This window comes from Bacillus sp. PPSBB_11 (genome assembly GCF_038023285.1).
In the GTDB taxonomy this organism is placed as follows: Bacteria; Bacillota; Bacilli; order Bacillales; family Bacillaceae; genus Bacillus; species Bacillus altitudinis.
The window spans coordinates 1778258-1835928 of record NZ_CP150633.1 but is presented as its reverse complement, the minus strand read 5'-3'; the positions used below and the strand labels follow the sequence as shown (position 1 = coordinate 1835928).

Annotated in this window: 41 protein-coding genes and 1 riboswitch (1 of these 42 cut by a window edge); of the genes, 11 read left to right on the top strand and 30 right to left on the bottom strand. The window is 43.6% G+C overall.

The annotated features are described in order from the left end of the window. The 8 genes from V7L95_RS09100 to V7L95_RS09065 all read right to left on the bottom strand — a co-directional run. Positions 1–5637, bottom strand: partial view of an amino acid adenylation domain-containing protein gene (locus V7L95_RS09100; RefSeq protein WP_340968943.1) — the 5' portion only. Its footprint begins 5058 nt before the window's first position; only the first 5637 of its 10695 coding nucleotides appear in the window; its start codon is at positions 5635–5637; its stop codon lies beyond the left edge, outside the window. Between the two features lie 19 nt (positions 5638–5656). Further along, positions 5657–16372 carry an amino acid adenylation domain-containing protein gene (locus V7L95_RS09095; RefSeq protein WP_340968942.1) on the bottom strand — a complete coding sequence of 3572 codons (10716 nt, stop codon included), beginning with the start codon at positions 16370–16372 and terminating at the stop codon, positions 5657–5659. Between the two features lie 147 nt (positions 16373–16519). Continuing rightward, positions 16520–16613, bottom strand: a riboswitch (cyclic di-GMP riboswitch). Positions 16614–16981: 368 nt separating this feature from the next. Then, complete coding sequence (locus V7L95_RS09090; RefSeq protein ID WP_008347828.1) at positions 16982–17785, bottom strand: ABC transporter permease; 804 nt, start codon at positions 17783–17785, stop codon at positions 16982–16984. After that, complete coding sequence (locus tag V7L95_RS09085) at positions 17778–18647, bottom strand: ABC transporter permease (protein WP_008347830.1); 870 nt, start codon at positions 18645–18647, stop codon at positions 17778–17780. The genes V7L95_RS09090 and V7L95_RS09085 overlap by 8 nt, the downstream gene beginning before the upstream one ends. Further along, positions 18647–19735: an ABC transporter ATP-binding protein gene (locus V7L95_RS09080; RefSeq protein ID WP_017366594.1), complete on the bottom strand. Its 1089-nt coding sequence runs from the start codon at positions 19733–19735 to the stop codon at positions 18647–18649. The genes V7L95_RS09085 and V7L95_RS09080 overlap by 1 nt, the downstream gene beginning before the upstream one ends. An 8-nt stretch (positions 19736–19743) precedes the next feature. Then, the gene (locus tag V7L95_RS09075; RefSeq protein ID WP_017358546.1) at positions 19744–20829 is read right to left on the bottom strand and encodes an ABC transporter substrate-binding protein; all 1086 of its coding nucleotides are present in this window, start codon (positions 20827–20829) and stop codon (positions 19744–19746) included. Continuing rightward, positions 20826–22811, bottom strand: a complete 1986-nt coding sequence (locus tag V7L95_RS09070) for a hydantoinase B/oxoprolinase family protein (protein ID WP_340968938.1) — start codon at positions 22809–22811, stop codon at positions 20826–20828. Before V7L95_RS09070 ends, V7L95_RS09075 begins: the two co-directional genes overlap by 4 nt. Then, positions 22801–24870 (bottom strand): hydantoinase/oxoprolinase family protein, encoded by a 2070-nt coding sequence (locus V7L95_RS09065; RefSeq protein ID WP_050826929.1) that lies wholly within the window; start codon positions 24868–24870, stop codon positions 22801–22803. The genes V7L95_RS09070 and V7L95_RS09065 overlap by 11 nt, the downstream gene beginning before the upstream one ends. Positions 24871–25236: 366 nt before the next feature. Between V7L95_RS09065 and V7L95_RS09060 the strand changes: the two genes are divergently transcribed. The 3 genes from V7L95_RS09060 (at position 25237) to comJ (ending at position 28013) form a co-directional block, all read left to right on the top strand. Continuing rightward, the gene (locus tag V7L95_RS09060) at positions 25237–25665 is read left to right on the top strand and encodes a NucA/NucB deoxyribonuclease domain-containing protein (protein WP_007498233.1); all 429 of its coding nucleotides are present in this window, start codon (positions 25237–25239) and stop codon (positions 25663–25665) included. Between the two features lie 126 nt (positions 25666–25791). Beyond that, complete coding sequence (locus V7L95_RS09055) at positions 25792–27489, top strand: methyl-accepting chemotaxis protein (protein WP_099496297.1); 1698 nt, start codon at positions 25792–25794, stop codon at positions 27487–27489. A gap of 137 nt (positions 27490–27626) precedes the next feature. Next, complete coding sequence (gene comJ / locus V7L95_RS09050; RefSeq protein WP_081114847.1) at positions 27627–28013, top strand: competence protein ComJ; 387 nt, start codon at positions 27627–27629, stop codon at positions 28011–28013. Position 28014: 1 nt separating this feature from the next. Here comJ and V7L95_RS09045 read toward each other — a convergent pair whose 3' ends face one another. Together V7L95_RS09045 and V7L95_RS09040 are read right to left on the bottom strand one after the other, a co-directional pair. After that, entirely contained in the window at positions 28015–28821 is an 807-nt protein-coding gene (locus V7L95_RS09045; RefSeq protein ID WP_017358552.1) for an AAC(3) family N-acetyltransferase, read from the bottom strand. Between the two features lie 24 nt (positions 28822–28845). After that, entirely contained in the window at positions 28846–29265 is a 420-nt protein-coding gene (locus tag V7L95_RS09040) for an Lrp/AsnC family transcriptional regulator (protein WP_181566828.1), read from the bottom strand. A 115-nt stretch (positions 29266–29380) separates the two neighbouring features. Between V7L95_RS09040 and V7L95_RS09035 the strand changes: the two genes are divergently transcribed. Further along, positions 29381–30145 carry an MBL fold metallo-hydrolase gene (locus V7L95_RS09035; RefSeq protein ID WP_048001305.1) on the top strand — a complete coding sequence of 255 codons (765 nt, stop codon included), beginning with the start codon at positions 29381–29383 and terminating at the stop codon, positions 30143–30145. 46 nt (positions 30146–30191) lie between these two features. Here the strand turns inward: V7L95_RS09035 and V7L95_RS09030 are convergent, their stop codons facing one another. After that, complete coding sequence (locus V7L95_RS09030; RefSeq protein WP_007498247.1) at positions 30192–30521, bottom strand: YckD family protein; 330 nt, start codon at positions 30519–30521, stop codon at positions 30192–30194. Positions 30522–30702: 181 nt separating this feature from the next. Here V7L95_RS09030 and V7L95_RS09025 point away from each other — a divergent pair, with 181 nt between their 5' ends. Together V7L95_RS09025 and V7L95_RS09020 are read left to right on the top strand one after the other, a co-directional pair. Further along, the gene (locus V7L95_RS09025; protein ID WP_048001306.1) at positions 30703–31575 is read left to right on the top strand and encodes a transporter substrate-binding domain-containing protein; all 873 of its coding nucleotides are present in this window, start codon (positions 30703–30705) and stop codon (positions 31573–31575) included. Positions 31576–31587: 12 nt separating this feature from the next. Continuing rightward, positions 31588–32265, top strand: a complete 678-nt coding sequence (locus tag V7L95_RS09020; RefSeq protein ID WP_008347854.1) for an amino acid ABC transporter permease — start codon at positions 31588–31590, stop codon at positions 32263–32265. A 224-nt stretch (positions 32266–32489) separates the two neighbouring features. On the opposite strand, the gene V7L95_RS09015 is transcribed toward V7L95_RS09020, so the two are convergent. The 5 genes from V7L95_RS09015 to V7L95_RS08995 form a co-directional block, all read right to left on the bottom strand. Next, positions 32490–33788, bottom strand: coding sequence for an arsenic transporter (locus V7L95_RS09015; protein ID WP_008342056.1), 1299 nt, complete (start codon positions 33786–33788; stop codon positions 32490–32492). 129 nt (positions 33789–33917) lie between these two features. Beyond that, on the bottom strand, positions 33918–35150 hold the full coding sequence (locus tag V7L95_RS09010) for a helix-turn-helix domain-containing protein (RefSeq protein WP_017358555.1): 1233 nt from the start codon (positions 35148–35150) through the stop codon (positions 33918–33920). 125 nt (positions 35151–35275) lie between these two features. Then, positions 35276–36823, bottom strand: coding sequence for an L-glutamate gamma-semialdehyde dehydrogenase (gene pruA / locus V7L95_RS09005; RefSeq protein WP_007498254.1), 1548 nt, complete (start codon positions 36821–36823; stop codon positions 35276–35278). Between the two features lie 23 nt (positions 36824–36846). Continuing rightward, on the bottom strand, positions 36847–37764 hold the full coding sequence (locus V7L95_RS09000) for a proline dehydrogenase (RefSeq protein WP_007498256.1): 918 nt from the start codon (positions 37762–37764) through the stop codon (positions 36847–36849). A gap of 161 nt (positions 37765–37925) precedes the next feature. Then, a complete protein-coding gene (locus V7L95_RS08995; RefSeq protein WP_129548076.1) occupies positions 37926–38729 on the bottom strand; it encodes a nucleotidyltransferase domain-containing protein in 804 nt (267 codons plus the stop codon). 60 nt (positions 38730–38789) lie between these two features. Between V7L95_RS08995 and V7L95_RS08990 the strand changes: the two genes are divergently transcribed. After that, positions 38790–39104, top strand: coding sequence for a hypothetical protein (locus tag V7L95_RS08990; RefSeq protein WP_008342068.1), 315 nt, complete (start codon positions 38790–38792; stop codon positions 39102–39104). 70 nt (positions 39105–39174) lie between these two features. Here the strand turns inward: V7L95_RS08990 and V7L95_RS08985 are convergent, their stop codons facing one another. Then, positions 39175–40137, bottom strand: a complete 963-nt coding sequence (locus tag V7L95_RS08985; protein ID WP_035703150.1) for an acetylxylan esterase — start codon at positions 40135–40137, stop codon at positions 39175–39177. A gap of 209 nt (positions 40138–40346) precedes the next feature. Here V7L95_RS08985 and V7L95_RS08980 point away from each other — a divergent pair, with 209 nt between their 5' ends. Next, a complete protein-coding gene (locus V7L95_RS08980) occupies positions 40347–41132 on the top strand; it encodes a carbon-nitrogen family hydrolase (protein WP_035390508.1) in 786 nt (261 codons plus the stop codon). Between the two features lie 45 nt (positions 41133–41177). Here the strand turns inward: V7L95_RS08980 and V7L95_RS08975 are convergent, their stop codons facing one another. After that, positions 41178–42083 (bottom strand): LysR substrate-binding domain-containing protein, encoded by a 906-nt coding sequence (locus V7L95_RS08975; protein WP_144626412.1) that lies wholly within the window; start codon positions 42081–42083, stop codon positions 41178–41180. A 117-nt stretch (positions 42084–42200) separates the two neighbouring features. Between V7L95_RS08975 and V7L95_RS08970 the strand changes: the two genes are divergently transcribed. Then, positions 42201–42974: a class I SAM-dependent methyltransferase gene (locus tag V7L95_RS08970; RefSeq protein ID WP_017366580.1), complete on the top strand. Its 774-nt coding sequence runs from the start codon at positions 42201–42203 to the stop codon at positions 42972–42974. Positions 42975–43013: 39 nt separating this feature from the next. On the opposite strand, the gene V7L95_RS08965 is transcribed toward V7L95_RS08970, so the two are convergent. Continuing rightward, on the bottom strand, positions 43014–43571 hold the full coding sequence (locus V7L95_RS08965; RefSeq protein WP_007498270.1) for a shikimate kinase: 558 nt from the start codon (positions 43569–43571) through the stop codon (positions 43014–43016). Positions 43572–43656: 85 nt separating this feature from the next. Next, the gene (locus V7L95_RS08960; protein WP_017366579.1) at positions 43657–44430 is read right to left on the bottom strand and encodes an IclR family transcriptional regulator; all 774 of its coding nucleotides are present in this window, start codon (positions 44428–44430) and stop codon (positions 43657–43659) included. Between the two features lie 143 nt (positions 44431–44573). Here V7L95_RS08960 and V7L95_RS08955 point away from each other — a divergent pair, with 143 nt between their 5' ends. Continuing rightward, complete coding sequence (locus V7L95_RS08955) at positions 44574–45935, top strand: hypothetical protein (RefSeq protein WP_340968916.1); 1362 nt, start codon at positions 44574–44576, stop codon at positions 45933–45935. 229 nt (positions 45936–46164) lie between these two features. Here the strand turns inward: V7L95_RS08955 and V7L95_RS08950 are convergent, their stop codons facing one another. The 9 genes from V7L95_RS08950 to V7L95_RS08910 form a co-directional block, all read right to left on the bottom strand. Continuing rightward, positions 46165–47475, bottom strand: a complete 1311-nt coding sequence (locus V7L95_RS08950) for an MFS transporter (protein WP_025206713.1) — start codon at positions 47473–47475, stop codon at positions 46165–46167. A gap of 45 nt (positions 47476–47520) precedes the next feature. Next, entirely contained in the window at positions 47521–48723 is a 1203-nt protein-coding gene (locus V7L95_RS08945) for a CoA transferase (RefSeq protein WP_171464960.1), read from the bottom strand. Between the two features lie 87 nt (positions 48724–48810). After that, the gene (locus V7L95_RS08940) at positions 48811–49191 is read right to left on the bottom strand and encodes a cupin domain-containing protein (RefSeq protein ID WP_024718975.1); all 381 of its coding nucleotides are present in this window, start codon (positions 49189–49191) and stop codon (positions 48811–48813) included. A gap of 23 nt (positions 49192–49214) precedes the next feature. Next, positions 49215–50975: a thiamine pyrophosphate-binding protein gene (locus V7L95_RS08935; RefSeq protein ID WP_340968913.1), complete on the bottom strand. Its 1761-nt coding sequence runs from the start codon at positions 50973–50975 to the stop codon at positions 49215–49217. Between the two features lie 38 nt (positions 50976–51013). Beyond that, a complete protein-coding gene (gene aroD, locus V7L95_RS08930) occupies positions 51014–51787 on the bottom strand; it encodes a type I 3-dehydroquinate dehydratase (RefSeq protein WP_079920446.1) in 774 nt (257 codons plus the stop codon). A 9-nt stretch (positions 51788–51796) separates the two neighbouring features. Next, a complete protein-coding gene (locus tag V7L95_RS08925; protein WP_340968911.1) occupies positions 51797–53230 on the bottom strand; it encodes an aldehyde dehydrogenase family protein in 1434 nt (477 codons plus the stop codon). Next, the gene (locus tag V7L95_RS08920) at positions 53227–54084 is read right to left on the bottom strand and encodes a citryl-CoA lyase (protein ID WP_082114286.1); all 858 of its coding nucleotides are present in this window, start codon (positions 54082–54084) and stop codon (positions 53227–53229) included. The genes V7L95_RS08925 and V7L95_RS08920 overlap by 4 nt, the downstream gene beginning before the upstream one ends. A 324-nt stretch (positions 54085–54408) precedes the next feature. Next, positions 54409–55230: an ammonia-dependent NAD(+) synthetase gene (gene nadE / locus V7L95_RS08915; RefSeq protein WP_007498287.1), complete on the bottom strand. Its 822-nt coding sequence runs from the start codon at positions 55228–55230 to the stop codon at positions 54409–54411. Positions 55231–55425: 195 nt separating this feature from the next. After that, positions 55426–56022, bottom strand: a complete 597-nt coding sequence (locus V7L95_RS08910) for an urea carboxylase-associated family protein (RefSeq protein WP_046527192.1) — start codon at positions 56020–56022, stop codon at positions 55426–55428. An 83-nt stretch (positions 56023–56105) separates the two neighbouring features. On the opposite strand from V7L95_RS08910, the gene V7L95_RS08905 reads away from it, so the two are divergent. Continuing rightward, complete coding sequence (locus V7L95_RS08905) at positions 56106–57455, top strand: amino acid permease (RefSeq protein ID WP_081114634.1); 1350 nt, start codon at positions 56106–56108, stop codon at positions 57453–57455. Here the strand turns inward: V7L95_RS08905 and V7L95_RS08900 are convergent. Then, positions 57450–57671 (bottom strand): YqcI/YcgG family protein (locus V7L95_RS08900; protein WP_340968905.1); only part of this gene is annotated, 222 nt, incomplete at its 5' end. The two genes, V7L95_RS08905 and V7L95_RS08900, sit on opposite strands and share 6 nt — an antisense overlap.

Here is a 57671-nt window from a genome sequence, read left to right as displayed (position 1 = left end):
CCCATTTGCATGCTGTCTGACCAAATCTCCCGTTCGATACATCCGCTCTTGAGGGAAATAAGGATTTTCAAGAAAACGCTCTGCTGTTAATTCAGGCTGATTCAAATAACCTTTTGAAACACCATCACCTGAAATGTAGAGCTCACCCGGTGCGCCATAAGGAACAAGACGCTGCTGGCGATTGCATACGAGCGCTCTTGTATGAGCAATAGGCTTTCCGATGATAGAACGCTCCTTTAAAGCGTCCAGTTCATGCGGTGTCATTAGCTTGCTCACTGTACCAATCGTTGTTTCTGTCGGACCGTAATGGTTCATCACTGCCACGCATGGATGCTGCTTCATAAATGTCTCAACATCTTCAGAGACAATCGGTTCTCCTCCCAATACCACAAGCCGTAAAGCGTCAAATGTATAACCCTTTGAATCTGCCATCATATGAAATAAGGATGGTGTCATTTTGATATAAGTCAGCTCTTGTTCATCAATAAAACGCATGAGACGTACAGGGTCTGTATACACGTCTTCATGAGGAATATAGAGTGTCCCGCCTGCTTTTAGAATCGGGAAAATGCTTGTGTAACCAAGGTCGTATGCATAAGAAGACAGGAGTGCCGTTCGATCGCATTCTTGTAAAGTCACTTCATGTGTCAACCAATTGACGTAGTGTGATAGATTACGATGCGTGAGCTGTACACCCTTTGGCTTCCCTGTTGTTCCAGATGTGTAAATCACATAAGCCAGTTGATCAACCGATACGTCCGGGAGGTCTAGAGAATCGTTTCGTTGGACGGCTTTCTCCACATGTACGACCTGAATCGACTTGAGATGCTGATAGGAATCGCCAAGAGACTCATTTGCCACGATGACTTTTGCCCCTGAATCTTTTAATGTGTAACGAATACGTTCCGCAGGAAAAGCTGGATCAATTGGTACAAATGCACCGCCCGCTTTCATTACACCTAGCATCGAGACAATGACATAGACAGAGCGATCAAGAATAAGTGCGACTGTGCTTTCTTTCTCTACGCCTTGCATCTTCAGCTCACTGCAAAGAGCATTGGACATGTGATCTAGTTCACGGTAGGTCAGCTTCCTTTCACCATCCATCACCGCAATAGCATCAGGCGTTTCCATGGCTTGACGTGAAAATTGCACATGGTACGGCTCATGTTGACCTGTTTGTTCTCCATCCCTTTTCTCCAGCCGCTCCATTTGATCATGCTGATTCAAGAGATTGAACAAGCCAATCTGTTCATTCGGATGCTGGACCGCCTCACGAATAATCGCAAGCAGATGTGTTCCGAACCGGCGGATGGTTTCCTCTTTAAATAATGCCGTTGCATAGTCTAGGCTTAGTTTTATTTCTCCCTCACGTTCAAATGCTTCTAGAGACAGATCAAATTTGACGGATCGGTGCTGTATTGCATAAGGCGAAATGTTCAGATCGCCGAGCTTTAGTGCAGGAACATCCATGTTCTGCATATTAAACGAAACACTAAAGAGCGGGCTTCGGGTTGTATCACGATCAAGCGGCAGACGCGCGATTAACTCTTCGAGCGGATAGCTTTGATGTGCAAAAGCATCTACACTCGTTTCTTTTATTTCTTCAAGCAGCTGTATAAATGACTTTGTTTGTTCCGGTTTTCCGCGCATCGCAATGGTATTGATGAACATCCCTGGCATGTCCTGAATATCTGGATGTGTTCGTCCCGCAACAGGAGATCCGACAATGATATCTTCCTGTCCGCTGTAGGATGCGAGCAGCACTTGAAATGCAGATAACAAGAACATGTACAGCGTCGTATCTGTTTTCTTGAGCAGCTCATGAATACGCTGAGTTGTCGCTTGATCACAGCCAAACATCACTCGTTCTCCAGAAAAATCACGTTCCACTGGACGCGGAAAGTCTGTCGGCAAATCTAAAACCGGTACATCTCCTTCGAATTGTTTCAGCCAATACGCCTCATGCACACGCTGTTTCTCTGTTTCTTCTTCACTTAACTGCCAGACAGCGTAGTCTTTATAATGAATGGCTCTTTCTGCAAGTGCCTCTCCATCATAGGCTTTCGCCAAATCCTGAATGAACGTCTTCATGGAGCTGCCATCTGTAATCAGGTGATGTGCTTCCAGAACTAATAGATGACGATCATGACTCACTTTGAGCAGCTGTGCCCGCAGGAGGGGAGCGGCTGTCAAATCAAACGGCGCCTGACGTTCAGCAAGAAATGCCTCGGCCTCTTCTTCCTTTACATCATGGATGGGGAGGTCAAATGCCGATCGTTCATGTACCCTTTGGACGATGTTCTCGCCTTTCATATGAAAACTCGTTCTTAAAATTTCATGCGTTTGAATCAACTCATCAAATGCTGAGGTGAGCCGCTGATGATCGAGCGTACCTTCAAGCGCTAAGACGATCGGAATATGATAGTTCGTACTCTTAGGTTCAAGTGTTTGTAAAATGTATAAGCGCCGCTGAGCTGGTGACACTGGATAGTCCTCCGCCTTCGCTGCCGGTAAGATCGGATGTCCTTGTTCTTCTTGACCGTCCTGGTCAATGTATGACGCAAGCGATCGAACCGTTGGCTTTTCGAATATCACTTGAATCGGAACTTCCTTTTGGAACACTTCTTGGATTTTGGCTGACATCATCATTGCTTTAAGTGAATGTCCGCCAGTCATGAAGAAATGCTCATCTATTCCCACCGCTTTCCCAAGCAGTTCCTCCCAAATTTGAGCAAGCGCCTTTTCCGTCTCGGTTTCAGGTGGAATAATCCTGATTTCTTCACGATGAGCTTCGTCAGGCGTTGGTAAAGCTTTTCGATCGACCTTTCCGTTTGCTGTAAGCGGGAAAGCATCTAGCTTCATGACGTGATGAGGTACCATATATGCTGGCAGTGCTTGATGAAATAAAGCCCGCACTTCTTCTTCTGTGATCGTTCCCGTATAGTAAGCGGTCATTTCTTTTTCCTCTGAAGGAGACGCATGGATGAGCACAACCGCATCATCGATCCCCTCCTCTTGTTGAAGAATCGTTTCAATTTCACCGAGCTCAATACGGAAACCACGGATTTTCACTTGATCATCTGTCCGTCCGAGGAATTCGATTTGACCATTTGAACCGTACCTAGCCAAATCTCCTGTTCGATACAAACGCCCTTCTGCCTTGAAAGGATCAGCGATAAATGCTTGCTCTGTTAATTCTGAACGATGGAGATATCCTCTTGAGACACCGTCTCCTCCAACATACAGCTCTCCTGGCGCACCAATTGGCTGAAGTCTTTGATTGTCATCTAAAATGTAAGCGGACGAATGATTGATCGGCTGACCAATTGGAATCGTGCCCGTTTCATCCCCTCTCACCTCATAAATGGTCGAGATGGTGGTGTTTTCTGTGGGGCCATACGCATTCAGTAAAACAAGTGATGGATGATTTTTCTTCACAAGCTCTGCACTTTTCACATTGATCACATCACCGCCTGTGATCAATTTGGACAATCCTTTAAACATATGCGGTCGCTGCTGAGCGAGTTGATTAAACAAACCTGTCGTTAAAAAGAGCGCCGAGATTTGATTCGTTTGGATAAAGCGTTCAAACCGGTTGATGTCCAATAACGTGTCACGGTCAACAGGATAAAGCGTTGCACCGTTCAGCAGTGTGGTGAAAATTTCAAAAGTAATGGCATCAAAGCTGACTGCTCCTGTATGTGCCATACGATCCGACTTGTTCAAGCCCAGTGTCTCCTGAGAACATGCCAATCTGACAATATGCTGATGCTCAATTTGAACACCTTTTGGCTGGCCGGTTGACCCCGACGTATACATGATATACGCCAATTGCGAAGGAGAGGTCTCGACTTCGAATGTTCCGTTGGAATGATTCGATATGTCCGACACATGAACGGCTTGGATGCTTTCATGAACTGGCGGCTGGCTGTCCGCATAGAGCAAAACGGATGCGCCGCTGTCTTCAAGCATAAAGCGGATTCTCTCCTCTGGCTGGGCTGGATCAATTGGTACATAAGCAGCCCCTGCTTGAAGAACCGCTAAAATGGCGATCACTGCTTCAGCAGATCGATTCATATACACTGCGACGGCATCTTCTTGTTTCACTCCGCTATCAATCAAATGTCCCGCAACACGATGGATTTCTTGGCCGAGTTCTTCATAGGTGAATGCCCGCTCTCCTTCGACTAACGCCAGATGGTCTGGCTGCGTTTGAATGCGTTCTTTCAGAAGCTCAGGAATAGACAGATGCTTTGGATAATCTCGTTCTGTCTTGTTCCATGCTTCAATCTGCTGTTTTTCTTCTTCAGTGATACACGTCACGTCATGAAGGCGAACTTCCGGATTCTCGATGATCTGCTTCATGAGGTTGGTCAGGTGTTTCGATATTTTTTCAATGACCTCTTCTTCAAAAGCCACCGCATTGTATTTGATTTTCAATGTCCATGTTTCACCTGGATATACGAGGACATTTAGATCGAAATTCGTTTGTTCAAATCCGTCTTTTACATCAATGGAAAACCCTAGACGTTCCGACATGGTGTCACCAGATAGCTCTTGATCTAAAGGATAGTTCTCAAACCCGACCAAGTGATCGAAGAGTTGTCCTCCTGCAGCTGTCTGTTGCTGAATGTCATAAAGCGGCATAAAATCATAGTTTTCCGCTTCCAGCGCATGCTGCTGAACTTTTTGAAACAGCTGTTTGAAGGTGTCTTCCTGATTCATTTCTACCCTGACCGGTATTGTATTGATAAAAAGCCCTGCCATCTGTTCAATACCAGCCACACTTGGCGGCCTGCCAGATACGACTGTTCCGAAAGTGACATCATGTGCCGCATGGTAAGTGCCTAAAAGAACCGACCAAACAGCTTGGAATAGATTTGGTGCTGTCACTTGGCAATTCCTTGCGATCTCTTGAATGCTGCTGACCATTTCAGCATCCCATGTGAACGTCCATTCCTGATGGTCATATTGTCCGTTCGCTTCTTTTTGCTGCAAAAGCCCTTGATGCTGAATCGCACCGTCTAAGCGATCCTTCCAATAGCCTTCCGCTGCTTGTTGATTTTGCTTGCCAAGCCACTGGATATAATCTGCATAAGGTTTTCCTTGTGAGCGATCCGGCGTTTTGCCGTTCCGATAAGATTCGTAGTAATGAAACAATTTTTTCATCAAAACTCCCATGGACCAACCATCCATGATGATGTGATGGTTGCTCCAAATGAGATGCCAGTTTGTTTCATTCAGTTGAAAAACAGCGACCTTCAATAACAAATCATTCGTTAAATGGAAGCCTTGTTTTCTCACTTGCTTTTTATATTGATCTAGTACCTTTTGCTGTTCCTGATGGTTCAGGTGAGATAGATTCTCTCTATACACATCTAGATTGCGCTCTGCCAGTACAACCTGTCGAGGCTTCTGTAATTGCTGATAGACAAAGGCTGTACGGAGAATGTCATATGTGCCGATGAGCTCATTGAGACTTTTTTCAAAAAGATCGAGATCAAACTTCCCTCTTATTCCAAGCTCCAGCTGTGTGAAATAAGAGGACGAATTAGGATCTAGCATGGCATGATATAACATGCCTTCTTGCATTGGTGTTAAAGGATATACCTTTTGAATCTTCTGTTTGCTCATAGTCCACCTCTTCGTTTGCTTAAAATATATCCATTAGCTTTTCAAGTTCATCCATGGTCAGGTCATCGTCACCTACATCACTAGGCGTAATTTGCGCTTCATCTTGTGATACACAATGTGAGATGAGTGCCTTCACGTTCTTTTCTAAAAGGTCCTTGAACTGCTCCATCGTTTGCTCTTCGAATTCAAGCTGGTGATATGACATCGTCATATGGAACATGCCCTGTTCTACGAAACCAACAATATCTAATGCATGAGGTTTCTCTGATTCTGGACTTAACGATTGACCTGCCTGCCAAGTGGATCGACTTAGTTCACCCCCGCCAATCTGTTCATCAAACTGACCAAGATAGTTAAAGCTGATATCTGGCGTGACATCAAATGCGAGACCGTCCTTCATTTTGTCAGGCGTTAAGTATTTTAAAACGCCATAGCCGATTCCCTTGTTCGGAATGTGTCTGAGCTCTTCTTTCAAAAGCTTGATTTGATACGAAAGATCCTCCGCATGCGACAAATCAAGCAGCACAGGATACATGCTCGTAAACCAGCCGATGGTCCGCGACACATTGACCGCCGGAAGGATGTCTTCCCTTCCATGTCCTTCAAGGTGAATAAAGTGTCTGTCTTCTCCTGTCCACTCTTTCAGGGTCAATCCTAAAGCGGTTAGCAAAATGTCATTGATTTCCGTATGGTACGCCTCATGTACTTCTGTCAGTAGGCTGCGTGTTTCTTCCTCAGACAGCGTAAAGCGAATGGTTTTTGTATGCAGCATTCTTTGATCCTCTGTAACATGATCCTTTTGCAGAGGTGCAGTTAAATGCCCAAGTACCTTTTTCCAATAGTCCCTTTCTGCCAGCAGCTCATCTGACACTGCATATTCCGTCAACTTCTGGGCATATGCTTGGAATGAATGTGTTTTTTCAGGAAGTGTCAGCTCTTCCCCACGCTTCGCCTGCTCATAAAGAGCCATGAAGTCTTCAAGGAAAATACGCCATGACACACCATCAATGACAAGATGATGTACAACGAGCAATAAGTGATCTCCATGATCCGTACGGAAAATCGCAGGTTTGACTAATGGTCCCTCTGTTAAAGAAATACTCGCCTGCACTTCATTTGCCAGCTTTTCTACCTGCTCGATTTGCTGTGATCGTTCTCCTTGTACTTCTATCACGTCCACCGCTACATCGTTTTCGTCTACTCCACGATGACGCTGAATGATGTGTCCTTCTTCTATCGGATAAACCAATCGCAAAGCATCATGATGGGTCATCATCTGCTCGAGCACTTGCTTGACAAGCGCTTCATCCAAACCATTTGCCGCATGGAGCATAACGGACTGATTCCAATGATGCTGGCTGCTGAAGTTACGTTCAAAGAACCAGCGCTGGATCGGTGTTAAAATGGCCTCTCCTTCGACAGCTGACTGATCGGCTGTGAGAAGGTCCGCTTCTTCGATATATGGGCGAAGCTCCGCAATCGTTGGATATTGGAAAAGCAGCTTCATATCGAGCTTCCAGCCCTCTTGCGTAAGTCTGCTTGCCATTTGGATGCCTTTAATCGAATCTCCGCCAAGGAAGAAGAAGTGGTCGTGAATACCGACTTGGCTGATGCCAAGTACATCTTCCCAAATGCCGCAAAGCAGTGCTTCCACTTCATCTCTTGGCGCTTCGTATGCTGTTTGATTCGCTTCCACATCAGGTGCTGGCAGTGCTTTGAGATCTACTTTTCCATTTGCCGTCATCGGCAGTTGGTCTAGCTTGATGATCCATGATGGCACCATATATTCTGGCAAGATGCGCTTTAAGTTTTCTTTCAACGTATCCGTTTCTTTATCTGTGATGACGTAAGCGACAAGAGCGTCTTGATCACTTGCGTCTTTGGCCGTTGTCACGACGGCTTCTTTCACTTCATTTAGCGTAAGGAGCTGTGCTTCAATTTCTGACAGCTCAATCCGGAAGCCGCGGATGTTCACTTGATGGTCTTTTCTACCGAGATAAATCAGCTCGCCATCCTCGGTCCATTTCACCAAGTCGCCTGTACGGTACATACGCTCTCCTGGATAAAACGGATCTGGGACAAACCGTTTGTCCGTTTCCTCTGGGAGATTCCAGTAGCCTCTTGCCAGTCCTTTCCCCGCAATCACGAGCTCACCCGGTACGCCTTGCGGCGAGAGGTCATATAACGAACCCATAATGTAAAAACGAGTATTGGCAATCGCTGTTCCGATAGGAAGCGTGCCTTGATCTGGATCAATGATCCCGCTTGTCGCCACGACCGTATTTTCTGTTGGGCCGTAGTTATTGACGAGTTTGTATGGAACGGGCTTCACCTGTTTTAGCTTGTCCCCGCCTGTCAGTAAGTAACGGAGAGAATGATTGTCCATCGACATAAACTGCTCACATAGCTGTGTTGGCAGGAATGCAATGGTGATGCCTTCGTGATTAAAATACGAATTGAGCTTGATCATATCGAGGCGAATCGCTTCGTCGATGATATGGAGCTCTGCGCCGGCCATCCACGTCGGGAACATCTCCCAAATGGAGGCATCAAAGCCAAAGCCGGCATATTTGGCGGTTCGGTCTTGTTTCGTCACCTGGAAGGCATCATTGTGCCAGTAGGCGAGATTGACAAGGGACTGGTGCTCGACCATGACACCCTTCGGCTGTCCAGTCGTTCCAGATGTGTAAATCATATAGGCGAGATCCGTTGGTTTGACAGGAACCTGAATCTCGTGTGCTTCTCCTTCTACTGCCTCTTCTATGAAGAGGGTATGACCTGTGAAAGAAGGTGGTGCAGTGAGCTCTTTCTGAATCAGAAGGACCTCTGCCCCGCCATCTTCCAGCATGTAGGCAATGCGCTGCGCTGGATAATCGGCATCAATCGGCACGAATGCCGCACCTGCCTTGAGCACACCGAGAACAGCGGCTGTCATCTCGAGCGATGGACGTGTGAGAATGCCGATGCGGTCTCCCGATTTTGTGCCGGTGGAAATGAGTCTTGCGGCGACTGTATTCGCTCGGTTGTTCAGTTCTTCATACGTCCAGCTTGACCCGCAGAAGGATGCGGCTTTTTGATCAGGTACTTCTTGTGACCTCGCCTCAATCAATGCATGAACCGTTTGATCTGTCGGGACATTTAGGATAGGTCCTGACCATTCATCAAGCAGTTTTTGCTGCTGCGCTGGTGATAATAATTGCATCTGATCTAATAATTGATCTGGTGCTGACACCATTTGTTCGATCAAGTAAAGGAAATACTCCTTCCACTTCTCAATCGACGACCGTTCAAAGATAGAAGAATTATAATCAAACACAAGCTCGATTTGATCGTCAGATTCGTTTCCAGTTAAGGTTAAGTCAAATTTGGCTATGTTCTCATTGAATGATTGTGGAACAATGTGAAGTCCATCCATCGATAGGTCACGAATATCTGCATTTTCCATCGAGAACACCACATCAAAGATTGGATGGCGGCTTGTGTCGCGAACCGTTTGCACTTGGTCCACCAATTCTTCAAATGGGTAAAGTTGATGTTCATTTGCCGCTAACACAAGCTCATGAACTGTTGACGCAAATTGAGAAAATGTCTGATGTCCTTCTGGTTTTGTTCTGAGTGCCAGCGTATTCACAAACATGCCGATGACTGATTGAATATCAGGATGAGTTCTGCCCACCACTGGAGAACCGATCATGATGTCTTCTTGTCTCGAAAGCTTGCTTAAAAGCGTACTGTAGCAAGCAAGTAGCACTGTATACGTTGTACTGTTGAGTGATCTAACCAGCTCATCCAATTGCGATTTAAGCGCACCGTCTATAGAGAATTCGACGCGGCCCCCTTCAAACGTCTGAACCTTTGGTCTCGGAAGATCCTCAGGCAGTGCCAAAACAGGCAGTTCTCCTTGTAATTGTTCCAACCAAAACACCGCTTCAGCCTCTTTTTGTACAAGAGATTCTTCACTGTTTGACCAGACCGCATAATCCTTATATTGAATAGGCAATTCATCAAGTTCGTCTCCTCGATACAAGATCGATAGCTCATCAATTAAAATACCGACAGACGCACCATCTGAAATGATGTGGTGCATATCAATCAACAGATAATGAACACTCTCCGATTCAGACACAAGCCCCACTCTGAGCAGCGGCGCTTTTTCTACATCAAATGGACGAATAAAATCATTCATTAATTGCTGAATGTCTCGGCCTTCCCCTTCGATGTTTTCAATGTTCACAGAAACATTCGTTTCAATTCGTTGAACAGGTTCACCCTGAACGAAGTCAAAACTCGTACGGAATGCTTCATGGCGATGAACAAGCTGGTCAATGGCTTTTTTAAATCGTTTTTCATCAAATACACCTTCAAGCTTTAAAGCAGCTGGCATATGATAGCTCTGCTCGGCATCTGTCATTTTTTGCAGAACAAACAATCTTTTCTGAGCAGATGTCACAGGATAAAAAGCCGCTTCTTCCGCTTTTTCCACTCGCCTGATTTCAGTTCGATCTGTTTGATCCACCGCAAGGGCAAACGCCTCTAAAGTGGGTGATTCAAATAATGTTTTCAAAGTACATTCCACATGCATCTCTTCATAGAGCCTGTTCAGCATTTTCATGCCGCGCAGTGAATGACCACCGCATTCAAAGAAATGATCACGTCTGCCGATTTTCGGAACTTCAAGAACTTCCTCCCAAATGTGTGCCAATATACGCTCTGTATCTGATTGAGGAGGGACGTATTCATTTGAAGCCTGCTCACTTACATCAGGTACCGGTAATGCTCGTCTATCTACCTTGCCATTCCCCGTTAGTGGCAGCTCGTCTAATTGCATGAAGAAAGCTGGCATCATATAAACAGGGAGTTCTCGTCCTGCTTGCTCACGTAAATCCGACAGCGGAACAGCACCTTCTGCTGTGAAATATGCACACAATGTATCATTTGATAACGCAATGACAACGGCTTCCTTCACTTGCGGATGCTGCAATAGCTGGTGTTCAATTTCGCCAAGCTCGATACGCTGACCTCGAATCTTGACTTGATGATCGATTCGCCCAATGAATTCAATATCTCCATTTGACAGCCATCGTGCGAGATCGCCCGTTTTGTACATGACTTCACCAGATCGGAAAGGATTTTCAACAAACTTTTCGCTCGTTAACTCTGGCTGGCGATAATACCCCTTGACCAGTCCGTCACCTGCGACACAAAGCTCTCCAGCTACTCCCGGCGGCTGCACATGTCCAAACTCATCGACAATATAAACAGCCGTTTGACTCACCGGCTTTCCGATCGGAATCGATAGTGCTTGTTCTTCAATGTGATTCACCGGATAATACGTTGTAAAAATCGTGCTTTCAGAAGGTCCATACATATGAATAAGTTTGTCTTCTCCAACCGTTTCAAGGGCTGCCACAACATGCGGCACAGAAGCACGTTCCCCGCCAAACAGCACTTTTCTGACGTTTTTCAGGCTGCCTTTTTTCATATCAATCAGTAAGTGAAATAGAGCGGTCGTGATCATTAAAATACTGACTTTTTCCTTCTCAATCGCGCCAGAAAGCTCATTCATATTTAAAATGTGATCCTTTGGCAAAACAATGAGTTTCGCTCCGTTCAATAAAGCGCCAAACACATCAAACATAAATGCATCAAATACATAGTTTGAAAGGCTCATCACCGTGTCTTCATGATGAATGGTGAGATAATTCGACTGCTTCACTGTTCTCAAAATGTTCCGGTGCGTCACCATGTTCCCTTTAGGTTTGCCTGTCGTACCAGATGTATAGGTTAAATTCGCCAAGTCCAAAGGCGAAACACATACAACTGGATTGCTCTCTGACTGCTGATCAACGGCTCGATCTTCTGTTTCTATGATTTTCCCTTCAAACGCAGTAAGCACAGAGCGATGACGCAGCACCTGATGGGTCAGGACAAACTGTGCACCACTATCTGTCAAAAAGTGCTTGATGCGCTCATCAGGGAAGTCAGGATCGATTGGCACATAGACACCGCCAGCCTTTAGCACAGCTAAAACCGACAACACCATCTCATTGGAACGTTCAAAGAATAAAGCCGCTGTCATCCCTTTTTCAAAACCATGTTCACGTAAATAATGAGCCAGCTGGTTCACTCTGCGATTCAGCTCTTGATAAGAAAGAACCTCATCTTTACATTGCAAAGCAGGCTGATGACCATGCTGTTGTACTTGTGATTCAAATTGCGTCACAATGGTTTCTTCCGCAGGATAAGGCGTAGGTAACGGGTTCCACATCTTCAATTGAGCCGCTGCCTCTTGTTCAGACAGTAAGCGGTATGATTGAATCGCTTGCTCCGGCACTTCGACCATCTGCTCCAGAAGATAAACATAATGCTTGAGCATCTGCTCGGCAGTACTTCGTTTAAATAACGCCGTACTGTAATCGAGAACAAAGGAAAGACCATGACTTGACTCCATCGCTTGAAGTGTGAGATCAAACTTTGCAATATGGAAATTGGTTTCCTCGACTTCGACTTTCATCTCTCCAATATGCTGGGCTGTTGAATGATCTGGCGTTAGAGTAAAGACCGTATCAAATAATGGATGGCGGCTAAAATCTCTTTGCACATTTAGCTTTTCAAGCAGCCGCTCGAATGGATATTGCTGATGCTCAAACGCCCTCATCGTCTTTTCCTTTACTTGCTCAATCAACTGCGTCATTGAACCGTTCGGATCTACCTCTGAACGTAAAGCAAGTGTTTGGACAAACATGCCGATCATGTCATTCAAATCTGCATGCACCCGTCCTGCTGTCGGTGTCCCCACAACAAACTCCTTTTGACCTGTGTATTTCGCAAGCAATGTATAGTAAGCAGAAAGCAACACGGTATACAGCGTCGTATGATGATTCGCTGCAAGCTCCTGCAAACGGCCTGTTAACGTCTCATCTATGTTTCTGAGAACGCGGTCTCCAGTGAAAGACTGGACAGCCGGACGCTGATAATCAGTTAGAAGCTGCAAAGCAGGGATATCTCCTGAAAATTCTTTCAGCCAGAATGCTTCATCTATTTGACCGAATTGCTCTGCCTGTTGTTCTTGCCAAACAGCATAATCTTGATATTGAAGCTTCAATGGCGCTTTCACTAATCCCTCATATGCGTCAGACAGCTCACGCAGCATCAAATCAATTGAAAGACCATCTGAAATCAGATGATGCATATCGAAATAGAGAAGATGCTCCTGATCATGTAAAGACTGAAGCCCAACACGCAAAAGCGGAGCCTGCTCAAGTTGAAAAGGTCGGACAAATTGACGCATGTTCTCTTCCATCGTGCTGCCTGTCACCTGTTCTATTTGAAATGGAACGGATGAAGCTACCCGCTGACGAGGGACTCCTTTGACTGTATGAAAAGAAGTGCGCAGCATATCATGACGTGCGATCAATTTTTCAAAAGCTCCCTCCAACTTCTCTCGTTGCAGCGTTCCTCTTAATTTCACAACGGCAGGCATATGATAGGCGATGCTCTGCTCCAGCTGAGTCACCATATAAACACGCTGCTGCGCTGGTGACAGTGGATAATCGGCGGCAGTCGGTGTTTTCGGTATGACCACTTGTGAAGACTTTTCCGCTTGTTCAATATAAACAGCAAGTGCTGCAATTGTTTGCTGTTCAAATAAAACAGATAAAGGGACCTCCACTTGAAAAGCCCGCTGAACGAGTGTAAGAACTTTCATCGCTTTGAGTGAATGCCCGCCTAGGTCAAAGAATGAGTCGTACACACCTATGCTCTCTTGATGAAGAACGTCTTCCCACAAACGAACAAGCTTCGTTTCTACATCGTTTCTAGGCGCTACATAAACAGCACTGACAGCCTTATCCCCTTTTAATGCAGCAAGCGCACGCCGGTCGACTTTCCCGCTAACTGTTAGTGGAAATGCCTCAAGCTGCTTGAAATAAAGCGGCATCATATAAGCTGGCAGCTGATGTTTGATAGCGGCTTGCAGGGTGTCCACGGAAAGAAATTCTTGTCGTGCTTGATAGTAAGCACTTAAAGCATTTCCACCGTCCGGTTCATCCACGACAAGGACGACAGCCTGATCGACTCCGTCTACCTGCTCCATGACTGCCTCAATTTCACCTGTTTCGATGCGGTAACCTCTTATTTTCACTTGGTCATCTATTCTTCCAAGGTAATCAATTGTGCCGTCTGGAAGCCATCTCACTACATCACCTGTGCGATACATCCGGTCTTCAGGAAAAAATGGATCTGGTCTGAATGCCTTCTCCGTCAATTCAGGCTGATTCACATAGCCCCGTCCAACTCCTATTCCCGCAATGCATAGTTCTCCCACAGCTCCCTGCACCTGTAGTTGTTCATGTTCATTTAAAATATAAATCCGGTGATGGCCCAGTGGCTTTCCAATTGACACATAGCGCTGTTCTGGTGACTTCTGCAGCTCACTGAGATCTAGACGGTGAACCGCCGCATCCACACACGTTTCTGTCGGACCATACACATTCCACAAGGCAAAATCCGGCTGGCTGACACGCACAGCTTCAATCAGCGCCTGCGCTGCTTTCGCAGGGAGTGCTTCTCCCCCAATCAGCATATGAGTCAGTGCAAGCCCGTCCAAATCAGCTGCAAGTAAAAGCTGCACATGTGCTGGCGTTCCATCTGTTGCTTCAATTTGTTGTTCTTTGTAATAAGTCGCTAGCTGTACACCGTTTCGTGTCGTTTCTCTAGGCACAATATGAAGCGTATGTCCAAATAAAAGAGCAGCAAAGATTTGTTTAACAGATGCATCGAAATGGAACGGTGCAAGAAGCGCCACTTGAAGCTGATTTGCCCCCTCATACACTTCGTGATGCAGGGCATGAACCAAATGATGCAGCTGAAGATGCTCGATCATCACTCCCTTCGGCTTTCCAGTCGTACCCGATGTATAAATGAGATAAGCCAAATCCTGTGATGTCGTCTGATCGATCAGCTCAGGCAGCGGACGATCTTCTAATTCCATATGCTGCTGGACAATCATTTTTTCTGCAAAGGATGAATATCGCTGAACAAACGATTCTTCTGTTAAAACGATAGAAGCACCAGAATCTTCTACAATAAATTGAATGCGTTCCTCAGGTAATGCCTGATCGATCGGTACATATGCACCGCCAGCTTTTAATATCCCAAAAATGGCAGCCATCGCATCTGCCGTCCGTTCCATTAAAACGGCAACTGGTACATCACGCGAGACACCTTTCATCTGTAAAAATCGTGCCAGTTTGTCCGCTTTTTGATACAGCTCTCCATAAGTGAACGTTCCATTTTCCGCAACCACAGCTGCCCGTTCTGAATACTTTTTAGCTGCCTCATCAAATAAGTGGTGAACTGGTTTCGCTCCTGGTAAATCAAATGCTTCTCCCTTAGATAATTGAAGCAGCTGCTTTTGTTCATCTGCTGGCAGTAAAGAGAGAGCCCCAATCAGCTGATCTGGCTGAGAGACTGCCGCCTCCAGCAAAATAATCAATCGATCAAACAGCTTACTCATATCGGCTTCACTAAATAGGTCTGTACGGTAATCCAAATCAATGGTCAATGTATCTGTATCCCAGCGGTCTTTCACATGAATCGATATATCATTCATCCCGCTTCCACTAAAAATCGGCTCCGTAATGAACGAAAGATTCTCTTTTTTCTGCCACTGCATGACCTGATACTCTAAAGAAATATCAAACAGGCGTCCTGTAAATCCATCTCTTTCCCTTAAATCATTCATGAGCACATTGTAAGGATATTTTTGATGACGCAAGATCTTCATCTGATCCGCCATGACCTGCTTCACGAAATCCAGAAACGTGAGGGATCCTTGCACAGATGTGCGCATCGGAATGGTCGACACAAACATCCCAATCATCTTTTTTTCCTTTGCATTTGTCCGATTGCCCATAAAAGTTCCAAGGACCACATCCTCCATGCCGCTAAATCGGTGCAAGTAAATATAGACAGCGGACATAAACATAGAAAGCATACTGACTTTCTCTTCTTCACAAAAGACTCGAAGCTTCTCCTTTAAAGAATCAGGAATATCCCCTGAAAATCTCTCCGCATGTAAGCTCATCTCGTAACCTTTATGCGGTGTTAAAGAAGCGAAATCTGGAATATTGGCAAATTGCTCGTTCCAAAAAGCTTGGTCTTTCTGAAAACGTTTAGAAGATTCATACGTTTGCTCACTCATGATGTGATCAACGAAGGAAATGTCTTCAATTGGGGAGATGTCTGTCCCCTGCAGCATGTCATGGTATAGATCAATGATTCGGTTTCCCATCAAGATAATTGAAATACCATCAGCCACAATATGATGTGCTTTACAGAACAGCCAGCACTCTTGATCACTGATTTGAAAGACCGTAAATTCAATTAAGGAACGATCAATCAGTTCCATCGGCTCACGAATCTCCTCGTTCGCCCACGCCCTGACTTCCTTTTCACTCCAGCCTTTCACCAAACGAATCGGCTGTTTTTCATATGGCTTGATATATTGAACGGGCTCCTCCTGCTCATGTTGATACACTAGCCTTAAACGAAGAGAATCAGTTTCACGAATGTACGCTTGAAGCACATCCACGATCAAAGAAGGATTTAGACCTGATACCGATCTTAACTTGGCAAACCCACCCAAATTAGAAATACTTGTGCCTGGATAAAATCTTTCCGTGTAGAATACTCGCTTTTGCGCATGTGTTAAGGGGTAATAAACTGTACTCATTCTCATCCTCCGCTCTTCTATGTTTTCTCCACCAACTGTGATACCCTGCACCCTCTATATCAAAAGAACCAAGTCTATTTCATTAAAATAGACGGAATAACAGAAAAGGAGCCCACCCCGAATAAAACGGAGGGACTCCCATTTTGATTCGGTAACCTGCCGACCATAGCAAAAAAGGAAACTTTTACCTTAGGACATGGCTTTGCGTCTCTATGTTTCCATAGATTTGCCTTTTTCTTCTTTTCTTTTAGATATTTTCTATTTACGTCCACTTTATATGAAATTATTGTTTTTTTCACCGAAAAATGGGTGTAAAGATTCATGCGTTATGCCGAAGGGATCACATCATAATTTACGATATTTACCGAAAATAACTAATAATAGTTGCGTTCCACCGAAAATAAATGACCAATTACCGCAAAAATTTCATGTTTTTCCTTAAATTTTTCAAATATGACCGAAAATGTAGGAGAGAGGTCTCCTATCACGCCTCGCATTTTCTTAAACCTTAAGAACTACATTCCATAAAACTTTGAATATTTTTACCATAAAAAACAATACAAAAAGAGCTGTCATTTCAAATGACAGCTCCTTGTTTCTTCATTATATTTACATCACCTTAGACAGACCAATCGTTTTCTCAATAATGAGCAACGCAATGATAGAAATGATAATAAATATGACAGATATCGCATTGACACTCGGATCAAAAGTTTGCTCAATGTAATTAAACGTCCTCACGGGAATCGTAATGGTTTGAGGTGAAGAAACGAACAAACTAATCGAGATTTCACCAAATGATGTCACAGCAGAAAACACCCCACCTGCGATAATACCAGGCTTGATCAAGGGCAGTGTCACACGAAAGAAAGTACGTATGGGCCCTGCACCAAGATTCATGGAAGCTAGCTCAAGACGTGGATCAAGATTTGAAACACTGACACCCACGGTTCGTACCACATAAGGAAAACCAATGATGACATGCCCAATGACTAATGCCCACAAAGACCCTGTAAAACCCATAGCCGTAAACAAATACAGCATCGCAATCCCTAATACCACCTGAGGAATCATAAGAGGTGACAAAATAAAGGCTTGAACAGCTTCCTTTCCCTTAAAGGAAAGCCTTGCTAAAGCATAAGAAGCCATCGTTCCTAAAAGAACAGTAAGCGGCGTCACAATCAATAACAGAATCACGCTGATACGCAAAGATTCCATCCATTCTGGATTCGACACGACCTCATGAAACCAGCGAACGGAAAACGAAGTCGGCGGGAATTCAGGAAAAGCATTCGGACTAAAAGCAGAAAGAACAATGACAAGAACAGGTACGGTTAAAAAGAGATAAACGAGTGAGCCTGCGGTCCATATCAGAACCGAAAGCAAACGGTCACTTATTGATTTTTTACGCATGCATCCTCGCCTCCCAACGCTTCAATAGATAGCTTAATAGACTGACGACCGCTAGCACACAAATCAATAAAGTAAAGGACATCGCAGCGGCAAGAGGCAAATTATACACCTGCATGACCTGCTGATAAATGGACAGTGGCAAGAGCGGTTGCATCCGTCCGCCGACTAGCAGAGGAGTAATATAACTTCCTGCTGCAAGTGAGAAGACAATAATTGCTCCGGTGATCATGCCTGGAATCGTAAGCGGCAAGGTCACATGAAAAAATGTCCGAATACGACCAGCACCAAGACTCATAGAAGCCGGTCTTAAGTGACGGTCCATATCAGTTAAGCTCGTTGCAATAGGCAGCACTGCAAAAGGCAGCATCACTTGAACATAAGCAATAATGACCGCATTCATATTCCACAGCATCGATAGCGGTTTCTCAATCAGATGTAAATCGATCAGCATGCCATTGATCAAGCCATTTTGAGAAAGAAGAACGATCCATGCAAATGTCCGAATGACGACACTCGTCAAAAGCGGCGATACAAGTAAGATATAGAAAAAAGCCCGCAATCTTGGGTGAGGTGCTTTCACTAGCACATAAGCTGCTGGATATGCCATCAATAAACAAATCACCGTTGTCTGTAAGGCCACCCACACAGTACTTCCAATTGCTTTCACATATGCATCTGTCGTAAATACATGTAAATATTGAGACAAACTATAGGATTGTAACGTATTCATCATCGAATCCACATCACGAAAACTGAGGACAAACATCATCACAAGCGGAGCAAGAAGGAATACAACTAGAAACAAACAAGCTGGCAGCAGCATAAACCAATGAAAGCGCTGATTCTTTTTTTTGATTCGCATCACGCATGCACCTTCGAATCTAAGAACACAATATCTTCAGGCTGCCAATGAATATGCACAGTTTCTCCAACTCGAGGCAGCTCGGGAAATGCTGCGTCTGATGCATGGACAATGATTTCACCTTGATTAAGCCCAACGACCAAACGTAAAGAGTGCCCAATATAACTGACATCTGCCAACACGCCTGTGACATGATTTGGCTGAACTTCCTCCCCGCCAGAAGATAACTTGATTCTCTCAGGACGCAGCATGAGTAAATGCTTCTCGCTCTTCTCTTTAAATGCGGCTTTTAGCTGAACTTGCTTCCCGTTTGATTGAATGAAATGTGGAACAGTGTATGTGGAAGTAACTTCATCATACTTCGCTTCAAATAGATTGACCTGTCCGATAAATTCAGCAACAAAACGATTATTTGGCTGACGATATACTTCTAAAGGTGTCCCAATCTGCTGAATTTTCCCCTCACCTAATATCCCAATTCGGTCGGAAAGACTTAAGGCTTCCTCCTGATCATGCGTCACAAGAATAGTCGTAATTCCGACATTCCGTTGAATATTTCGCAGCTCCGTCTGCATATTTTTTCTTAGCTTTGCATCTAGGTTACTAAGTGGTTCATCCAGAAGGAGAACGGCAGGCTGGATAGCAAGTGCACGTGCAATTGCGACCCGTTGCTGCTGACCACCACTTAATTGGTGCGGCATACGTTTGGCAAATGACTCTAATTGAACAAGAGACAAACTCTCCATCACCTTTTGCTTGATTTCCGCCTTCTTTTTCTTTTGAACCTTCAACCCATATGCAACATTATCAAATACGGTGAGATGTGGGAAAAGTGCATAGCTTTGAAAGACCATCCCCGTTTTCCTTTGATAAGGAGGTAAAGTCGTCACATCATGATCACCAATATAGACGACTCCTTTTGTCGGTTCTAAAAAACCGCCAATGATATTGAGTAAAGTTGATTTTCCGCAGCCACTAGGGCCAAGAAGGGAGAAAAACTCTCCCTCTTTTACCGTAAGACTGACATCATCAAGAGCAATCTGTTCGCCGAAATGCTGGCTGATATGTTCTAAATTGATTCCACTCATGCGATCACCTATTTTCCTCCGCCTAATACTTCATTCCATCGATTCGTCCATTGACCGAGCTCTGAAGTCGCTGTTTCATAATCTACCCAAGTCAGCTTGCTATAATAATTTTCGCCAACCTTCACTTTCCCTTTAATCTTGTCTCCGTATTTCACATCAGAATTCGACATACCGTAGTAAGATTTTTCTGAGAAGGCTTCTTGAGCTTCTTTCCCACTAAGGTAGTTTAATAGCTTATAAGCCGCTTCCTCATGCTGACTTCCCTTTGTTAACGCCCAGCTCGCAACTGCTGCCACAGCGCCTTCTTTCGGATATGAGAATCCAATATCCATCCCTTCTTCTTCAAGTGCAAATGCTCGGCCATCCCAATATGGAACTGCCGTCACGTCACCACGTTCTAACAGCGTTTGAATAGACCCTGGGTTATCAGGAAAAGCAGCTACACGCCCTTTTAATTGTGCGAGGCTTTTAAATGCTTTATCAATATCCTTAGGATTTGATTCTGTCCCTCCTTGAGCATGGACAAGTGCAGAGAAAAATTGTAAGCCCGCTGAATAAGTTGGGGAAGAAATCGCCACTTTCCCTTTCAGCTGATCGCTCCATAAATCTGTCCAGCTGTTTGGCTCCTGTTTGACAAGATCTTTTCTATAAGCAATTCCAAGCTGTCCCATACTAAAGCCTGCTGCATATTGTTTTCCATCAACAGTGAGTTTCTTTTGAACAGAACGATAAAGCTTTTTCACATTTGGCGCTTGATCTTCATCAATAGGCGCAAGAACGTTTGCCGCAATACCTCTTTGAATCGTATCAGGCTGTAAAATAAGCAAATCATACGGTGGATTTTTACCATTAGATGCTTTTAATTTTGTAAACCATTCAGAATCTGCCCCAGAGACCGTTTGTACTTTAATGCCTGTATCCTTTTCAAACTTTTCGAGGATTGGCTTAATATTCTTTTCCCAATCCCCTCCGTAGACACCAACGATCACAGTCTGCTGCTGTTTACTTTGATCCTGCCCATTTCCACCGCATGCAGACAGCAGTAACATGACGGATAGGACACCTGCAAATATGGCGATTACTCTTCTTTTCATGATTCATTTCCCCCTTTTTGTTGATTCAACTGACGAAGTGCTTGAATAATATCCATCTTTGTTAACGGTTCCTGTCTATGACTAAAATGAGAATGAACCGCATGTTTATAGTGCGTACGCTCATTTGCTGGGTATGAACGAAGCTGCACAGCAAGCTCACTGCTGGCTTCGTCCGTCCACACTTTCTCATAAGCTGCTCTTTGTTTTCCAAAATCCCAAGCGACAGCATCAGCATCATTCATCTTTTCACGAAGCCTGCTCGTCTGCTCGTCATCAATTTTCCATTCATTATGATATCGATAGACTTTGACGCCATATTGCTGAAGTGCTCTTTCTTCACTTAATAGCCCTGCTTCCACTTCATGAAGGACTTTTTCTTTCGTTCTAGAAAATGGATTCCCCCATCCTCCTCCACTTGGTGAAACCAATTGAACAATATCGCCTTTTTCAAGACGCATGACATCAATTTTCGGCTGGTTTTGTGTCTCCCCATTTGGTTTGGTCAATTTCACCTCACCAATTGCTCCTGCACGTCCGCCCATTAACCCCCAAGGTTGAAACTTCATTCGTTCCATTCCTCGTGCCGTCACCATCGATTCTGGCTTGATCATTTCAAATTCTAAACCAATTGCATGTCCCCCTCTATGTTCCCCTGCTCCACCTGTGTTTGGCAGCAGTTCATATCGGTGTACATGAATATCAATATGCTGTTCCAAGCTCTCAATGGGTGTATTTTTTAAAAATCCTGACGAATGATCAATTCCATCTACTCCATCAGTCCCTTTTTGAGCACCGCCGCCTCCGCCTAACGGTTCGACCACAGACATTTTTCTGCCTCCTGTTTGATCATCAGGAACAGAGAGAACGACGATAGCGGATTGCCCTGCACCTGCCGCCGGCACTGCTTCAGGCAACAGCTTACCAATAGCACCTAGCACGACATTATACAATCTCATTGTAATGGAATGCCGAATACCGACAGAAGCCGGATATTCTGGATGGACAAGCGTTCCTTTAGGTGAAATCACGTCTATCGGATACGTAATCCCACCATTAATCGGAATAAAAGGATCTTTACTAATAATGTAATTGATCAATCCTTGATATAAGAAGGAGTGCTTTTGACCATTGGTGACAAGATTAAAAGCTGTCTTAACTTGCGGGTCACACTCAGAGAAGTCCAGTGTCAGCTGTTTCCCTTTGACCGTCAGCTTGATCTTTAATCGGATCGGCACGTCCGAAATCATATCATCATCCAAGTAATCAGCGAATTCACTCGTTCCATCAGGGATGGCTTCAATGACTTTTCCTGCGCGATCCTCTGCTTGCTTCAGCAGATCAATCATTCCTTGCTTCACTTCGTTTTTTCCAAATTTCTCGATCATTTCTTTTAATCTGATTTCTGCTGTATTAACAGCGGCAATCATCGCATTAATATCGCCATCATTTAAATGACTCGCCCGGCTATTAGCTCTTAAAAAGGTACGAACAACCTGATTCTCTTTTCCACCTTCATAGATTTTCACTGGCGGAATTCTTAATCCTTCCTGATGAACATCTGTTGCAGTTGGAGAAATGCTTGAAGGGACAAGACCTCCCACATCACTTACATGAACAAAAGACCAGGCATAACTGACAATTTCATCTTCTATAAAAATAGGTTTGATGATATGAACATCTGGCAAATGAGTCGCTAAACCGTCTGTCGTATAAGGATCATTTGTGATGATAATGTCACCCGGCTGCATCGGTCCGCTTTCTTCAATCGCTTTTTTGAGACTCAGCCCTAAAAAGATCGTGACACCGACTGTTTTTGGGTAAACAAAGAAATCTCCAGAAGGCGTGGCTAATGCTGTGGCAAAATCCGCCGATTCTTTTACGAATGTTGTAAAGGATGTCCGCTCAATGACATGTCCCATGCCTGATGCAATCGCATTAAAATAACTCCTCATCATCTCAAGCTTTGCTGGATCAGTTCCCATGTAAAGCCGCCTCCCTTGAAATCACCAAGTTTCCTGAATGGTCTATGCTGCCTGCCCATTTTGGCAAAATCAATGTTGTCGTATCATCTTGCTCAATGATGGCAGGTCCTTTCACAACAGCACCTAATGACAAATTACTCCGATTGTAAACAGATGCTTCGTACTCTTTTTCTTCTATAAAGATTCGTCTGTATGATTGTGGTATTAAAGGCTGTCCGCTGCTTTCATCAACAGGAGAGAAAGGCAGTGGAGGTGTTTCACCTATAACCCGAACTCGCAAATGAGTAAATTCAATGTTCGCCTGATCATCTCTATGGCCATATTGACGCTCATGCAGGTTGTGGAAAGCTTCAATCAGGTGATAGACGTCTTGTTCCTGCTTTAGCCAATCCACCGATAATGGCAATTCAATCTCAAATGCCTGCCCTTGATAGCGGGCATCTGCTAATAACAAAATGGACGTTTGTTTGATATGTTGAATGTTTTGCTGGCTGAACCAATCCGTTGCTTTGCGTGAAAGCATTTCATAATCTTGTTTTAATTCGTCCATCGTATAGTCTTGTAAGCAGATTTTCTTAGACAACACAGCATCATGGATAAAATCGGCTGTAAGTGCACCTAGCGCACATAATGTTCCTGGACTTGGAGGGACGACCACATTTTTCGCATGAATTTCTCTCGCAAGGAAATTCGCGACAACAGGTCCTGCCCCGCCAAATGCCAACAAACTAAAATCTCTAGGATCAAACCCTTGCTGCTCCATGACATTGCTTAGTTCTGTGTACATATTGGCAACAGCCACTTGAATCAACTGGTCAGCCGCCTGTTCGACCGTTTTATGAAGCTGATCAGCAATTGGCTGAAAGGCTATTTCCGCTGCAGACCGCTGCAATTGTAAATGTCCTCCGGCAAACCGTTCTTGATTGAGGTAACCGCATATGAGAAATGCATCGGTTAAAGCAGCTTTTTTTCCCCTTCCATACGAAGCAGGTCCAGGCTGCGAGCCAACTGATTCCGGTCCTGCTTTAAGAAGCCCGCCTTGATCAAGCCATGCAACAGAACCTCCGCCAGCCCCTATCGAATACATTGCAACAGATGGAAGAATGATCGGAAATCCTGAAAGCTGATTCGATTGAGCCATTGTAGGCTGCCCATTTTGAATGATCGAGATATCTGCACTTGTGCCACCAACATCAAACGTAATTAAATTGGGTTCATTTGCAGAAGTTGCAATTCTTGCTGCACCAATTACACCAGCTGCCGGGCCAGAAAAAAGTGTTTTAACGGGTGAAGTAGCTGCACTTTCTGCATCCATTAAACCACCATTTGATTGGGTAATGTATGGAGAAATTGGTACACCTTCTTCTTTCAAGCGGCTTTTCAATGTTTGTAAATATTGTTTGACCTTTGGTTGAATGTACAAATTGACAACAGACATCACTGTCCGCTCATATTCCCTCATTTGTGGCCATAATTCAGAAGACGTCAGGACTTCTAATTGTGGGTAATGGTGATGAATATAGGCTTTAGCTTGTAATTCATGAACTGGATTCTGATAACTATGTAAAAAAGAAATGACAATGCCTGCTAGTTTTTTAGACATGACCTGCTGGACAGCATCATCTAATTGCTGCAGTTGGAGAGGTTTTTTGATCGAACCATCGTGTATGAGCCTTTCAGAGATTGGATATACATGTTTTCGTGGTATCAATGGTTCTGGCAATTGAGAATTGAAGTCATAAGGAATGGGTAGACGTAAACGCTGTAATGACAAAATGTCTTGAAAACCTTCCGTTACAAAAAGGGCTAAATCTGCTCCCTTTCTCTGCAATAATGTATTAAGACCGATTGTCATCCCGTGTACGAGATATTGTATTTTGGATAAATCGACACCTCTTTCTTTTAGAAGTTTCAGCCCATTGATAATTCCTTGAGCTGGGTCATCTGTCACTGTAGGTGTCTTGAGTTCAGTCAGCTCCCCTGTCGCTTCATTCATCAGCGATAAATCAGTAAATGTTCCACCTATGTCTATTCCGAGCCGATAAGAGACATCCGCCATTTGTACTTCCCTCCTGCAATGTAATTGGAATCATATTTTGATAAATTACGACATTTTTTGATATTTGACTCCATATTATTAAAGCATATCGGTCTAGTCAATTTTATTTTTTTGAAATTTCTGTGTGTTAAAATCTTGAAATTAGCCTAAAAACCAATCATAAAGCCATTTTGCATCAGCATATATGTTTTTTGAGCAGCAAAATTAAATTTTTATGAGTTTGTACAACGAGGAAAAGAGCATAAACAGGTAAAAAACGTTTTTCGAACTTTAAAAGACGTTTTTTCAAAACGAGGAGAAATTGGTAAGTAATTCTGCTATACTTCTGTTTACAAAATACGCTAAAGAGAAAGAGAGCTAGCATCTATGAAACTTCTTAAAACCATTCTCTTGCTTTTATTGATTGTCATTGGTATAGCGACAGGCTATGTCCAACTAGGGCAACATAAACAAGAGACGACAAACTCTTCTTATGACAAAACCATTCACTTTCCATCAGATCGATATCCAGAAACCGCGAAGCACATAGAAGAAGCTATTGACGAAGGTCATTCTTCCATTTGCACCATTGATCGAAAAAATAGTGATGAGCAAAGAGACAAATCACTTCATGGCATTCCAACAAAGCGTGGTTATGATCGTGATGAATGGCCAATGGCGATGTGTAAAGAAGGTGGAGCAGGGGCTTCTGTCAAATATGTACGTCCTTCGGATAATAGGGGGGCAGGCTCTTGGGTAAGTCATCAATTATCAGATGATCCTGATGGCACAAGAATCCAATTTATTATCGAGTAGCACGATCTTTCCTTTTTTCATAACAAAAATTTCTGTGTAAGTGCATTCACGTATATCAAACATTTTTTTCATGCCGATAATCTTTAAGGAGGGATACCCTACCTTATACCTAAAGGAGTAAAAAGCATGAAGAAAAAAGGAAAACTGAGGCTTGGCGCCAAAATAATGCTGATCTTTTTAAGTGTCCTCATCGTATTTTCAGCAGTGGTTGGTTATGTAGTGAACCGCGAAATGACAGAGAACATTAAGCAAATGGCCACCGAAAAAGCAAAAGGCGATCTAAAGCTAGGATACGCTTACCTAACTGAAAAGGTTGCTGGCTCGTGGCAGATAAAAGATGGCAAGCTTTACAAAGGAAATACTCAAATCAATAACCATGACACATTGGTTGATCAATTAGCCGAATATACTGGTGATACAATCACGATTTTCCAAGGAAATACCCGTGTTGCCACAAATGTCATGTTAAACGGGAAACGAGCTGTAGGAACCGAAGTCTCACCTGAAGTAAAGGCCGCTGTTTTGGATAAAGGCGAGAATTATTACGGAACAGCCAATGTTGCCGGGAAAGACTACCAAACGGCTTATATGCCCATCAAAAATGATACAGGGGAAACGATTGGTATTTTCTATACCGGTGCAAATCAAAGCATGATTTCACAAATGCTTCAGTCTTTCTTTATTCAATTTGTCACGGTTCTACTGTTAAGTTTAATTGTTTCTGTTATCATTATTTCTATTTTCACAAAGCGGATTCAGACACGTCTCAAACATATGGCATCTGCTATTAAGAGTGCAGGCGAAGGAAATTTAACCATCAACGTGACAGATCACACAGGCGATGAACTTTCTGAGCTGGCAGGTCACTTTAATAAGATGCGTGAGAAATTAAATCAAACCATTTTAAATGTGATCAAAACATCTGAATTAGTAGCCACCTCTTCTGAGGAGCTGTCAGCTAGCGCAGAAGAAACGAGTGCAGCATCAGAGAAGATTACCCATACCATTCAAGAAGTCGCTCAATCGTCTGAACAGCAATCAGCCCAAATGACAGCTAGTGAGCACACGATGAGACAAGTATCTAACGAGCTAGTAAACATCACTGAAAATGCGGGACAAATGGCAACAAGAAGCCAGTCCGCACAAGAAATGGCCCAAAAAGGTGTACAAAATATCGGTGAAGTCAATTCACAAATGACATCTATTGCAAAATCAATTGAAGAGAACGGTTCAGCAATTCAAGCGCTAGAAACACGTTCAGCCGAGATTGATCAAATTTCCAAAGTGATTACAGATATCGCTAACCAAACTAATCTACTTGCTCTTAATGCGGCCATTGAGGCAGCACGCGCAGGTGAACACGGAAAAGGTTTTGCCGTTGTGGCAGACGAAGTGAGGAAGCTCGCAGAAGAATCGCAAACCTCATCCAACATGATTTCACATCTCATTTCCGAAATACAAAAAGAGATGAATCATTCGACGAGTGCCATTAAACGAGTACGAGAGGAAGCGGCTCAAGGGGCTGTTCTTATTTCTCATACAGAGGATTCATTTATTGACATTCAGCAGTCAATGAAGGAAATGGCAGATGGCATTAAACATTTATCGGATGCATCCCAAAAAATCGCAGCTTATACAAATGATGCGAAGCAGACCTTTGCCTCTATCACAGAAGGCGTTAAACTGACGAGTGAACATTCACAACAAGTAGCAGGTTTAACAGAAGAACAATTTGCAGCAATGGAAGAAGTAACAGCTTCATCAGAGGCTCTTGCCCATTTAGCAGGAGACCTAAAAGAAATGGTTTCACAATTTCACATCTAGATCCCTCATACAGTAGCGCAAGACGGCGACAATCGTCTTGCTGCCTAACATTCTCTTCAATTATCTTACTTTCAAACATTCACTTTTCAACATGATCGCGAGCTGGACAAATTTTATGAATAAAGGAGTTTATCTATATGAATGATTTAAATCAAATGTATCCCCTATCTATCTCCTATCACCAAATCACCGTATACACTGGAAGCGCGACGCCACCTGTGATTGATTGGACAGATGACGATATTCTTCAAGGATTCGCAACTGGGGATCGAGGTATTTCTTTTGAAGGCATCAATAACGGAAAGGCTTCTATTATCGTGACATTAAACAGCCATGAGCCTCCATCATCCGTTGATAGAGTCATCACAGTGCCATTTACTCATTCAAGTGATCATGTTTATCTAACAAGCGTCATGGCACAGATACTGTCTTTCTCCATTCCAAAAGGAGACTATCAGCTCACCTGCTATATATCTGAGCACCCTGATCAAGATCTCTATTATTTTGATTTTCAGACTGCTTAGATCACGCCTGGTCGTACTGCTCAAGCCATTTTTCTGCAAAATCGACTGATTCTCTCATCGGCAATAAATACGAATTGGCTAGCCCGATTTGACTGTGGTTATAACTACATTCTGATTGTAAAAAATCACGACCAATCTGTTCAAATAGTTCTTCTCTTGTGATGATATCTTGATACTCTTTCCACACCCTCCAACCATTCTCTAAAATGGGGGCCCCTCGTGTCATGAGGTCTTGCTGTGAGATTCGATATTCAGCTAAGTGAAAAGCTGTCACACTCTCGAATGACGTGCCAATTAGCAGCACTTTTGCATCAAGATCGTACATACGTCCAAGAGGTGAATTTTCTCCTAAACCATAAGGAAGCGCATGGTGGTTCAACACTTCATGTTTCCTTTTCCCCCAGGCGGTGAATGAGAAATGAGGATGATTGCTTCTTTCTACGCCTGGGTATTTCCAAAAGGTCTCCGCTACCTTTCCCATTGCTGTTGGAGCTGTGTACGCCGGATCAAATGCAGGCATCGTGTCTTTGATCGGTTTCCACCAAGAATAAGGAACAGGCGGATTGATCCAATCAGCAGGATCAGACAGCTCTAATGTTTGTGCCGGCATAATCAGTGTTCCTTCATCTGTTAAAATATCCATCATAGCTTGTATAACGGCTATGGCCCCTCCATTCACCCAGCCAATAGATGACAAGGATGAGTGGACACATAAGGTCATGCCCTTCCTTACACCAAGTTGAACCAAATCCGCTTTGATTCTTTCCTTTGTGATCGGTTCAGCCTGATGTTCAATTAATCTTTTCATCGGTTATTTCCTCCTGCGCCTCATCTATTCTTGATGAGTGAGACGTTTCACAGCGATAGACAATTTATAATTTGCATGCTTTGTTAGCTCCGTTAAAAATTGATCAAGCTCATCATGACTGGAGAAATGTCCTTCAGCCATATAACAGCCCTCTCCACTTATTTTAAACAGGTTTTTGATTTCTTCCTTTTGATGGAGAAACGATAAAAGCGGTTTATGATCATAACTTCGGGTAAAGAGCTGTAAAAATGTTTGGATGTTCTGCTGTGTCCGCCAGTTAATTGAAATGGTATAGGCTTCAATAATCCCCTCTTCTTCAAGCTTTAAAACTCTATTTTTAGCAGCTTGACCGGTCAAATGGACTTTTTCACCAAGTGCTTTCATCGTCAATCGGCTATTCTTTGAGAGTTCTTTTAATATATCCATATCTGTTTTGTCTAGCATTGGCTCACCTCTTTCAAAAATCAAGTCGATCCGCTGAAAGACTTGCATGATCCTCTGTCACATGAGGCTCTTTTAATATACTGTAAACTTAATGAGAAAAAAAGGAGGCCTTCTAATGAAAATAACACTCATTCGTAATGCTACTTTATACCTTCAATATGGTCCGTCAACATTTTTAATCGATCCCTTTTTAGCAGCAAAAGGAACCTATCCACCGTTCCCGCATACTGCCAATCAACATGTAAACAATCCAATTGTTGAGCTGCCTGCAAACATTGATTTGGACAAGATATTACAGCCGGATGCTGTTCTGCTCACTCATTTACATGTAGATCACTTTGACGACGAGGCAAAAAAGAGATTAGCGCAAACTTTGCCGATCTATACTCAATCAGAGAAAGATCGCATGGAAGTAAAAGAAGCTGGATTTCAGCATGTTACATGCATTGAAGATGAAATGGATGTTTGCGGTATTCATATCAAACGAACTGGCGGGCAGCACGGGACAGGAGAAACTGCTAAACGGATGGGACAAGTGAGCGGTTTTATTTTCTCTCATCCTGATGAGCCTACTCTTTATATTGCAGGAGATACCATTTGGTGTGATGAGCCGAAAGAGGTTGTGAATACATGCCAGCCAGATATTATTGTGGTCAATAGTGGGGCTGCCCAATTTTTAGAGGGAGACCCCATTACGATGACAAAGGAAGAGATTGTAGACATTCACCATTCTCAACCACAAGCTCAAATTATTGCCTGTCACCTTGAAGCCGTGAATCATTGTTTATTAACAAGAGCAGCATTAACATCTTACATTCAAGAGAATCATGCAGATCAGGCCATTTTTGTCCCTCAAGATGGAGAGACGCTGACCTTTTAACACATAAACAATAAAAACCGGCACCTTGCTGCCGGTTTTCTTAAACTTATGGTCGATGGTGCTGTGGTTTTTTTAGTAATGGAACAAACCCGTTATTTTTTAAGTGATTGTAATGTTCATCCATTCGTTTTGTGATGTGCGTACCTTGTTCCTTCGTTAACACACCATACTGAACGTATTTTTCGATCACTTCTTTTCGTTTAGACAAAATTTGCTGTTCAAGTACTTCAATTTGTTTTTGTTGCTCTGTCGTTAATTTTACTTGATGCGTGACGGGGCGCTTTTCCATTTGGGGTGTTTCTCCATGAGCCGTATTCACTTGAAAACCAAATAATATCACCATCGTTAGTATGATCAAACCACTTGTTTTTTTCATCTCTGTCGTTCCCTCCTTTATTCGATTTTAATTTGCGCATCCTTTCCTTTTTTATACATTATTCACGCCATCAAATTGCACATAATATTCTTACTTTTTCGCTTTTCATCTGAAAACGTTGTCCTAACTGAAAAAGCGTGCTATGTTTTGTTTTGTATAAAAAATAGAGGAGGATTCTTAAATGAGTCGTTTTTATCATAGAAAACCTATATTGGTGCTGCTTGTTGTGTCTGCTCTCATGCTTGTCATGTCTGCTTGCAATCAATCAGGCTCATCTCAGTCTGGAGAATCAAAGTGGGATCAGATTCAAAAGAAAGGGAAAATCGTTGTCGCTACTTCAGGCACCTTGTATCCTACGTCTTACCATGATACATCGAACGGCAAGGATCAATTGACTGGCTATGAAGTGGAAGTCGTCAAAGAAGCATTTAAGCGCCTTGACGTAAAAGTAGAATTTAAAGAAATGGGTTATGACGGTATGCTCAGTGCCATTAATTCAGGTCAGGTGGATGCCGCTGCAAACGATATCGACATCACAGATGACAGGAAAGATAAGTTCGCCTTTTCAACACCTTATAAATACTCATATGGAACCGCTATCGTCAGAAAAGATGATCTGTCAGGTATTAAAACGCTAAAGGATTTAAAAGGAAAGAAAGCAGCCGGTGCTGCAACGACTATTTATATGGATGTTGCCCGTAAGTATGGTGCAAAAGAAGTCATCTATGATAATGCCACAAACGAGCAATATTTAAAGGATGTTGCAAACGGCCGTACAGATGTCATTTTAAATGACTACTACTTGCAAACACTGGCGCTTGCTGCATTCCCTAAGCTAAATATTACGATCCATCCAGACTTAAAATACATGCCGAATGAACAAGGGTTTGTGATGAAAAAAGACAATACAGAGCTTCAAAAAGAATTAAATCGTGTATTAAAAGAGATGAAAAAAGACGGAACCATGAAAAAGATTTCGGAGAAATTCTTTAATCATGCTGACGTCTCAAAGAAAATTGATGTTGATGTCGAAGATGTCGACATTTCTAAATAAGGAGCCGCAGCCGTGGGAGATATTCATTTAGAATATATCTTTAATCCTGCACTGGCAAAAGCGTCATTTCCATTTGTGATGAAAGGCATCTGGCTGACGCTGCTCATTTCTTTTGTGAGCATGTTTTTTGGTACGATTCTTGGCTTTTTTATTGCCCTTGCTCGAATGGCAAATACGTGGTTCCTTCGGCTGCCTGCACGGCTGTATATTTCATTCATGCGAGGGGTTCCCATTCTGGTCATTTTGTTTATCCTTTATTTCGGATTCCCTTACATCGGCATTGAATTTACAGCTGTCACTGCTGCTATTATTGGATTCAGCTTCAATAGTGCTGCATACATTGCCGAAATTAACCGGGCGGCTCTCTCCTCTGTTCCAAGTGGTCAAGTGGAAGCCGCCAAATCACTTGGTCTCAGCTATTGGCAAACGATGCGCGGAGTCATTTTGCCTCAATCCGTGCGCATTGCACTGCCGCCCCTGACCAACGTCATGCTTGATTTAATCAAAGCTTCCTCACTAGCGGCAATGATTACTGTGCCCGAACTCTTCCAGCAAGCAAAAATTGTGGGTGGACGAGAATTCGATTATATGACCATGTATATATTGGTTGCCTTGATTTACTGGGGCATATGCAGTGTGGTCTCATTGCTCCAAGACTTTTTGGAAAAACGCTATGCAAAATATCTATAACAACAAAAAGCAGATCCATTGGATCTGCTCAGATTGTTGACAAAGGGCTAAAATGAACTTGATTTTAGCCCTTTGTTTCCTTTTCAGCGTGATAGAAAACCTTTGCAGTCTAGGAAGGACGAGTACTGGCACGGAGCGAATTTGACATTCGTGAGCACCAGCACGCAGGACTGACAAAGAATGCGAGGATTTGCCTACGCACTGAGATCCATGGGATCTGCTTTTTAATGTATCAACCATAACCACACATACAACCCCAATAACGTGATGATCAGCGTCGGTATGGTTAGAATGATTCCAGCTTTCATGTATGCCCCCCAAGAAATATGCACACCTTTTTTCTTCAAGACATGAAGCCACAGCAATGTCGCCAATGAACCGATTGGGGTCATTTTCGGACCAAGGTTTGAGCCGATGACGTTGGCATAAATCAGTGCATCTCTCATCACACCTGCTGTATCTGTGTGACCGATGGCAATCGCATCAATTAAAACGGTTGGGAGGTTGTTCATGACAGAAGATAGCACTGCTGCCAGAACCCCCATAAACATCGTTCCCGCAAGTAAACCGTGTGACGCCCCCTGTTCAATCCACGCCGCTAAAATTTCTGTCAGGCCGACATTTTTCAGCCCATACACCACGACATACATGCCGATAGAGAAAAAAACAATCGACCACGGTGCTTCTTTGACGACTCGTTTTGTCGCCACTTGTGGACTCCGTTTCGCCAGCCATAAGAAAGCAATGGCAATGCCTCCTACAATGATTGACACCGGAATGCCTGCCAATTCCCCAGCAAAATATCCAACAAGCAAGCACCCTAACACATACCAAGATAACCGGAACATGCGCAGATCACGAATGGCCGAAGCTGGTTCCTTCGCCTGCGAAACATCGTACGTTTTCGGGATGAGTTTCCGATAAAACACATACAGCACAAGCATACTAGCGCCAAGCGATACAAGGTTTGGGACGAACATGTTTGCTGTATATTCAAGAAAGCCAATATGAAAATAATCGGCTGATACGATATTGACCAAGTTACTAATGACAAATGGCAAAGACGTCGTATCTGCAATAAAGCCGCTTGCCATGACAAATGGCAGGATCATACGCTCATCCAGCTTCAGCGCTCTGACCACAGATAAAACGATTGGGGTTAAGATAAGTGCTGCTCCATCGTTGGCAAAAAAAGCTGCTACCACAGCGCCGAGCAATGTTAAATAAATAAACATGCGGACCCCGTTCCCTCTTGCGGCTTTTGCCATATGAAGTGCCGCCCATTCAAAAAAACCAATCTCATCTAAAATCAATGAAATGATGATAATTCCAATAAATGCAAAGGTGGCGTTCCAAACAATTTGGGTAACTTCCCATACATCGCCCAAATGAACGACCCCAAAAGCAAGAGCAAGAATCGCTCCCCCGCACGCTGACCATCCAATGGTTAAACGTCCTGGCTGCCAAATGACAAGGACGAGGGTCATGATGAAAATTAAAATGGCCAAGGTGACTGATCCCAAAGGTGGCCCTCCTTTCACTTTCCTCATAAAATCTTTATCTATCATACAACGAAATAAGGCAATTGTATGCCATTTTATCATCTCGCATAAAAATCCGCAGGTCATCCTTTGCACCTGCGGAGTCCACGCCTATTGATCTTTTTTCATCAGCATCAATTCAATAAATAACTCACAACGCTGGCTAAAATGACTTAAATCTATAGACGTCATTTCAAAAATTTGTTTCATTCGATAGTTTAGTGTATTTTGATGAATAAACAACTGCTCTGCAGCTGGCTTTAGCTTGCAATTATTCAATAAGTAGACCTCTAAGGTTTTTAAAAATGATGTTTGGCTGTCACGGTCTTTTTCCTTTAAGCGCAACAAATCTGGATTAAAGTCGTTTTTCTTTTTTTGGTGACTGTAAATCGAGTCTAAGAACCGGAAGACCCCCAAATGCTCGTAATCGTATGGAATCAATTCCTGTCCGCCGACAATCTTCACTGCTTTCACGACTTCTATCGCTTCAAATCGACTTGTGCTCATTTTCATGACATCTCGATATTCTCTTCCCATCCCAATATATAAAGGAGATGGGTGTGTATGCGTTTTCGATTGAAGATGGGCGACGACATCCGCAGCGGTCGCTTTTGGTGAGTGGCGATCTGACAAACTGCCTAATATCACGACGATGTCTGCTTGTACAGAGTAGACATGATTGACCTTGTCTTCTAGCTGTAAATAGGTTCTAATCACATCCTTCACATCTTCTGCCGTCTCACTTTTATTATCGGCGGCATGAACAACCATCACAGTAAAGACAGCTGGCAGTGGAATGCTTAAATTCTCAGCTTCCCATTTCAGCTCTTCTTCTGTATAAAAATGATCATCCATGACCTTTTTGAAGAACTCTTCAATCTTGCCTTCCTTTTTCTCCAACTGTTTCTTATTTTTATAAATAACTTTTCCAACTTGAAACGATGCCTCGTGTAAAAATTGCAGCTCCTCTTGAGAGAGAGAATCTTCAATGTCCTGCACCCAAATAAAGCCGACAACCTCTTGTTTGTGCTTGGCGCTCACAGCTACTCGTCGATTAAACCCGAGCTCCTCATGACCATTCACATAAAAAGGATTTGAATCTGTATATAGCTGCTCAATGACCCCTGTTTTTTTTAACCAATCCACCACAGCTCCCGGACATTCCTTTGAGAAAATGGTTTGCTGATTGACTGGGTCGAACTGCTGGATGCTGTAAGAATTATAAGCAAGCAGCTGACATTCAGTACTTTCTAAAATGACTGGTTTTTTTAAATAACCACTAATAAATGCAATTAATTTATCGACATCAAAAAATGTATGAAGCTTTTCTAATATCTCTTCCATCCCGATTGCTCCCTGAATAAGTGATACATTTATCATACTTCTTTCCAGTCATATTTGTATAGAAACAAGTCGTAGACAGGTAAAAAAAGCATGAACTCGCCTGCACGAGTTCATGCTTTTCCATATTAAAACATTTCGCTGATCGTTTTGGCCTGCATGTGCAGAGCAAGATAATCTGGTCCGCCTGCTTTTGAATCAGTTCCTGACATTTTAAAGCCGCCAAATGGGTGGTATCCCACAATCGCTCCCGTACAGTTACGGTTAAAGTAAAGGTTCCCGACATGGAACTCCTGCTTCGCACGGTTGATGTGATCACGATTATTTGTAATGACCGCACCGGTTAGCCCATATTCTGTGTTGTTGGCTACTTCAAGCGCCTCATCAAAGCTTGAGACTTTTGAGAAAGCTAGGACAGGTCCAAAGATTTCTTCTTGCATTAAACGAGATGTTGGCTCTAGATCTGCAAACACGGTTGGATGAATGAAGTACCCTTCTGAATCATCACTTGTTCCGCCAGTGACTAGACGGCCTTCTTGCTTGCCAATTTCGATATATTCCGTGATCTTGTCAAAGGAAGCTTGATCAATGACAGGTCCCATGTACACATCAGCTGATAACGGATTCGCTGTTGTTTTCGTTTCTGTGATTTCCTTCACTCGCTCAACGACTTGGTCATACAGCTTCTCGTGGACGACAGCACGAGATCCAGCCGAACATTTCTGACCTGAAAAACCGAAGGCTGATGTGAAAATGGCGTTAGCCGCTAATTCAACATCTGCATCCTCATCTACAACGACTGTATCCTTACCGCCCATTTCAGCAATGACACGCTTTAAATGCTGTTGTCCTGGCTGTACTTTTGCCGCACGTTCAAAAATACGTGTGCCCACTTCTCTTGATCCAGTGAATGTAATAAGGCTTGTTTTCGGATGATCTACTAAGTAATCTCCTACTTCTGCTCCGCTACCTGGCACGAAGTTGACAACACCTTTCGGAAGACCTGCTTGCTCCAGTTCTTCTACAAAGCGGGCTGCAATGACAGGCGTCGCACTTGCTGGTTTTAAAACAACTGTATTCCCTGTGACGATTGGTGCAACGGTTGTTCCTGCCATGATCGCAAACAAGAAGTTCCATGGTGGAATGACAAGCGTCACGCCAGTTGGTGTGTACACATATTGATTGCGTTCCCCTTCGCGGCTGTTCACCGGTTTGCCTTTCGCAAGCTCTAGCATTTGACGGGCATAATACTCTAGGAAGTCAATGGCTTCTGCTGTATCTGCATCCGCTTCATTCCAAGGCTTCCCTGCTTCTTTTACGAGAAGGGCTGAATACTCATGCTTTTTACGGCGAATGCTTGCCGCAGCGCGGAATAAGACGCCGGCTCTTTCTTCTGGAGACGTGTAGCGCCATGTTTCAAACGCTTTTGCCGCAGCTTGAATCGCTTGCTCTGCCTCTTCTTTCCCAGCTTTTGATACGGTACCCACGACTTCTTCCTTCTTCGCTGGATTGATCGAGACAATCTTGTCTGTTGTTTCGATTCTTTCTCCATTAATCACAAGCGGATAGGTTTGCCCAAGTGATTCTGTTACTTTGGCTAATGCTTGTTCAAACGCTTGGCGATTTTCTTCCTGGCTAAAATCCGTGAATGGTTCATGCTTGTAAGGTGTTGTCATCTTTGTCACGCTCCCGTTTCAAATTATTTTCTCGTCATCCCTTTTAAAGCAAATGCAATGTTTGCCGGTCGTTCTGCAAGACGTCTCATGTAGTAGCCATACCACTCTCGTCCATACGGGGTGTAGACCCTCATTTGATAGCCTTCCTTCACGAGTGCTTGCTGCGTTTCTGATCTCATGCCATACAGCATTTGAAATTCGAACTGATCTGTCTGTATATTGTGTTTTTTCACAATATGTTTCGTAAATTCGATCATTTGATCGTCATGTGTCGCAATGGCTGTATAATTCCCTGAGAGTAACTGCTTTTCGATCAGCTTTTTGTAATTCTGATCGACGTCTTTTTTGTTTGGATACGCCACTTCGGCAGATTCCTTATAGGCACCCTTTACAAGTCTTAAAAATGGCTGCAACTCATTTAGGTCATCAAGATCTTGTTCTGTTCTGTACAAATACGCCTGCAAAACCGTACTGACATACTCATATTGAGATTTCATTTCTTTAAAAATGTCCAGCGTTTTTTGACAGCGCTGTTCATCCTCCATATCAATTGTCACCATAATACGGTGTTTCTCTGCCGTATCTAAAATGCTTTTCATATTGCGATACACGAGATCATCGTCAATATCTAAGCCAAGCGATGTCATTTTAAGTGAGACGTGGGAATTGAGTCCCGCCTCTGCAATTCGCTGAATGGTTTGAATACACTCATTCGTCCGCTCATTTGCAATCTCTGCCTTTGTGACAAACTCACCAAGGTGATCAACCGTTACGGCCATACCTTGATCGTTTAATCGTTTGATGACAGGGATAGCGCTCTCAAAATCCTTCCCACCGATGATTTTCTTTGATGCAACAGCACTTCCCCAATTACGAGCAATATGGTTCAAGAGACTGCTTTTTGACAAAAACAAGAAGAAATTTCTTGTGACCGACTCCATAAAGGGCACCTCCCACTCTTTGTAAGCTATGTCTTTATTGTAAGGCTCATGAGCTGTCCGCTACAATATTTGAAGATGACAAAAATTCTGACTTTTTTTGTGGTTTTATCACAATAAGAGATAAAAAAGAGCCTGCCGCTAACCGGCTGGCTCTTTCACGCTTACGCCCACACCTCATCAAGGGTAGACTGCAAAAGCTTATTTAATTCTTCAGTGAGATTGTCCTTCGGCTGATTGTAGCTTTTCACCAATTCATCAAAACGAGCCAGCTCTTTGTCGATAAATGGATGGACATGTACAAGGCGGTCCTCTAAATCCATTTCTTCTCCGTCCATTTTACGTTTGAGCAGTTCGTGAATTTCTGCTAACAGCGGGCCTTCCTCCACTAGCTCCTTGAGTAATTCATGAAAGTCCATGGGTGGAACCGTCCGGTAACGTTCAATCCACTGGCAGGCAAGCAGCGGACGAAGCACATAGAAATACTTCTTGATTCGCACCTGCTCTCCTCGTAAATGCCGGCTTTCATTCCGCTTCGCCATATTGAGGTAATGATACATCAAAGCCGCAGGGTAAAACGCTCGATCCTTTAATTCTCTCAGCCTCTTGGCTAGAGAGAAGGATTCAGCATAAACGATGTCAGAAGACAGCCATTCCATAATGGATGGATTCGATTTATTGAATAAACGCAACGCCTTTCGCAGCTCCCAGCCGCTGATATCAAGCATGTCTTCAATTGGCCGTTCAATGACATCACGATGCTCTTCCATCGCCCAATACCATTCTTTCTGGGGAACGTATAAAAAGCGAACATCATAATCACTATCGGTCGAGGGAAATCCCCATGCCCTGCTGCCCGATTCAACGGCGAGACAAATCTTGACGTCATACGTTTCTTCGATGATTTTCAGCTCTTCCTTAATTCTTTCTCTCAAGTGTCCATCAACTCTTTCTATAGAATTCTGCATGACTTCTTCACCTTTTGGGAAAATACGAATAAGACATATATGAAAAAGGAGTTGGATCTGATGTCTATATCTCGCATTATGAAATGGATCACTGGGATTTTTGAAGCTTGCCTTGCTATCCCTGTGATCGGAGGTCTATTCGTTATCAGCAATGGCTATTCACCGCTCATGGTCATGCTTATTCTGCATATTATCACACTCGTCTTATCGAAGCGAGACCAGGGACCAATGATCGGAAGTATCATTGGAATTGTCACATCCTGCCTTGCATGGATTCCGATTCTCGGATTCATCCTTCACATCATCACAGCCCTTGCCCTGATCGTTACAGCATTAGTACCTGATGAAAAAACAAGACAGAACACCAGTTATTAAGCTGAACGCTCCAATAGCTGAAAAAGACAAAGAGCTAAAATGAATGTCATTTTAGCTCTTTGTCATGCTCTTATGTTGATAGAAGCAAATGCTTTTGTAAAAAGGACAGCTTCTCTGTTTGAAAAGCAGGAATAAACTCGTGCCCAAAATATCGGTACACTTTCAGCTCTTTATCTGTTTCTAAATGATTGTATGCCGCAAACACGGTGGATGGCGGTGTCACTTGATCAATCAGACCGATCGCCATCAATGTTGGCTGTTTCACCCAGCCGGCTAAATTGATTAAATCAAAGTAACTTAATGTCTCAAATCCCTTTTCTTCAGCTTCAGGATCACTGTTTCTGCGAAAGTATGAATTGATTTCTAAATAAGGCTGCTCCAAGGCAACATCAACTGCACGCTCAAAATTTGATAAGTAAGGATAGTCTGCCACAACGACTTTTGGAATATCTGAAAGGGCTGCGGCCGCAATCGCTAACGCACCCCCCTGACTTCCACCGATCACGCCGATACGGTGTTCATCTACTTCGGGGAAAGACTGAATGACTTCGAGTGCACGAACAGCATCTAGATAAACACCTCGATAATAGTACGTATCCTTCGATAAAATGCCTTTTGTCATCCACCCTAATGCATGCCCGCCTGGCGTCACTGATGTGTCTTCACTGCCACCTTGACCACGGACAAGCATTCCAAACGTCGCATAGCCATGCAGCGCCCAATTGACGATGTCGTGAATGCCGCCGTCATAGCTGGCATTATAGCCATGAAAACGAACGAGCGCTGGATGCGGACCAGTTTGATCAGGCACAGCATAAAAGCCTTCAATTTTAGAATGTCCAAAGCTTTGATACGTCAGGCGGTACACCTTGACGCCTTTCACTGGATAGTCATAAGATTCAAGTGTTGGCTCTGCCTCCACTTGGTGCAGTTCTTCGAGCGATTTCTTCCAAAAGTCTGAGAAATCAGGACGTGCTGTTTTCTTTGGTTTATATTTTTTTAGCTCTTCTAGTGATAAATCGAACAATTGCATATCATACTATTCCCCTTTGTTTTATTAGTTATGAGTATCATACCACTCATTTCTTGATTGAGAAAGTCATTTAACAAAACCTTCTGACATTTCTATTGGCAAAGATAGCGGAAAGCTTTATGATAAAGAAACTGGCTTGAAGACTAGATGTTTCAGGCAATATCAACGAACCATTCATTGCATGAAACGAATAAAGGAGGACGACCGACATGAACATCGCCCTGATTCAAATGGACGTACAAATAGGAGAACCTGATGTAAACTTTCAGAAAGCAGAAGCGTTTTTAGAAGAGGCCATCCGTCAACAGCCTGATTTGATTATTCTACCTGAAATGTGGAATACCGGCTATGCGCTGGAACAAGCGGATGAGCTTGCCGATGCAGATGGTGAGCGGACAAAACAACTCTTCTCTTCCTTTGCTCGTAAACACAAAGTGTATCTCATCGCTGGAAGTGTCTTGAATAAACGGACAACAAATGAAGATATCACCAACACAATGTATGTGTTTGACCGTCAAGGTGAGCTTTTGTTAGATTATGATAAAATTCATTTATTCCGCTTAATGGATGAACACAACTATTTAACCGCCGGTCATCAGCTTGGTTTATTTAACTATGATGAAGATGTCAAGATTGGCACCATGATCTGCTATGACCTCCGCTTCCCTCAGCTTTCTAGGACGCTCGTGAACAAAGGGGCGAAGGTGCTTGTTAATACCGCTCAATGGCCGTCAGCAAGAGTGGACCATTGGCGCAGTCTGCTCATCGCAAGAGCCATTGAGAATCAGTCATTTGTGATTGCGGTGAACCGGACGGGCACAAGCAGAGACACTGAATTCCCTGGTCACTCCATGGTGATTGACCCGCTCGGACGCATTCTGCTTGAGACAAATGATGAAGAAGACATTTATTATGCAAACATTGATCTTCAGCTCGTAGATGAAGTGAGACAACAAATCCCCGTCATGACAGATCAGCGGCTGGATTTATATTAGAAAGCAGGGGACTCCCCTGCTTTTTGCGTTTAATTAAACGTTTGTTTAAGCTTTTCCTTGATTCTGTTGAAGGTCCATGAAGGCTTGAGCGGCTTTCGTTAAATATCTTTCTTCCACATATGCAAACACAAGTGTGCGGGTTGGGCATGAATCAATGTGTAAATAAGTGACTGCTTTCCTTTCCTCTTGTGCCACCATTTTCGGCACCACCGTCACACCTAGCTCATTTTCAACCAATGCCTGAGCTGTTTGAATATGACTTGTTTCAAATGCAATCCTCGGCCGAAAGCCATGATGACGGCACAGTTCCGTGACCACTTGCCGAAAGCCATATCCCTCTTTCAGCATAATAAATGGGGCGTTTTCCAGAAGGTGAAACGGGACAGACCCTTCTTGATCCGCTTGATTGATGATTTCATTGAGTTCATCCGTCAACCACGGTTGAGCCGTTTGCGGAATGGCGAGGAGAAGCGGCTCTGTCAGCATTTGTTTTGTTTTCAATGATTCATGCTCGACAGGCAGAGAAAGAATCGCAAGATCCAGTTTCCCAGCGAGTAAACGTCTTTCTAGCTCACGAGGCGATTCTTCTATCAAATGAACGTGAACGTGCGGATACGTTTGACAATAGGTTTTTAATAAACTTGGCAGGACATATCCCCCTGTGACAGCTGGCGCACCGATCTTCAGTTCTTTCCCTACCTCATAAGCAGCTTCCCCCATCTCACGTAACAAATCATCTCGTTCCTTCAAAATGGTCTCTGCTCTTTTGATCAATCGGTTTCCTTGAGGTGTAGGAGTGACTTGTCCATACTTCCGAATAAACAGGGGAGTATCTAATTCTTCCTCAAGTTTTTTAATTTGCTGACTTAATGAGGGCTGTGCAATGTGAAGTTTTTCCGCTGCTTTTGTAAAGCTTTGCTGCCGGTACACTTCCATGACATATTCCATCATTCGTATATCCACTTCTCTCACCTCATAGGTTTTAACTATTCATATCATATCTTTTATGTCTTAGACAAATCACGGGAAGAACCCTACGATAAAGAAACAACAAAAGGGGGTAAAGAAATGAATCCATATTCGAAAGCCGAGAAACAATTCTCACAAAATGCAGAGAACTACCGAGATTCACCCATCTTTGCAGCTGGAAAAGAGCTTGAATGGATGAAAACGGCGGCGAAGCCAAAGGGCGATGAGCATCTACTTGATATCGGCTGCGCGGCAGGTCATACCATTTTTTCCTTTTCAGACGTCATCTCTAAAGGAATCGGGATTGATGTCACACACAAAATGATCGAGGTTGCTACAGCACTTGCAAAAGAGCGCCAGCTGAACCACATTACGTTTGAGCAGGCATCCGCAGACGCATTGCCCTTTTCTGATGCATCATTTGATCTCGTCACATGCCGATTTGCTGCTCATCACTTCCCACATCTCCCGGCAGCCATGTCTGAAATCAGCCGAGTCTTAAAGAAAGGCGGCAAATTTCTACTTGTCGATCATTATGCACCTGAAAACCAAGCACAGGATGACTTTATTAATCATTTAAATAGACTGAGAGATCCCTCCCATGTGCGAGAAAGCTCGTTATCAGAATGGAAAGAGCTTTTCGCTGACAACCATCTGACGAAAGAAGATATCCGTTACTGGGATCTGCATATTGATTATCAGGACTGGATCATACGAGGACGTACACCAGAGAATGTTCAAAAGGAAATCGTTGCCCACCTTCATGCTGCAGACGATGAAACGAAACAGCTGTTTCAACTGCAATTCGACGAACATCGTCAGCCAATATCCTTTTGCCTAAAAGCCGCACTGCTTCAAGGGATTAAACACTGATCCTATAGAAAAAAGTCTACCCTAAAGCGGTAGACTTTTTTATTTCGAATATAGATCCCAGCCGAGCTTGAGTGTGTCGACAATATAATTGGCGACTTCTTCAGCTTCTAGATGATCTGTTTCCACTCTTGAGTTATGAAGGGAATAAATTTCCCGGCGCTCTTCAAACAGCTCTTTCATCTCGTCAAGCGTGCGGTTATGAAGAACAGGACGGTTTTCAATTAAAATATCCAGCCGCTGTTTCCAATTCTCCCAAGATAGGTCAAGGAAAAGAACCGTACAATGCTTTAAGCAAGATCGTTTGATTTCTTCCTGTTTAAACGCACCGCCTCCAAGAGACACGATCTTTAGCTGAGTATGTTCACATAAATCGACGATATAGTCCTTTTCAGCCTGCCTGAAGAACGCTTCTCCTTTTTGCTGAAACATTTCTGGAATCGTCATGTTGTACTTTTTCTCAATCTCCTGATCAACATCAATAAAATCTCTATATAACTTTTTGGCAACCAGCTGCCCAATGGTTGTTTTCCCAACGCCCATAAAGCCAATGAGGACAATATTTCGCTGTCTCACAGGAATCTCTCTATTGTTTTTCATGTTCGTGACACGTCCTCCTTACGACAAGGAATGCTACATAATGTTTCTATTATATGATAAATGGACTGAGAAAAGATAGGCATTCTTAAAAATTGTGTTTGACGACGTAACCGAGCTGTTCGGAGAGCTTCTCGGCATGCTCTTTCACTTTTTGCTGCAGCTGAGGGATGACATCTTCAGTAAATCGTTGGGTCGGTCCAGATATGGATAAACATGCCTGCACTTCCCCGTGAATGTTAAAGATCGGTGCCGCCACTGCCGCCGATCCGACTTCCCGTTCATCAATACTGCAAGCGGTATGCGTTTCAAGAATATGACGACATTCTTTTTGCCATTCCTCCATCGTCATGTGATCAGCCTCAGATGCGAAAACTTGCTGTTGAAACTCTTCGCTTTGGAAAGCAAGCAGCACCTTTCCACCAGCACCAGCGTATAACGGCAGCTTCTCACCGATTTTCACAAGATGCCGAATCGATTGCAGCCCTTCGGCTTGTTCAATACATACCCTGCTTTTGTGATCGAGCACATATAGGTTGACGGTTTCCTTTGTTTCATCACGAAGTGTGTACATGAGCGGTTTTGCCAGTTCCCTCAATTTGATGGACTTCCCAGCAATATAACCGAGAAGATAAAGTCTTTGACCGAGCCGGTACTTCATTGTCTCTTGGTTCTTTTCCACAAAATGATTCATTTCAAGTGCCTTGAGCAGTCTCGTTGTGGTAGACATTGCTAAGTTCATCTCTTTTGAAATGTCCGTTAGCGTCAGCTCTTGACGTTCTTCGCTAAAGCAAGAAAGAATATCCAAAGCGCGCTGAACGGTACGCAATCCTGATTCTTCTTTTGACTTCTTATCAGCCATGTTCACTTTCTCCTTTTCCCCTTTGATTTCTTATCGACATGATTGACCAATTTTGCTATAATCCATTTTAAATGTTCCACTAAAAGAAAACAAATTCCACTGTACGGAATAAAACCAATAGATGTTTTGATGGAGGAGATATCATGATCTACCTGCTACTTTTCACACTTCTTATTAGCTTATACATCGTTCATCAACTATTCCCTGCTCCCATTCTCTCCTATTTGGTTGGTCTGCTGGCGGCTACTTCGCTCACCATTTCCTTTAAGAAGGCCAATGGACTTTATTTGAAAACGGGTGCTATGTTTCTCTTGATTGGATTGGTGTTATTTTTCTGGTCAGAACAGCCTTTGCATACGCTTTTTCTTCATTTTCATTCCATGCTAGGCTTGCTTTCTTTATTTTTCATGTTGCCATTTATTCATTCTCTCATACATGTTGGACATTTCGATACTCAATTAAATAAACTGCTTACCTTACATACAACAAGTACAAATCAGCTTTATCGCAAGAGTTCATTTGTCACTCATGTTCTTGGCATGTTTTTAAATATCGCAACGATTCCCTTATTATATACATCCTTGAAACCGTCGCTGAACGCCCTTCAGGAACAAGTCAAACAGCACCTTTATACGCGCAATCTTTTAAGGTCATATGCGCTATGTCTTAGCTGGAGTCCTGTCGAAGTACTGGTGAGTGTCACCATTGATGCAACCAAATTGAAATATTATCAGATTGCACCCGTTACCTTTTGTTTAATGGTGCTTGTGCTGTTGACGGATTGGTTGCTGTTTTCTCGTCAAAGCAAACGATTGCCGCATATCATCCAGCCGGCAGAAGCTCACTCCAACCCTCATCGCATCAAGAGAAAAACCCTTCAGCTTGCTTTCATGCTACTCAGTTTTATGACAGTCGTTTCGCTTGTTGACGCCTGGATCGGGAAAGGTTATCTGTTCGCTGTTGTGCTGACGATTATTCCTTTCGCTCTATTATTCTCGTCTATCATCAAAAAACGAAAACAATATGTAGCCGTCTCTATTCCCCATTGGAAAGAACGGACCCGCCAGCTCTCCAATTATATGTGTCTATTTTTAAGCGCGGGCTTCTTTGTCGATATGCTGCTTGTCACAAACAGCTTGCAGCCGATTCAAGCATTTATCGTCAGTATATCAGATCATGCCATTTGGGTTTATGGGGTCATCGGGCTGTATTTTCTCATCACCGCTCTTTGCGGTTTTCACCCGCTCGTTTCGCTTGCTCTATTAGTGAGCTTGATGGCACCTGTCATTCATGAATTGCCTGCCCTTCCCATCGCAATCATGCTCATTATCGCCGGAACCTCAACGGTCATGTTTAGCCCATATAATGTATCTGTCTCCCTATTAGCCGATTTGATGAAGGTCAACCCTTACCGAATCACTCGATGGAATATCTGGTTTGCTGGTTTTTATGTCAGCATGGGTATCGCATGTGCAACGATCATCACCGTCATCTTTTATTCATAGAAAAAGAGAACCCAATGAGTTCTCTTTTAAGATTGTTGACAAAGGGCTAAAATGAACTTGATTTTAGCCCTTTGTCTTTTTTTCAGTGTGATAGAAAACCTTTACAGTCTAGGAAGGACGAGTACCGGCGCGGAGCGAATTTGACATTCGTGAGCACCAGCGCGCAGGACTGACACCGAATGCGAGGGTTTGTCTACACGCTGAAAGAGAACCCAATGAGTTCTCTCTATTATTTTAATTGAATCCGTTCAATCTTACCCACAATAAAGATATACGACAACGCTCCGCCTAATGCCACTAGGCTGACGAATAAAATACCGCCGTTGTAAGAGCCTGTCGCCGATACAATGAATCCGATAATCAGCGGGGTGATGATGCCGGATAAGTTAGCAAAAAAGTTGAATACGCCGCCAGCCAGACCGACCATTTCTCGTGGTGCCACCTCAGACAGCATGGTCCAGGAGATATTAGACAGTCCTTGCGCAAAGGAAGCGATGGATAAAATGGTCAGCACAAGCGGAATATTCGTTGTAAAATTCGCTAAAACAATGGTACTTGTCAGAAGCAAGCCGACCACAACCGGCAGCTTTCTCGCTACATTGACCGATACACCCTTTTTAAGCAACCAGTCAGACACATAGCCTCCAAATAGCACCCCAAAGAATGCAGCGATGTATGGCAGGGATGCCGCAAAACCCACTTTGAGAAAGGCCATATTTTTCGCCTCTGCTAAATAGGTCGGAAACCATGTTAAAAAGAAAAAGAGGGTAGACGCAACGGAAAATTGACCAATATAGAGTCCAATCAATTTACGATATTTTAAAAGTGCAGCAAAGTCTGCCCATTTCAGTTTCTCCTGTGATGCCACTGTCAGCCCTTCGCCTTGACGGATCAATTCTAACTCATCTTCATTGATCTTTGGATGCTCTTTCGGTTCGTGATAATACTTGTACCAAAAGAAAGCAAATATAATACCGAGCGCACCAGCAGTGATAAAGACGGTTCTCCAATCGAAAGTTGTCATGATCCAAAAAAGAAGAGGTGTCGCAAATGCAAGCCCCACATACTCACCAGCGGTATAAACCCCTGTTGCAAATGCGCGTTCCCGCCTTGGAAACCATGTGGTCACAATGCGGTTATTCGCAGGAAATGCGGGAGATTCTGTAATTCCGATAAACAAACGGCAGCCAAATAAGAAGGCAAAGCTGTTCGCAAACGCCTGTAAACCGGTGAAAATAGACCAAGTCACAAGTGATATTCCATACGTTACCTTTGATCCAAACTTATCAAGAATAAAGCCGCCAGGGATCTGCATGGCTGTATAGGTCCAGCTAAATGCTGAAAAGATGAGGCCTAATAAGGCAGGGTTTAATTGCAATGAAGACTGAATCGCAGGTGCAACAATGGATACACTGGCTCGATCAATATAGTTAATAGCGGTAATAAAAAACAACAGAATCAAGATGCCGAAACGAGCTTTTGTTGGTTTCGCATAAGCAGGCCGCAAGTCGTTCCCCTTCAGTTCTGAATGCACTTTCATAACCATCCTCCTTTGTTTCCGCAGCGTGCGGATCGGTTGAGTGTCTTAAATGACCCCTTTTTCTTCTAACTGTTTACACTCTTCTTCTGTGAAGCCAAGCATTTTCGTTAAAATGTCATAATTATGTTCACCTAAATCAGGCGCAATATGGCGGATACTACCGGGGGTTTTTTCAAACTTCGGAATGATCCCAGGCACCTTCACTTTTCCAAGTCGCGGGTGATGCACCTCGACAATATTTTCTCGTGCTTTAAATTGCGGATGCTCAAAGATATCCCGAATGCTTAGAATCGGACTCACAGGCACACCATGTGTATCTAGAATGTCTAAGACGTCATCTCTTGTTTTGGACGCAATCCACTGCGAGACGATCGCATCCATTTCATCGTTATGCTTCAGCCTGGCTGCATTCACAGAGAATTTCTCGTTCTCAAGTAAATCTAAGCGATTCATCGCCTCTGCCAATCGATTAAAGGTCGAATCTGTACTTGTCACAAGAACCAAATAATGCCCATCCTTTGTCTCATAGGTGCCGGCAGGGCTTGAATGACCGCTTAACCCTGGTGAACGCTCACGCACCTTCCCTAGCTTGTCATATTCAGCAACCAAAAATTCTAACATGCGGAACACAGATTCATAGAGAGCCAAATCCACCATTTGCCCTGTTCCTTCTGGATGTGTGTCACGGTAATACATCGCTGTCACAGTGGCAAACGCCACATAGATTCCTGCGATATAATCCGTAAGGGAAAAGGAAGGGCTGACTGGATGCCGATCTGGAAACCCTTGAATATATGTAAAGCCGCTAAACGCCGTCGCAGGTGTACCAAATCCCGCCTTGTCCTTAAATGGACCGGTTTGTCCATAACCCGAAACTCGAATCATAATTAAACGAGGGTTGATTTCTTTTAATACATCGTACCCAACGTCCCATTTTTCAAGTGTTCCCGGACGAAAATTTTCAATGATCACATCAACCTGCGCTGCAAGCTTTTTAAAAATGTCTTTTGCTTCTTCTTTGTGTAGATCGAGTGTAAGAGATTTCTTATTCCTTGAAAGCCCTGACCATCTCAAAGGTTCACCATCTGCAAAAGGGCCAACATGCCGCAGTGTATCCCCTTTTCCAGGAATCTCGACTTTAATGACCTCTGCACCGAAATCCCCTAGAAGCACCGCGCCGTATGGTGCAGCAATCATCGTAGAAACATCTAATATTTTGATTCCTTCAAGTGGTGTATTCTTATTCATTGCTTGACTCCCTTTCGTTCAATTGATAAAGGGCTAAAATGCTTTCAATTTTAGCCCCTTTTCTTCTTTCTCTCGTGCAAGGTTTTTTTAGTCCTTCGGAAGCTGCCCTTGCGGTGTATAGAGCCAAATCAGCCATAAAGGTTCATCCCCTGTGTTCACATGCTGATGCGAGACACCGTCTGGAATAAACATAAAGTCATTTTGCTTAAATGATTGTCTTTCTCCATCGCAAATGACTTCGCCAGACCCTTTAATCACATAATCAAATTCCTCTGAACCCGGGTGATTGTGTACTGAGCTTGCTTCGCCCGGCTCAAAAATAGTGAGACCTGCCATCATATGCTCTGATCCAACGGTATCTGGTGTGATCGTTTGAAACACCTTCCGAATCATGTTCTCTTCTGGATGATCTAAACCTAACCATAATGGATGACCGTCTTGAAATGGATTTAATACTTTAATTTTCATTGTTGATTCCTCCCTAGTCATGTTTAGTTCACACTGACATGTGAACGTTTTGTATTTGGTGAATAAATATCATTAATGTTCCAATGTCCATCAGTAGGCACAGGATCATTTTTCATCGCTACATCAATGACACATGGTTCCTGAGAAGCGATCGCTTCAGAAAAAGCTTCTTTGAATTCAGAAGCCGCCGTAATTTTGATCCCCTTCATCCCATAACCTCTTGCAATGGCTGCAAAATCAGGCGAATAACTTTCTCCATCTTTTCTAAAAACAGTGCCGTAAGTCGTTTCATAGTGTGCCATTTGCAAGCCGGCGATCGTCCCAAACGCACTGTTGTTCATCACAATCCACACGACAGGAATGTTTTCTTCCATAGCTGTTGCGAGCACAGATGGATTTTGACCGAATCCGCCGTCCCCTACAAGTGATACAACGACACGGTCAGGCTGGGCAATCTTTGCTCCAAGTGCAGCAGGAGCGCCAAATCCCATCGTCGCAAAACCACCTGGGGTTAAAATAGTGCCTGGCGTGTATACAGGAAATTGCTGTCCGACTCCATTTTTATTCCAGCCAACATCGGTTGTAATGAAGGCATCAGGCGGCAATACTTCCCGCACTTCCTGCAAAATACGTTGTGGTTTCATTGGGAAAGACTCGTCTTGAATATTCGTCAAATTGCTCTTCTGAAATTCCTCACGATATACCGCAATATCCTTTTTCAATTGAGGGCGATCCAGACCTTCTGGCAGCCTTTCTTTCGCCACACGATTTAGTACGGTCAGGGCCTGCTTGAGATCTGCTACTGCTCCAATTTCCACAGGATAATTTCGGCCAATTTCATTCGGATCAATGTCAATATGGATGAGCTTGGTTGATTGGAAATTGAACGTATACTCCGATTCCCACGAACTCGCATCTGCTTCAGCAAAACGGGTGCCTAAAGCCAAAATATAGTCCGCTGCTTTACACTGATCATTGATAAATTTCGTCCCCCAAAATCCTGTCATGCCAAGGGTCATTGGATGATCATCTGGCATCGCCCCTTTCCCCATCAAAGAATGGGCAACAGGGATACTCAAATGGTCAGAAAATGCCTTTAACTCTTCTGCTGCATCGGCTAGTAAAATGCCTCCCCCTACATATAAGAGCGGTTTGTCTGCCTGCAGCAATCGATCTATTATCCGATTCGCTGTTTGATCATCAATAGATGGTTTTTCAACGGTGTGTGTATGATGAGCGATTTGTTCAAATAACGACACATCTAAGTCTTTTGAGAACACATCCATCGGAACTGAAATCAGGACTGGCCCAGGACGGCCGCTTTCAGCTAACTGAAACGCTTTTGATAGAATTTCTGGAAATAATTCTGGAATGTCGACTCGCCATGCTCTTTTCACAAACGGGCGATAAATTTCGTATTGAGAAGCATCGGAATGAAGATTGATTTCTTGGTGTGGGTGCTTTCCGTAGTAATGACTTGGAACATCTCCTGCAATGACAACCATTGGAATGGAATCGAGTGCGGCATTCGCTACACCTGTTGCCGCATTGGTGAGTCCAGGACCTAAGTGACTGAGCACAACAGCCGTCTGTTTCTTCGCTCGTGCATAACCATCTGCTGCATGCGCCGCTATCTGTTCATGTCTGACATTCACAAATTGAATACGGCTTTTTTCTAGGGCTGATAAAAAAGCAATATTCGTATGACCGCACAGACCGAAGATATGCTCAACTCCTCGATTTTCTAAATACTGAATGACCTGTGTAGATATATTCTTCTTCATGTTTCTCTCCTCTCACGGTGCAGCTATGAATCTGCTACTCACTGATTCTTTGAAAACACAATCGATAGAACGGTATTCAAATCCTGTATCGCAACTTGTCCAGGTGCCGAGCTTTCTTTCCCTACAGCAAAGGTCATGACAGACCCAAAGAGTCCACCTACCATTCTTGTGAAGGCGCCATATTCCCCCATCGCCATCGAAATAACGGGGATGGACAGATGCTTTTTCGCCTTGCCTGTCGCAGAGAGCAGTGTCAGTGCATCCTCATAGGAATGCGGCATGACGGCGATCTTTGCAATGTCGGCACCGACCGATTCTGCATTGGTGAATAGTTCCACGAGCCGATCCGCCTCCGGGGTACGCTGGAAATCGTGGTACGACACAATCAAGATGACCCCGTTTCTCTTAGCCGCCTGACTGACTTGCTGGATATGCGAGACATCATGCATTAATTCAAAATCAACGGCAGCCACAAGCTGAGTGGCACAAAGCTCGACAAGCAGGGAAACCTTTTCATCCTCTGAGAGTGAGATGCGTTCGCCGCCCTCTTTTTCAGAACGAATGGTGAATAGAAATGGGATGCTATCTGCCTTTTCGATCATCCCTTTCAGGGTGGTGATGACTTGTTCCTTGTCATTGAGGTGATTGAAAAAATCCGCTCGCCACTCTATCACATCAGGCTTCTTCTCAGCTAACACCTCAACTTCAAGAAACAATTCTTCCTTTGTTTGTCCAATGAGCGGCGTACAAATCATCGGCTGACCGCCTGTCTGCGCACTTTTCACCTTTTGCTGAAAGACATTCACATCCATCTGCCCCCTTTATAGCCCATTTGGCAGCACAACCATTTTGGTTTCGGTCATCTCCTCGATGGCGAAACGCGGGCCTTCCCTTCCAATACCGCTTCGTTTAATCCCGCCATATGGCCAGTGATCTAGTCTGAAATTCGATGTCCCATTGATGACTACGCCGCCAGTTTCAAGCTCTTTTGCTGCGTGTAACGCAACATCCAGCTGATTCGTAAAGACGCCTGCCTGCAAACCATATCGACTATCGTTTGCTTCTTTGATTGCCTCATCCAGCTCCTCATATGGGAGAATGCTGACAACTGGACCGAACACTTCTTCACAGACGACCTTGGCTTGTTTTGGCGGGTTTAGCAAAATAGCCGGTGTGATGCTTGCACCATTTCGTTGTCCTCCATATAGAAGCTCGGCACCCATTTTCTCTGCCTCTCGTATCCATGCCTCCACACGTTTTGCTGCCTGTACATCAACCATACAGCCGATATCACTTTCACTAGACAGCGGATCTCCAACGACGAGCTGTTCTACTTTTTGTTTAAGTGTCTCAGTAAATGTCGACAAAATTTGCTTGTGAACATAAATTCTTTGAACAGAAATACAGCTTTGACCAGAGTTGCTAAAGCCCGTTTTGGCGCAAAGAGATGCGGCTTGCTCGATATCTGCATCATGATGAACAATCGTCGCTCCATTTCCTCCGAGTTCCAGCAGTACCTTTTTTAATCCAGCAGAGTTTGAAATATGTTCTCCGCCCACCGCACCGCCAGTAAAAGAAACAAGATTGGTTCTTTCATCCGTGACTAACTGTCTGCCGGCGTCTACTCCCCCAATCACAAGCTGCAGGCTCTTTTCAGGAAACCCTGCTTCAAGCAGGAGCTTAACAAACGCTGTGGCAACAGCTGATGTTTGCGGTGCTGGTTTTAAAATAATGGCATTCCCTGCCGCAAAAGCTGGACCGATTTTGTGGCAAATTAAGTTGAGAGGCGCATTAAAAGGCGTAATCGCCAGCACAACCCCAACCGGCACTTTAAATGTCATCGCCATTGCTCTCTGTCCACGAGAAGATACATTGCCAGGAATAGTCTCACCGATTAGTCGATTGGCTTCTTCAGCTGACTGTGCGAGCGTTTCAATTGATCGTGAGACTTCATCTCTTGTATTTTTAAGCGGTTTGCCTAATTCTAAAGAAATGAGTTTTGCAAAATGCTCTTTTTGTTCTTCCAATAAAGCGGCTGCCTTTGTTAGAAGCGTTGAGCGTTCTAATGCTGATATTGCCGCTATTTGTTTTTTAGCTTGCTGCGCAATAGAAAGCGCTTGTTCTATATCTTCTGAGGATGCAAGATAGGATGTACCAATCATTTCCCCAGAGTATGGATTGATGATATCTTCTTTGCCATGGTTTGCATCCAGCCATTCGCCGTTTATATATGACAACGCTTTCAATTTACTCAAATTCTCTCACCCTCCTTCAAGTGACGCGTCCCGACCCCCGCATAACGAACAAGTCTTTCTTCATTCGGACAAGGGCCTTTCACTAGGGCACCTTTTGTCAGCTCTTCATATGCATGCGCCACGATGCCCATTCCTCTGGATAAGGAAAAGATGCCTTTTGCCGCTTCAGCTGGAATGCTTAATTCACATTGGATCGCAGCAGATACACCATCTATATTCATCGTGATTTTTTTCCCTTTTAATTGTTCAAGTTCATGCCTAATCGCCTCAGCTAACCGTAAGTACGTTCCGCTGATATCACCTTGCTGCACATATGTTTGACTCAGCTCATACAGCCGTCTCACTCTCGGATCATCGTCATGCAGCTGATGACCGATCCCCGGAATTTTTTCCTTGCGGGCTAACCACGTCTGACATACTTGCTTTGCAGCAGACTTGATATCCTTGTGTTCATCGTAGGCTGCTTTGGCGTCGTATAACATACGCATCGCCTTTTCACCAGCTCCGCCATGAATATCACCTAATAGATTCACCCCTGTTGCAACAGAAGAATTAAACGAAATGCCGCATGTAACCGCCATTCTTGCCGCTGCAATAGACGGTGCTCTTGGCCCATGATCCGCACCTGCGACAAGAACACTTTCAAAAAGAGCTGCCTTCGAATCATCTAGTAATTCACCAACAAGCAGTAGATAAAGCATTTGTGGATACGATAATTGACCAATAAGCTCTTCAATTGGATAGCCCCGAAGTTCAATTGAATTTTTTTGAATATGACTAATCTCAGTCTCCCACCAAGCGCCTCCTTCTTTGTATATTTCCAGTGCACTTCGATTTTTCATTGTGTGAATCATTCCTTTAGCCACTTATTTGGAGATGAACGACTCCTTATATTCCGTCTAGTGGAATTCAATTTCACTTTTTGGAATGTGTTTTTATTGTAAGCGCATTCGTTTTTATCGTCAATCATTTTTTCTGAAAATACTGTCTTTTGATGAGAAATTAAGTGAATCGAACTAATTATTTCACCACTTATTCTTCAATTCATCCTTTATTTAGTCAAACAGACTTATGTATATCGTTCTACTAATTAATGAACCATTTTCGATTCATTCTGTCAAATTCAGCTGAAATTTGACATAAAAAGACCCCTCCATCTTCTGGAGAGGTCACTTATTTTATTTCCACCAGTCATCAAACATAGAAGCTGGTACTTGACGTTTATGTTCTGATTGAACATAGCGTTTTTCAATCGCTTCTGCTGCTTGATCTGAAACTGGTTTTCCTTCTAAGTAATCATCAATTTCATTGTACGTAATACCAAGTTCTGTTTCATCCGTTTGCTGAGGCTTGTCATCCAGCAGATCGGCTGTCGGTTTCTTTAAGTATAATCGCTCCGGCGCCTGAAGAGTCTCAAGCAACAACCGTCCTTGGCGTTTCGTTAAACCTGTGAGCGGAAGGACATCTGCACCGCCATCACCATACTTCGTGAAAAAGCCCGTCACAGCTTCAGCTGCATGATCCGTTCCAATGACAAGTAAGCCTTCCTGTCCACCGACAGCATACTGTGCGATCATTCTCATGCGTGCTTTGACGTTCCCTTTATTAAAATCAGACAGCGCACCGCCTGTTTCCTTTTGATATTGTTCACTGAATGCCGTCACGGCAGGCGCGATGTCATATTTCCAAGACTTGTCCGGCTGAATAAATGATAGAGCCAGCTGCGCATCATCTTCATCTTGCTGCGTGCCATGCGGAAGACGGACTGCAATAAAGACAGCATCCTCTTTTCCTTCTTGACGAAGCTCACTTACAGCGAGCTGAGCGAGACGGCCGGCAAGCGTTGAATCCTGTCCGCCGCTAATACCAAGAACGAATCCTTTTGCACCGGTCTTTTTCAAGTAAGCCTTTAGAAATCCAACCCGTTTTTCGATCTCCTGCTTTGGGTCAATTGAGGGCTGCACATGCAACTCTTGGCTGATTTTTTTCTGCAAACTCATACACTTTTCCTCCTAAGCATCCTCTACATGAAGAGAACAGGTTTTACTTCCATTTCAATTGATTTACCTACGATTTTAGCCACTTTATTATATCATGTTTTGAAAAAAGATATTTTTTAGACGTTCCCCTTTTTCTTAAATGATCAAACATTCACAAACGAAATAGACCAAGTCTCTTTGACTGGTCTTTCCTTTTCAATCAATCTCCACCCGGATGGATGTACAGCTTGAGCCATTGCATTTTCCAATGTCAGCAGGACATGCAGACACCGCGACGATAAGGTCCATTTCTGCACGCAGACGAATGTAATCACCAGGGAGCGATTTTGGTAGCTCGACAGACAGTTTTCCTTTCTCATCAATGACTGTATTCATAAACGCATTAAAAGGATAATACATATCCTCCTTTGGAATCCCGAATGGCTCAAAAGCCGTTCTGAGATTATCGTAGCATGTATGCATGACCTCTAGGTGCGTACGCCCATATAAGAGCTGATACATTTCTTGCCGGCATGCAGGCATATATAAATCATGACATTCAACTGTATCTTCGATGACCGTAAACATTGGTTTATATAAATTAGAATATAGCTGATCTCCCTTTTTCACCTTGGAAGAGAACAGGCTGTCCATTGTAGCGCCTTGATCAAATTTTTCATAAAAATCCTTTTCATGATAGGCCATCACGTCTGCTACTTGCTGCCCTTCGACATCAACCACTCGAATACATTGTCCTTTTCCTAACCGAAAGCCAAATCCATCCTTTGGTAAAATCACGTATTCTCCATTCATCACATGCACTCCTTTCCATGTTGACAGTATGCCCAAAACATCCTCTTGATCATGTATAAAAAAAAAGAGGCGGTCACAAGCTAATGCTATTGAATCGGAAAGGTGTTGCACACAAATTGAAAGAAGAACAATCTTTATCTTGGTGGCAGCTTTCTCTTATCGGAGTCGGCTGTACAATCGGCACTGGTTTCTTCCTTGGTTCCAGCATCGCCATTACAAAATCCGGTTATTCCGTCTGCATTTCATTTTTGCTTGCGGCAGTCGGCACATATCTCGTCTTTAAACACCTGGCTGCGATGACAGCCGAGAACCCAGATAAGGGATCATTTTGTTCCTATGCCCGAAAAGCCTATGGGCGCTGGGCGGGATTTAGTAATGGCTGGGTGTATTGGTTTTCAGAAATGCTCATCACAGGGAGTCAGCTGACGGCGATTTCTCTTTTTACTCGTCACTGGTTTCCATCCATTCCACTTTGGGTATTTTCAGCGATTTATTCCGCTCTTGCCCTGCTTGTGATTATCATTGGGCTTTCTTCTTTTCAAAAGACGGAAAATGTCCTTGCCGTGCTGAAGACCGGGGCGATCCTATTGTTTGTCGTCCTTGCCGTTCTTGTTTTATGCGGCATTCTCACAGAGCATAGGCCCACCCTCCACCTGCCAAATAAAGACCATGAATGGATGCCGCTCGGCCCGCTCGGTCTATGGAATGGGCTGATTTATGCGTTTTATGCTTTCGGGGGAATTGAAGTCATGGGGCTGATGGCGGTTCATTTAAAAGACCCGAAGGACGCCGCAAAATCTGGACGTGTGATGCTGATCATTCTTGCTGTCATTTATATCGTCTCCATCGGACTTGCGCTTTTGCTTGTGCCAGTGACAGCCTTTAACGAGAATAGCAGTCCATTCATTACATCACTAGAACCATTTCATTTATCGATTTTTCTTCATATCTTTAATGGCATTTTCATTATTGCTGGGTTTTCCACATTGGTTGCCTCCCTCTATGCAGTCACGACACTGCTTGGCACGATGTCGGAACATCAGGATGCACCTGCTTGTTTTAAACAAAAAGAACCATCTCATGTTAGATGGTCTTCAATTCTTTTAACTGCTGCAGGGTTGATTGTCTCGATTTTGCTGGCACTCTTTTTGTCCAAACACATATATGAGCATCTCACAACAGCAGCCGGCTTAACTCTTTTATACACATGGGTGTTTATTCTGCTTTCGAGCAAAAAGCTGTCAAAGCCATCCACTCGCCAAACGTGCGAAATGGTTCTTGCCCTGATCTTAATCGGTGCCGCCGTTTCAGGCACTCTGACAGAGGCAAGCGGACGACCCGGCTTTTTTATAAGCATTGGGATCATCGCCGTGATTGGCATCATGGTACTCTTTATGAGAAAAAAGTGGAAACAGGATCAGGCAGCATCATAATTTCATCATGTTTTTTAAAGCAGTAAATGGGCATTTGGCGGAGGCTGGTTTCTCCGCCTCTTCATCTGGGAGAAAATATTGCTTCCATTCATGATTTGTTGGATCACCGTACCATTTTAACGATGGATGGACGTCAACTTGATCATATGCTTTGAGCCGCTTGCGAACGAGCTGGCTCATTTTTTGTCCAAACTTGGTCGATCCATTCAGTTTTTC

Excerpts from the sequence above, each read along its gene's own strand:
- V7L95_RS09095 (WP_340968942.1), bottom strand. The coding sequence starts at position 16,372 with ATGAGTACAGTTTATTACCCCTTAACACATGCGCAAAAGCGAGTATTC.
- V7L95_RS09090 (WP_008347828.1), bottom strand. The coding sequence starts at position 17,785 with ATGCGTAAAAAATCAATAAGTGACCGTTTGCTTTCGGTTCTGATATGG.
- V7L95_RS09085 (WP_008347830.1), bottom strand. The coding sequence starts at position 18,647 with ATGCGAATCAAAAAAAAGAATCAGCGCTTTCATTGGTTTATGCTGCTG.
- V7L95_RS09080 (WP_017366594.1), bottom strand. The coding sequence starts at position 19,735 with ATGAGTGGAATCAATTTAGAACATATCAGCCAGCATTTCGGCGAACAG.
- V7L95_RS09075 (WP_017358546.1), bottom strand. The coding sequence starts at position 20,829 with ATGAAAAGAAGAGTAATCGCCATATTTGCAGGTGTCCTATCCGTCATG.
- V7L95_RS09070 (WP_340968938.1), bottom strand. The coding sequence starts at position 22,811 with ATGGGAACTGATCCAGCAAAGCTTGAGATGATGAGGAGTTATTTTAAT.
- V7L95_RS09065 (WP_050826929.1), bottom strand. The coding sequence starts at position 24,870 with ATGGCGGATGTCTCTTATCGGCTCGGAATAGACATAGGTGGAACATTT.
- V7L95_RS09060 (WP_007498233.1), top strand. The coding sequence starts at position 25,237 with ATGAAACTTCTTAAAACCATTCTCTTGCTTTTATTGATTGTCATTGGT.
- V7L95_RS09055 (WP_099496297.1), top strand. The coding sequence starts at position 25,792 with ATGAAGAAAAAAGGAAAACTGAGGCTTGGCGCCAAAATAATGCTGATC.
- comJ (WP_081114847.1), top strand. The coding sequence starts at position 27,627 with ATGAATGATTTAAATCAAATGTATCCCCTATCTATCTCCTATCACCAA.
- V7L95_RS09045 (WP_017358552.1), bottom strand. The coding sequence starts at position 28,821 with ATGAAAAGATTAATTGAACATCAGGCTGAACCGATCACAAAGGAAAGA.
- V7L95_RS09040 (WP_181566828.1), bottom strand. The coding sequence starts at position 29,265 with ATGCTAGACAAAACAGATATGGATATATTAAAAGAACTCTCAAAGAAT.
- V7L95_RS09035 (WP_048001305.1), top strand. The coding sequence starts at position 29,381 with ATGAAAATAACACTCATTCGTAATGCTACTTTATACCTTCAATATGGT.
- V7L95_RS09030 (WP_007498247.1), bottom strand. The coding sequence starts at position 30,521 with ATGAAAAAAACAAGTGGTTTGATCATACTAACGATGGTGATATTATTT.
- V7L95_RS09025 (WP_048001306.1), top strand. The coding sequence starts at position 30,703 with ATGAGTCGTTTTTATCATAGAAAACCTATATTGGTGCTGCTTGTTGTG.
- V7L95_RS09010 (WP_017358555.1), bottom strand. The coding sequence starts at position 35,150 with ATGGAAGAGATATTAGAAAAGCTTCATACATTTTTTGATGTCGATAAA.
- pruA (WP_007498254.1), bottom strand. The coding sequence starts at position 36,823 with ATGACAACACCTTACAAGCATGAACCATTCACGGATTTTAGCCAGGAA.
- V7L95_RS09000 (WP_007498256.1), bottom strand. The coding sequence starts at position 37,764 with ATGGAGTCGGTCACAAGAAATTTCTTCTTGTTTTTGTCAAAAAGCAGT.
- V7L95_RS08995 (WP_129548076.1), bottom strand. The coding sequence starts at position 38,729 with ATGCAGAATTCTATAGAAAGAGTTGATGGACACTTGAGAGAAAGAATT.
- V7L95_RS08990 (WP_008342068.1), top strand. The coding sequence starts at position 38,790 with ATGTCTATATCTCGCATTATGAAATGGATCACTGGGATTTTTGAAGCT.
- V7L95_RS08985 (WP_035703150.1), bottom strand. The coding sequence starts at position 40,137 with ATGCAATTGTTCGATTTATCACTAGAAGAGCTAAAAAAATATAAACCA.
- V7L95_RS08980 (WP_035390508.1), top strand. The coding sequence starts at position 40,347 with ATGAACATCGCCCTGATTCAAATGGACGTACAAATAGGAGAACCTGAT.
- V7L95_RS08975 (WP_144626412.1), bottom strand. The coding sequence starts at position 42,083 with ATGATGGAATATGTCATGGAAGTGTACCGGCAGCAAAGCTTTACAAAA.
- V7L95_RS08970 (WP_017366580.1), top strand. The coding sequence starts at position 42,201 with ATGAATCCATATTCGAAAGCCGAGAAACAATTCTCACAAAATGCAGAG.
- V7L95_RS08965 (WP_007498270.1), bottom strand. The coding sequence starts at position 43,571 with ATGAAAAACAATAGAGAGATTCCTGTGAGACAGCGAAATATTGTCCTC.
- V7L95_RS08960 (WP_017366579.1), bottom strand. The coding sequence starts at position 44,430 with ATGGCTGATAAGAAGTCAAAAGAAGAATCAGGATTGCGTACCGTTCAG.
- V7L95_RS08955 (WP_340968916.1), top strand. The coding sequence starts at position 44,574 with ATGATCTACCTGCTACTTTTCACACTTCTTATTAGCTTATACATCGTT.
- V7L95_RS08950 (WP_025206713.1), bottom strand. The coding sequence starts at position 47,475 with ATGAAAGTGCATTCAGAACTGAAGGGGAACGACTTGCGGCCTGCTTAT.
- V7L95_RS08945 (WP_171464960.1), bottom strand. The coding sequence starts at position 48,723 with ATGAATAAGAATACACCACTTGAAGGAATCAAAATATTAGATGTTTCT.
- V7L95_RS08940 (WP_024718975.1), bottom strand. The coding sequence starts at position 49,191 with ATGAAAATTAAAGTATTAAATCCATTTCAAGACGGTCATCCATTATGG.
- V7L95_RS08935 (WP_340968913.1), bottom strand. The coding sequence starts at position 50,975 with ATGAAGAAGAATATATCTACACAGGTCATTCAGTATTTAGAAAATCGA.
- aroD (WP_079920446.1), bottom strand. The coding sequence starts at position 51,787 with ATGGATGTGAATGTCTTTCAGCAAAAGGTGAAAAGTGCGCAGACAGGC.
- V7L95_RS08920 (WP_082114286.1), bottom strand. The coding sequence starts at position 54,084 with ATGATTCACACAATGAAAAATCGAAGTGCACTGGAAATATACAAAGAA.
- nadE (WP_007498287.1), bottom strand. The coding sequence starts at position 55,230 with ATGAGTTTGCAGAAAAAAATCAGCCAAGAGTTGCATGTGCAGCCCTCA.
- V7L95_RS08910 (WP_046527192.1), bottom strand. The coding sequence starts at position 56,022 with ATGAATGGAGAATACGTGATTTTACCAAAGGATGGATTTGGCTTTCGG.
- V7L95_RS08905 (WP_081114634.1), top strand. The coding sequence starts at position 56,106 with ATGCTATTGAATCGGAAAGGTGTTGCACACAAATTGAAAGAAGAACAA.